The organism is Enterobacter sp. UPMP701 (genome assembly GCF_053709515.1).
The window spans coordinates 1-57,671 of the sequence record NZ_JBSKJN010000009.1; the positions used below are offsets into that span (position 1 = coordinate 1).

The 57,671-nt window shown below is 55.3% G+C and carries 49 protein-coding genes (1 of these 49 running past the window's edge); 18 read left to right on the forward strand and 31 right to left on the reverse strand.

Annotation, left to right across the window (positions count from 1 at the left end; genetic code table 11):
- Positions 1 to 61: 61 nt before the first annotated feature.
- Entirely contained in the window at positions 62 to 2,659 is a 2,598-nt protein-coding gene (gene acnB / locus ACWKXT_RS17505) for a bifunctional aconitate hydratase 2/2-methylisocitrate dehydratase (RefSeq protein WP_454533017.1), read from the reverse strand.
- Positions 2,660 to 3,058: 399 nt separating this feature from the next.
- On the opposite strand from acnB, the gene ACWKXT_RS17510 reads away from it, so the two are divergent.
- A complete protein-coding gene (locus ACWKXT_RS17510; RefSeq protein WP_454533018.1) occupies positions 3,059 to 4,555 on the forward strand; it encodes a DUF3300 domain-containing protein in 1,497 nt (498 codons plus the stop codon).
- 10 nt (positions 4,556 to 4,565) lie between these two features.
- Positions 4,566 to 5,357 (forward strand): DUF2950 family protein, encoded by a 792-nt coding sequence (locus ACWKXT_RS17515; protein WP_454533019.1) that lies wholly within the window; start codon positions 4,566 to 4,568, stop codon positions 5,355 to 5,357.
- A gap of 52 nt (positions 5,358 to 5,409) precedes the next feature.
- On the opposite strand, the gene lpdA is transcribed toward ACWKXT_RS17515, so the two are convergent.
- From lpdA to pdhR, 4 genes are all read right to left on the reverse strand, one after another.
- Positions 5,410 to 6,834, reverse strand: a complete 1,425-nt coding sequence (gene lpdA / locus ACWKXT_RS17520; protein WP_003856313.1) for a dihydrolipoyl dehydrogenase — start codon at positions 6,832 to 6,834, stop codon at positions 5,410 to 5,412.
- Between the two features lie 175 nt (positions 6,835 to 7,009).
- Entirely contained in the window at positions 7,010 to 8,902 is a 1,893-nt protein-coding gene (gene aceF, locus ACWKXT_RS17525) for a pyruvate dehydrogenase complex dihydrolipoyllysine-residue acetyltransferase (RefSeq protein ID WP_454528333.1), read from the reverse strand.
- 14 nt (positions 8,903 to 8,916) lie between these two features.
- The gene (gene aceE / locus ACWKXT_RS17530) at positions 8,917 to 11,580 is read right to left on the reverse strand and encodes a pyruvate dehydrogenase (acetyl-transferring), homodimeric type (protein ID WP_454528334.1); all 2,664 of its coding nucleotides are present in this window, start codon (positions 11,578 to 11,580) and stop codon (positions 8,917 to 8,919) included.
- A 123-nt stretch (positions 11,581 to 11,703) separates the two neighbouring features.
- On the reverse strand, positions 11,704 to 12,468 hold the full coding sequence (pdhR, locus tag ACWKXT_RS17535) for a pyruvate dehydrogenase complex transcriptional repressor PdhR (RefSeq protein ID WP_006173806.1): 765 nt from the start codon (positions 12,466 to 12,468) through the stop codon (positions 11,704 to 11,706).
- A 263-nt stretch (positions 12,469 to 12,731) separates the two neighbouring features.
- Here pdhR and ACWKXT_RS17540 point away from each other — a divergent pair, with 263 nt between their 5' ends.
- From ACWKXT_RS17540 to ACWKXT_RS17555, 4 genes are all read left to right on the forward strand, one after another.
- Positions 12,732 to 12,959, forward strand: coding sequence for a hypothetical protein (locus ACWKXT_RS17540; RefSeq protein WP_454528335.1), 228 nt, complete (start codon positions 12,732 to 12,734; stop codon positions 12,957 to 12,959).
- A 46-nt stretch (positions 12,960 to 13,005) separates the two neighbouring features.
- Entirely contained in the window at positions 13,006 to 14,376 is a 1,371-nt protein-coding gene (aroP, locus tag ACWKXT_RS17545) for an aromatic amino acid transporter AroP (protein WP_454528336.1), read from the forward strand.
- Positions 14,377 to 14,540: 164 nt separating this feature from the next.
- Entirely contained in the window at positions 14,541 to 15,938 is a 1,398-nt protein-coding gene (locus ACWKXT_RS17550; protein ID WP_454533020.1) for a glycoside-pentoside-hexuronide (GPH):cation symporter, read from the forward strand.
- Positions 15,939 to 15,948: 10 nt separating this feature from the next.
- The gene (locus ACWKXT_RS17555) at positions 15,949 to 16,899 is read left to right on the forward strand and encodes a glycoside hydrolase family 43 protein (protein ID WP_454533021.1); all 951 of its coding nucleotides are present in this window, start codon (positions 15,949 to 15,951) and stop codon (positions 16,897 to 16,899) included.
- 18 nt (positions 16,900 to 16,917) lie between these two features.
- On the opposite strand, the gene ampE is transcribed toward ACWKXT_RS17555, so the two are convergent.
- Positions 16,918 to 17,772 (reverse strand): beta-lactamase regulator AmpE, encoded by an 855-nt coding sequence (gene ampE, locus ACWKXT_RS17560; protein WP_454528338.1) that lies wholly within the window; start codon positions 17,770 to 17,772, stop codon positions 16,918 to 16,920.
- A 9-nt stretch (positions 17,773 to 17,781) separates the two neighbouring features.
- Entirely contained in the window at positions 17,782 to 18,333 is a 552-nt protein-coding gene (ampD, locus tag ACWKXT_RS17565; RefSeq protein ID WP_454533022.1) for a 1,6-anhydro-N-acetylmuramyl-L-alanine amidase AmpD, read from the reverse strand.
- Positions 18,334 to 18,420: 87 nt separating this feature from the next.
- Between ampD and nadC the strand changes: the two genes are divergently transcribed.
- From nadC to hofC, 4 genes are all read left to right on the forward strand, one after another.
- Positions 18,421 to 19,314 carry a carboxylating nicotinate-nucleotide diphosphorylase gene (gene nadC / locus ACWKXT_RS17570; RefSeq protein ID WP_454528340.1) on the forward strand — a complete coding sequence of 298 codons (894 nt, stop codon included), beginning with the start codon at positions 18,421 to 18,423 and terminating at the stop codon, positions 19,312 to 19,314.
- Between the two features lie 174 nt (positions 19,315 to 19,488).
- The gene (gene ppdD / locus ACWKXT_RS17575) at positions 19,489 to 19,926 is read left to right on the forward strand and encodes a prepilin peptidase-dependent pilin (RefSeq protein ID WP_454533023.1); all 438 of its coding nucleotides are present in this window, start codon (positions 19,489 to 19,491) and stop codon (positions 19,924 to 19,926) included.
- Between the two features lie 10 nt (positions 19,927 to 19,936).
- Complete coding sequence (gene gspE, locus ACWKXT_RS17580) at positions 19,937 to 21,319, forward strand: type II secretion system protein GspE (RefSeq protein WP_454533024.1); 1,383 nt, start codon at positions 19,937 to 19,939, stop codon at positions 21,317 to 21,319.
- Positions 21,309 to 22,493, forward strand: coding sequence for a protein transport protein HofC (gene hofC / locus ACWKXT_RS17585; protein ID WP_454533025.1), 1,185 nt, complete (start codon positions 21,309 to 21,311; stop codon positions 22,491 to 22,493). Before gspE ends, hofC begins: the two co-directional genes overlap by 11 nt.
- 41 nt (positions 22,494 to 22,534) lie before the next feature.
- Here hofC and ACWKXT_RS17590 read toward each other — a convergent pair whose 3' ends face one another.
- Positions 22,535 to 23,578 carry a GMP reductase gene (locus ACWKXT_RS17590; RefSeq protein ID WP_454528344.1) on the reverse strand — a complete coding sequence of 348 codons (1,044 nt, stop codon included), beginning with the start codon at positions 23,576 to 23,578 and terminating at the stop codon, positions 22,535 to 22,537.
- 225 nt (positions 23,579 to 23,803) lie between these two features.
- Here ACWKXT_RS17590 and coaE point away from each other — a divergent pair, with 225 nt between their 5' ends.
- The 3 genes from coaE to yacG are packed head-to-tail and all read left to right on the forward strand — an operon-like array spanning position 23,804 to position 25,371.
- The gene (gene coaE, locus ACWKXT_RS17595) at positions 23,804 to 24,424 is read left to right on the forward strand and encodes a dephospho-CoA kinase (RefSeq protein ID WP_454533026.1); all 621 of its coding nucleotides are present in this window, start codon (positions 23,804 to 23,806) and stop codon (positions 24,422 to 24,424) included.
- Positions 24,424 to 25,167: a cell division protein ZapD gene (gene zapD / locus ACWKXT_RS17600; RefSeq protein ID WP_454528346.1), complete on the forward strand. Its 744-nt coding sequence runs from the start codon at positions 24,424 to 24,426 to the stop codon at positions 25,165 to 25,167. Before coaE ends, zapD begins: the two co-directional genes overlap by 1 nt.
- Before the next feature lie 9 nt (positions 25,168 to 25,176).
- Positions 25,177 to 25,371, forward strand: coding sequence for a DNA gyrase inhibitor YacG (yacG, locus tag ACWKXT_RS17605; RefSeq protein ID WP_265195047.1), 195 nt, complete (start codon positions 25,177 to 25,179; stop codon positions 25,369 to 25,371).
- 37 nt (positions 25,372 to 25,408) lie between these two features.
- On the opposite strand, the gene mutT is transcribed toward yacG, so the two are convergent.
- The 23 genes from mutT to leuO form a co-directional block, all read right to left on the reverse strand.
- Positions 25,409 to 25,798 (reverse strand): 8-oxo-dGTP diphosphatase MutT, encoded by a 390-nt coding sequence (gene mutT / locus ACWKXT_RS17610; RefSeq protein WP_454528347.1) that lies wholly within the window; start codon positions 25,796 to 25,798, stop codon positions 25,409 to 25,411.
- A 56-nt stretch (positions 25,799 to 25,854) separates the two neighbouring features.
- Positions 25,855 to 28,560, reverse strand: a complete 2,706-nt coding sequence (gene secA, locus ACWKXT_RS17615; protein ID WP_454533027.1) for a preprotein translocase subunit SecA — start codon at positions 28,558 to 28,560, stop codon at positions 25,855 to 25,857.
- A gap of 59 nt (positions 28,561 to 28,619) precedes the next feature.
- Positions 28,620 to 29,123 (reverse strand): secA translation cis-regulator SecM, encoded by a 504-nt coding sequence (secM, locus tag ACWKXT_RS17620; protein ID WP_454533028.1) that lies wholly within the window; start codon positions 29,121 to 29,123, stop codon positions 28,620 to 28,622.
- Positions 29,124 to 29,401: 278 nt separating this feature from the next.
- Positions 29,402 to 30,319, reverse strand: coding sequence for a UDP-3-O-acyl-N-acetylglucosamine deacetylase (gene lpxC, locus ACWKXT_RS17625; protein WP_454528350.1), 918 nt, complete (start codon positions 30,317 to 30,319; stop codon positions 29,402 to 29,404).
- 101 nt (positions 30,320 to 30,420) lie between these two features.
- Positions 30,421 to 31,572 carry a cell division protein FtsZ gene (gene ftsZ, locus ACWKXT_RS17630; protein ID WP_008501978.1) on the reverse strand — a complete coding sequence of 384 codons (1,152 nt, stop codon included), beginning with the start codon at positions 31,570 to 31,572 and terminating at the stop codon, positions 30,421 to 30,423.
- A 63-nt stretch (positions 31,573 to 31,635) separates the two neighbouring features.
- Entirely contained in the window at positions 31,636 to 32,892 is a 1,257-nt protein-coding gene (ftsA, locus tag ACWKXT_RS17635) for a cell division protein FtsA (RefSeq protein ID WP_006173845.1), read from the reverse strand.
- Complete coding sequence (gene ftsQ, locus ACWKXT_RS17640; protein WP_116342512.1) at positions 32,889 to 33,731, reverse strand: cell division protein FtsQ; 843 nt, start codon at positions 33,729 to 33,731, stop codon at positions 32,889 to 32,891. Before ftsQ ends, ftsA begins: the two co-directional genes overlap by 4 nt.
- Before the next feature lies 1 nt (position 33,732).
- Positions 33,733 to 34,653 carry a D-alanine--D-alanine ligase gene (locus ACWKXT_RS17645; protein ID WP_454533029.1) on the reverse strand — a complete coding sequence of 307 codons (921 nt, stop codon included), beginning with the start codon at positions 34,651 to 34,653 and terminating at the stop codon, positions 33,733 to 33,735.
- Positions 34,646 to 36,121: a UDP-N-acetylmuramate--L-alanine ligase gene (gene murC, locus ACWKXT_RS17650; protein WP_119916037.1), complete on the reverse strand. Its 1,476-nt coding sequence runs from the start codon at positions 36,119 to 36,121 to the stop codon at positions 34,646 to 34,648. The genes ACWKXT_RS17645 and murC overlap by 8 nt, the downstream gene beginning before the upstream one ends.
- Before the next feature lie 56 nt (positions 36,122 to 36,177).
- A complete protein-coding gene (gene murG / locus ACWKXT_RS17655; protein ID WP_454533030.1) occupies positions 36,178 to 37,242 on the reverse strand; it encodes an undecaprenyldiphospho-muramoylpentapeptide beta-N-acetylglucosaminyltransferase in 1,065 nt (354 codons plus the stop codon).
- A complete protein-coding gene (gene ftsW, locus ACWKXT_RS17660) occupies positions 37,239 to 38,483 on the reverse strand; it encodes a cell division protein FtsW (protein ID WP_028015508.1) in 1,245 nt (414 codons plus the stop codon). The genes murG and ftsW overlap by 4 nt, the downstream gene beginning before the upstream one ends.
- Entirely contained in the window at positions 38,483 to 39,799 is a 1,317-nt protein-coding gene (gene murD / locus ACWKXT_RS17665; RefSeq protein ID WP_454533031.1) for a UDP-N-acetylmuramoyl-L-alanine--D-glutamate ligase, read from the reverse strand. Before murD ends, ftsW begins: the two co-directional genes overlap by 1 nt.
- Before the next feature lie 2 nt (positions 39,800 to 39,801).
- The gene (gene mraY / locus ACWKXT_RS17670) at positions 39,802 to 40,884 is read right to left on the reverse strand and encodes a phospho-N-acetylmuramoyl-pentapeptide-transferase (protein ID WP_008501985.1); all 1,083 of its coding nucleotides are present in this window, start codon (positions 40,882 to 40,884) and stop codon (positions 39,802 to 39,804) included.
- A complete protein-coding gene (gene murF / locus ACWKXT_RS17675; RefSeq protein WP_454533032.1) occupies positions 40,878 to 42,236 on the reverse strand; it encodes a UDP-N-acetylmuramoyl-tripeptide--D-alanyl-D-alanine ligase in 1,359 nt (452 codons plus the stop codon). The genes mraY and murF overlap by 7 nt, the downstream gene beginning before the upstream one ends.
- A complete protein-coding gene (gene murE, locus ACWKXT_RS17680; protein ID WP_454528355.1) occupies positions 42,233 to 43,720 on the reverse strand; it encodes a UDP-N-acetylmuramoyl-L-alanyl-D-glutamate--2,6-diaminopimelate ligase in 1,488 nt (495 codons plus the stop codon). The genes murF and murE overlap by 4 nt, the downstream gene beginning before the upstream one ends.
- Positions 43,707 to 45,473: a peptidoglycan glycosyltransferase FtsI gene (locus ACWKXT_RS17685; protein WP_080328694.1), complete on the reverse strand. Its 1,767-nt coding sequence runs from the start codon at positions 45,471 to 45,473 to the stop codon at positions 43,707 to 43,709. The genes murE and ACWKXT_RS17685 overlap by 14 nt, the downstream gene beginning before the upstream one ends.
- 15 nt (positions 45,474 to 45,488) lie before the next feature.
- On the reverse strand, positions 45,489 to 45,854 hold the full coding sequence (ftsL, locus tag ACWKXT_RS17690; RefSeq protein ID WP_006173860.1) for a cell division protein FtsL: 366 nt from the start codon (positions 45,852 to 45,854) through the stop codon (positions 45,489 to 45,491).
- Entirely contained in the window at positions 45,851 to 46,792 is a 942-nt protein-coding gene (rsmH, locus tag ACWKXT_RS17695; protein ID WP_028015503.1) for a 16S rRNA (cytosine(1402)-N(4))-methyltransferase RsmH, read from the reverse strand. Before rsmH ends, ftsL begins: the two co-directional genes overlap by 4 nt.
- A 2-nt stretch (positions 46,793 to 46,794) precedes the next feature.
- Entirely contained in the window at positions 46,795 to 47,253 is a 459-nt protein-coding gene (gene mraZ / locus ACWKXT_RS17700; RefSeq protein ID WP_014882537.1) for a division/cell wall cluster transcriptional repressor MraZ, read from the reverse strand.
- A gap of 598 nt (positions 47,254 to 47,851) precedes the next feature.
- Entirely contained in the window at positions 47,852 to 48,859 is a 1,008-nt protein-coding gene (gene cra, locus ACWKXT_RS17705) for a catabolite repressor/activator (RefSeq protein ID WP_014168621.1), read from the reverse strand.
- Between the two features lie 179 nt (positions 48,860 to 49,038).
- Entirely contained in the window at positions 49,039 to 49,530 is a 492-nt protein-coding gene (gene ilvN / locus ACWKXT_RS17710) for an acetolactate synthase small subunit (RefSeq protein ID WP_045259452.1), read from the reverse strand.
- 1 nt (position 49,531) lies between these two features.
- Complete coding sequence (ilvI, locus tag ACWKXT_RS17715; RefSeq protein WP_454528356.1) at positions 49,532 to 51,256, reverse strand: acetolactate synthase 3 large subunit; 1,725 nt, start codon at positions 51,254 to 51,256, stop codon at positions 49,532 to 49,534.
- 380 nt (positions 51,257 to 51,636) lie between these two features.
- On the reverse strand, positions 51,637 to 52,581 hold the full coding sequence (gene leuO, locus ACWKXT_RS17720; protein WP_454533089.1) for a transcriptional regulator LeuO: 945 nt from the start codon (positions 52,579 to 52,581) through the stop codon (positions 51,637 to 51,639).
- A gap of 610 nt (positions 52,582 to 53,191) precedes the next feature.
- Between leuO and leuL the strand changes: the two genes are divergently transcribed.
- From leuL to leuD, 5 genes are all read left to right on the forward strand, one after another.
- Positions 53,192 to 53,278, forward strand: coding sequence for a leu operon leader peptide (gene leuL / locus ACWKXT_RS17725; RefSeq protein ID WP_119916046.1), 87 nt, complete (start codon positions 53,192 to 53,194; stop codon positions 53,276 to 53,278).
- A gap of 91 nt (positions 53,279 to 53,369) precedes the next feature.
- On the forward strand, positions 53,370 to 54,941 hold the full coding sequence (gene leuA, locus ACWKXT_RS17730; protein ID WP_023334495.1) for a 2-isopropylmalate synthase: 1,572 nt from the start codon (positions 53,370 to 53,372) through the stop codon (positions 54,939 to 54,941).
- The gene (leuB, locus tag ACWKXT_RS17735) at positions 54,941 to 56,032 is read left to right on the forward strand and encodes a 3-isopropylmalate dehydrogenase (RefSeq protein WP_454533033.1); all 1,092 of its coding nucleotides are present in this window, start codon (positions 54,941 to 54,943) and stop codon (positions 56,030 to 56,032) included. The genes leuA and leuB overlap by 1 nt, the downstream gene beginning before the upstream one ends.
- A 2-nt stretch (positions 56,033 to 56,034) precedes the next feature.
- Entirely contained in the window at positions 56,035 to 57,435 is a 1,401-nt protein-coding gene (gene leuC / locus ACWKXT_RS17740) for a 3-isopropylmalate dehydratase large subunit (protein ID WP_454528358.1), read from the forward strand.
- Positions 57,436 to 57,445: 10 nt separating this feature from the next.
- On the forward strand, positions 57,446 to 57,671 hold the start of the coding sequence (leuD, locus tag ACWKXT_RS17745) for a 3-isopropylmalate dehydratase small subunit (RefSeq protein WP_003856384.1). The gene runs 380 nt beyond the window's last position; 226 of the gene's 606 nt are visible here — the first part of the coding sequence; its start codon is at positions 57,446 to 57,448; its stop codon lies off the right edge, out of view.

Below are 57,671 nucleotides of genomic sequence, written 5' to 3' on the forward strand. Positions count from 1 at the left end.
CCCTCTCCCACGGGAGAGGATGCAAACACTAAAAACCGTCTCGTAGAGACGGTTTTGCTGTTTATACCGCCGTCTGGAAGATAACCCCGTCAGCCTTCTCGGTGTACTGAGAAAGCTGGTCGAAGTTCAGATAGCGATAGGTATCCACCGCCGTCTTATCCACCTGAGCCACGAAGGTCTGGTACTCTTCCGGCGTTGGCAGTTTGCCGATCAGCGCCGCAACCGCCGCCAGCTCCGCAGAAGCCAGGTAAACGTTCGCACCCGTACCTAAACGGTTCGGGAAGTTACGGGTAGAGGTGGACACCACCGTCGCACCGTCAGCCACACGCGCCTGGTTGCCCATACACAGGGAACAGCCAGGGATTTCAATACGCGCACCGCTCTTACCAAACACGCTGTAGTAACCCTCTTCGGTCAGCTGTGCCGCGTCCATACGGGTTGGCGGTGCCACCCACAGACGGGTTGGCAGCTGGCCTTTGTGGGTATCCAGCAGCTTACCGGCAGCACGGAAGTGGCCGATGTTGGTCATGCAGGAGCCGATGAACACTTCGTCGATTTTTTCACCCTGCACGGCAGACAGCGGACGCGCATCGTCCGGATCGTTCGGCGCACACAGGATTGGCTCTTTGATATCCGCCAGATCGATGTCGATCACCGCCGCGTACTCTGCGTCTGCGTCAGCTTCCAGCAGTTGCGGATCCGCCAGCCATTTTTCCATGCCCTGAATACGACGCTCCAGAGTACGACGGTCGCCGTAGCCTTCTGCAATCATCCATTTCAGCAGCACGATGTTGGAGGTCAGGTACTCAATAATCGGCTCTTTGTTCAGCTTGATGGTACAGCCCGCAGCAGAACGCTCGGCAGAGGCATCGGTCAGCTCGAACGCCTGCTCAACTTTCAGATCCGGCAGACCTTCAATTTCCAGAATGCGGCCAGAGAAGATGTTTTTCTTCCCTTTCTTCTCAACGGTAAGCAGGCCCTGTTTAATCGCATACAGCGGGATCGCGTGCACCAGGTCGCGCAGGGTAATGCCCGGCTGCATTTTGCCTTTAAAGCGAACCAGTACCGATTCCGGCATGTCCAGCGGCATTACTCCGGTTGCTGCGGCAAACGCCACCAAGCCGGAGCCCGCCGGGAAGGAGATACCGATTGGGAAACGGGTATGGGAGTCACCGCCGGTCCCCACGGTATCGGGCAGCAGCATGCGGTTCAGCCAGGAGTGAATCACGCCGTCACCCGGACGGAGTGACACACCACCACGGTTCATGATGAAGTCTGGCAGCGTGTGGTGCGTGGTCACGTCAACCGGCTTCGGATACGCCGCCGTGTGACAGAAGGACTGCATCACCAGGTCAGACGAGAAGCCCAGGCACGCCAGGTCTTTCAGTTCGTCACGGGTCATTGGGCCCGTGGTGTCCTGAGAGCCCACGGAGGTCATCTTCGGCTCGCAGTACGCGCCAGGACGGATACCGGCGACGCCGCACGCGCGACCCACCATTTTCTGTGCCAGCGAGAAGCCGCGGTTGCTTTCTGCCACATCTTTCGCGTGACGGAAAACGTCGGAGTGCGGCAGCCCCAGCGCTTCACGCGCTTTGGTGGTCAGGCCACGGCCGATGATCAGCGGAATACGGCCACCGGCACGCACTTCGTCGATCAGCACGTCGGTTTTCAGCTCGAAGCTGGCCAGCAGTTCGTTGGTTTCGTGGTTGCGCACTTCGCCTTTGTACGGGTAAACGTCAATCACGTCGCCCATGTTCAGGTTGCTCACGTCCACTTCAATTGGCAGCGCGCCCGCATCTTCCATGGTGTTGAAGAAGATTGGCGCAATTTTGCCGCCGAGGCACAGGCCGCCGCCGCGCTTGTTCGGCACGTGCGGAATGTCGTCGCCCATGAACCACAGCACGGAGTTGGTGGCGGATTTACGGGAAGAACCGGTACCGACCACGTCACCGACATAAGCCAGCGGGAAGCCTTTCTTCTGAAGTGCTTCGATCTGTTTGATCGGGCCAACAACGCCCGGCTGATCCGGCTCAATGCCTTCACGGGCGTTTTTCAGCATCGCCAGGGCGTGCAGAGGGATATCCGGGCGAGACCATGCATCCGTTGCCGGAGAGAGGTCATCGGTGTTGGTTTCACCGGTCACCTTAAAGACGGTCACGGTGATTTTTTCAGCCAGAGCTGGACGGTTCAGGAACCATTCGGCATCAGCCCAGGACTGCATCACCTGCTTCGCATAGACGTTCCCCGCTTTGGCTTTTTCTTCTACATCGTAGAAGTTATCGAACATCAGCAGCGTGGAAGAGAGCGCTTTAGCGGCAATGGGTGCCAGCTTGTCGTTATCCAGCGCGTCAATCAGCGGATGAATGTTATAGCCGCCCTGCATGGTGCCGAGCAGTTCAATGGCTTTTTCAGGAGTAACCAGTGGGGAGGTGGCTTCGCCTTTAGCGATAGCAGCAAGGAATCCGGCTTTTACGTAGGCAGCTTCATCTACGCCAGGCGGTACACGGTTGATCAGCAGATCTAACAGGAATTCTTCTTCGCCCTCAGGCGGGTTCTTCAGCAGCTCGACGAGCGCGGCCATTTGGGTTGCATCTAAAGGTTTGGGTACAATTCCCTCGGCGGCACGTTCTGCTACGTGCTTACGGTATTCTTCTAGCACGACGGTTCTCCTCGCTCTCATTGTCATATGCGGCGGGCGTTCTCTTCACGCTCCTGTGAGACAGCAGTTTGTAGGGTAAATGCCCGATACCGCGTCGGGCAGCATAGCAGGATTTCTGCACAGTGTTAATCCGTTTACAAAAAAGCAACATTAAAAAATTTGCTGAATCGTTAAGCATGGTGTAGTGCCGATTTAGTGCTTCGTTTTACGGTGTCTTCTGCACCGTGACGCTTCATTTTTTTCTTCATCAGATATAATTGTGTAATAAATACTCACACTCTTTATCCGGACGCTCCGGTGGTTTCCCAAGAAAAGTCAAAACAGTAAAAGACGGGTGAATAATACTCGCGCCAACCGTAACGCCTCACGGCACAGCACTTGTCTCGTTGGAGTCATTATATGAAGTTGCCCTTTAAGCCACATCTGCTTGTCCTTCTGTGCAGTGCCGGGCTGTTTGCCGCTTCTGGCGTCATGTTCGTCAAAAGCCGCGCAACGGAACCCGCTCCCGCACCTGCGTCGGTAGCCCCGCAGCTCCCCGACCCGGCAGCACAGCCTGCCCCGGTGGCGACTCCGGCCTATACCGCCGCGCAGATCGATCAGTGGACCGCGCCTATTGCGCTCTACCCCGACGCGCTGCTGTCGCAAATTCTGATGGCCTCAACCTATCCGGCGAGCGTGATTCAGGCCGCCCAGTGGTCAAAGGACAACCCTAAAATGCAGGGCGATGCCGCCATTCAGGCGGTCAGCGGGCAGCCATGGGATGCCAGCGTAAAATCGCTGGTCGCCTTTCCGCAGTTAATGTCGCTGATGGGGGAAAACCCGTCGTGGGTACAGAGCCTCGGCGACGCCTTTCTGGCCCAGCCAAAGGATGTGATGGATTCCGTGCAGCGTCTGCGCCTGCTGGCGCAGCAGACAGGCACGTTGCAATCCACCCCGCAGCAGACCGTCACCACCGTGAAAAAATCTGCGCCAGCCTCCACCAGTACAGCCGCGACGTCAACGTCGGCTAGTCCGACGGTGATTAAAATTGAGCCAGCCGATCCACAGGTGGTTTATGTCCCTACCTACAACCCTTCCACCGTTTACGGTACGTGGCCAAACGCCAGCTATCCGCCGGTGTATCTGCCCCCGTCCCCCGGCCAGCAGTTTACCAATAGTTTTGTCAGAGGCTTTGGCTATAGCCTCGGCGTAGCCACTACCTATGCGCTGTTCAGTAATATCGACTGGGACGATGACGACGATCACCATCACGATCATGATGACGATCACCACGGCGGTTATTCGCATAACGGCGATAACATTAATATTAATGTTAATAACTTCAATAAGATCACCGGTGAGCACCTTACCGATAATCATCAGGTCTGGCAGCATAATCCGGCCTACCGCAACGGCGTGCCCTACGCCAATAGCCAGCTTGCCAGCCGCTATCATCAGACTTCAGTGCCGGGCGGGTTGAGCGCTACCCGGCAGCAGCCGGTCAACCGCGATAGCCAGCGGCAGGCTGCGATGGCGCAGGTACAGCAGTCGACGGGCAAAACCCTCACACAGCTACAGCATGGCGACGCGCATTTCCCGCAACATTCAGCGTCCGCGCAGCAGCTGAAACAGCTCTCTCAGCGCAGCAACTATCGCGGCTACGACAGCGCGCGGCCCCACGCACAACAGATGAATAATACTCTTGCGCAAACCAGACGCCCGACGCAGGTTCAGCATCAGCCGCTGCGGGCAAACGCCCTGAGCGGCAACGACAGCCGTTCGGCCAGCTGGCAGGCCCAGCACCAGCGCGGGCTGCAAAGCCGCCAGCACGTGTCGCTGAACAGTGAGCAGCGTGCCAGCTTCCACCAGCAGCTGTCCGAACACCATACCGAACACCGTGAATTCCACCGTCGTTAAGGGAGCCGCTATGAACATGAAACCGATCGGTGGAATGCTGTTGTTGATGGTATCCACCTTCGTCTGCGCCCAGCAATCCTTCTCCACGCCTGAGCAGGCGGCCAATGCCCTGACGAAGGCCATCAGCGAGCAGAATGAGCGCGCGATGGCCGACCTGCTGGGGGATAACTGGCGCGACTATCTGCCACCTGAAGGAGTTGATCCGGAGGCGGTGGCTCGATTCCTGCGTGACTGGAAGATATACCATCGTACCGAAATCAGCGGCGATATAGCCCATCTGTCAGTTGGCGATAACGGCTGGCAACTCCCCATACCGGTAGTGAAGAAAAAAGAGGGCTGGCAATTTGATATGCAGAAAGCGGCGGATGAGATCCTGACCCGCGAAATCGGCCGCAACGAACTCGCGGCTATCGAAGCGCTGCACGCCTACGTCGACGCACAGCAGAGCTACTACGCCATGAACCACCGCTATGCGCAGAAGATTGTCAGCACGCCAGGGCTAAAAGACGGCCTGTACTGGCCCGTTTCGCCGGGCGAAGCGCCAAGCCCGCTGGGTCCCGCCTTCAGCCCGCCGGAGCCAGGTATGGGCTATCACGGCTATCGCTTCCGTATCCTGCCGGATAATACCGGCTTTGCGATGGTGGCCTGGCCGGTCAGCTATGGTCAAACGGGCGTAATGAGCTTCGTGATAAACCAGGAAGATAAAGTGTATCAATCAGACCTTGGCAGCGATTCGGCGCAGAAAGCGCAGGCCCTCACCACATACCATCCGGATAAAACCTGGCAGCCTGTCACCCCCTGAACGCGGCGCATAAAAAAAGCGGCCTCAGGCCGCTTTTTTCATCTGAAGAAACTTATTTCTTCTTCGCTTTCGCGTTTGGCAGGTCGGTGATGCTACCTTCAAACACTTCTGCCGCCAGGCCAACTGACTCGTGCAGAGTCGGGTGAGCGTGGATGGTCAGCGCGATGTCTTCCGCGTCACAGCCCATTTCGATAGCCAGACCGATTTCACCCAGCAGCTCGCCGCCGTTGGTACCGACAATCGCACCACCGATCACGCGGTGAGTCTCTTTGTCGAAGATCAGTTTGGTCATACCGTCTGCGCAGTCGGAAGCGATAGCACGGCCAGAAGCAGCCCACGGGAAGGTGGCGGTTTCATAGCTGATGCCTTTCTCTTTCGCTTCTTTCTCAGTCAGACCGACCCATGCAACTTCTGGCTCGGTGTAGGCGATAGATGGGATCACTTTCGGATCGAAGTAGTGCTTCATGCCGGCGATAACTTCAGCGGCAACGTGACCTTCGTGAACACCTTTGTGCGCCAGCATTGGCTGACCGACGATATCGCCGATAGCAAAGATGTGCGGCACGTTAGTGCGCAGCTGTTTGTCAACGCGGATGAAGCCACGGTCGTCCACTTCCACGCCAGCTTTGCCCGCGTCGAGGTTTTTACCGTTCGGCACACGGCCGATAGCCACCAGCACGGCGTCGTAACGCTGTGGTTCAGATGGGGCTTTTTTGCCTTCCATGGAAACGTAAATACCGTCTTCTTTCGCTTCAACGGCAGTCACTTTGGTTTCCAGCATCAGGTTGAATTTCTTGCTGATGCGTTTGGTGAAGACTTTAACGATGTCTTTGTCTGCAGCCGGGATAACCTGGTCGAACATTTCAACCACGTCGATCTCTGAACCCAGCGCATGGTACACGGTACCCATTTCCAGACCGATGATACCGCCGCCCATAACCAGCAGGCGCTTAGGAACGGTTTTCAGCTCCAGCGCATCGGTGGAATCCCACACGCGTGGATCTTCATGCGGAATAAATGGCAGTTCGATTGGGCGAGAGCCTGCCGCGATGATCGCGTTGTCGAAGTTGATCACGGTTTTGCCGTTTTCGCCTTCCACTTCCAGGGTGTTCGCACCGGTGAATTTACCCAGACCGTTTACCACTTTCACTTTACGGCCTTTGGCCATACCCGCCAGACCGCCGGTCAGCTGAGTGATAACTTTCTCTTTCCAGGTACGAATTTTGTCGATGTCGGTTTTCGGCTCGCCGAAGACGATACCGTGTTCAGCCAGCGCTTTGGCTTCTTCGATAACTTTCGCTACGTGCAGCAGCGCTTTAGAAGGGATACAGCCGACGTTCAGACAAACACCGCCGAGGGTGCTGTAACGTTCTACGATGACGGTTTCCAGACCTAAATCCGCGGCGCGGAATGCTGCGGAGTAACCTGCCGGGCCTGCCCCAAGTACTACGACCTGAGTTTTGATTTCTGTGCTCATCATGACCTCTTAATGTATACCCGTCGTCCACCGGGTCGTTCTATCCGCCCGTATTTTACAAAATTGTTAACAATTTTGAAACAACAAACGGCTCACGAATTATCGCTTTCACCCATAACCTCATAAACCCCATGAGGTTATCAGAAAAAAGCCGGCCGAGCGGCCGGCTTATCGATTACATCACCAGGCGGCGAATGTCGCTCAGGGTGTTGTTGATGATGGTGATGAAACGCGCACCATCAGCACCGTCGATCACGCGGTGGTCGAAGGACAGAGAGATTGGCATCATCAGACGCGGCACGAACTCTTTGCCATTCCACACCGGCTCCATCGCGGACTTGGACACACCGAGGATAGCCACTTCCGGCGCGTTAACAATCGGCGCGAAGTGGGTGGTGCCCAGGCCGCCGATGCTGGAGATAGTGAAGCAGCCGCCCTGCATTTCACCGGCAGTCAGCTTACCATCACGCGCTTTCTTGGAGATGGTGGTCAGTTCACGGGACAGCTCGGTAATGCTCTTCTTGTTCACGTCTTTGAAGACCGGAACAACCAGACCATTTGGCGTATCAACCGCAACACCGATATTGATGTATTTCTTCAGCGTCAGCTTCTGGCCGTCTTCAGACAGGGAGCTGTTGAAGCGTGGCATCTGCTCAAGGGCAGCGGCAACGGCTTTCATGATGAAGACCACTGGGGTGAATTTCACGTCCAGCTTACGCTTCTCAGCTTCGGCGTTCTGCTGTTTACGGAACGCTTCCAGATCGGTGATATCGGTTTTGTCGAAGTGCGTAACGTGCGGGATCATCACCCAGTTACGGCTCAGGTTAGCACCAGAGATTTTCTGGATGCGGCCCAGTTCCACTTCTTCGATTTCACCAAACTTGCTGAAGTCCACTTTCGGCCATGGCAGCATGCCCGGGATACCGCCGCCAGCGGCTGCAGCTGGTGCAGCTTCGGCGCGTTTCACCGCGTCTTTAACGTAAGCCTGAACGTCTTCGCGCAGGATACGACCTTTACGGCCGGTGCCCTTCACTTTCGCCAGGTTCACACCGAATTCGCGCGCCAGGCGGCGAATCAGCGGGGTAGCGTGGACGTAAGCGTCGTTTTCAGCGAACTCAGATTTGCCTTCCGCTTTTGCAGCAGGTGCAGCGGCTGGTTTAGCAGCCTGAGCCGGTGCAGCAGCCGGTGCCGGAGCAGCCGCGGCAGCTGGAGCGGCGGCAGGCGCAGCGCCTTCCACTTCGAAGACCATGATCAGGGAGCCGGTAGACACTTTGTCGCCGGTGCTGATTTTGATCTCTTTAACGGTACCGGCGAACGGCGCAGGGACTTCCATAGAAGCTTTATCGCCTTCAACGGTGATCAGTGACTGTTCAGCGGCAACTTTGTCGCCCACTTTCACCATCACTTCGGTCACTTCAACTTCGTCACCGCCGATGTCCGGTACGTTAACGTCTTTCGCGCCGCCAGCCGCTGCTGGTGCAGCAGCCGGAGCCGGTGCAGCTTCCGATTTCGCTGGAGCCGCAGCGCCCGCCACTTCAAAGACCATGATCAGAGAACCGGTAGACACTTTGTCGCCGGTGTTGATTTTGATCTCTTTAACGGTACCCGCGAACGGCGCAGGGACTTCCATAGAGGCTTTGTCGCCTTCTACGGTGATCAGTGACTGCTCAGCCGCAACGGTGTCGCCCACTTTCACCAGGATTTCAGTGACTTCAACTTCGTCACCGCCGATGTCAGGCACGTTAACGTCTTTCGCTGCCGCGGCAGCAGGTGCTGCAGCCGGAGCGGCTTCTTTCTTCTCTTCTGCCTTAGCAGGTGCAGCATCAGCTGCACCGTCGGCGGAATCGAAAATCATGATCAGTTTGCCAGTCTCGGTTTTATCGCCAACAGAGACTTTGATCTCTTTAACGATGCCAGCCTGAGGAGACGGGACTTCCATAGAGGCTTTGTCGCCTTCTACGGTGATCAGCGACTGTTCAGCTTCAACTTTGTCGCCCACTTTGACCAGGATCTCGGTGATTTCAACTTCATCAGCCCCGATGTCCGGTACATTGATTTCGATAGCCATTATTCTTTTACCTCTTACGCCAGACGCGGGTTAACTTTTTCTGCATCGATGTTGAATTTGGTAATTGCGTCCGCAACCACTTTCTTATCGATTTCGCCACGTTTAGCCAGTTCGCCCAGTGCTGCTACAACCACGTAAGAAGCATCAACTTCGAAGTGGTGACGCAGGTTTTCGCGGCTGTCAGAACGACCGAAGCCGTCAGTACCCAGAACGCGATAATCATCCGCTGGAACGTAAGTACGAACCTGCTCAGCGAACAGTTTCATATAGTCAGTAGACGCCACCGCTGGCGCGTCGTTCATCACCTGAGCGATGTACGGAACGCGTGGGGTTTCCATTGGGTGCAGCATGTTCCAGCGCTCACAATCCTGGCCATCACGCGCCAGTTCAGTGAAGGAAGTTACAGAGTACACATCGGAACCCACACCGTAGTCTTTCGCCAGGATCTGAGCCGCTTCACGTACGTGACGCAGGATAGAACCGGAGCCCAGCAGCTGAACTTTACCTTTGCTACCTTCAATGGTTTCGAGTTTGTAGATACCTTTACGGATACCTTCCTCGGCACCTGCTGGCATCGCCGGCATGTGGTAGTTTTCGTTCAGGGTGGTGATGTAGTAGTAAATGTTCTCTTGCGCTTCACCGTACATGCGCTGCAGACCGTCATGCATGATGACTGCCACTTCGTACGCGTAAGCCGGATCGTAAGAGATACAGTTAGGGATAGTCAGAGACTGAATGTGGCTGTGGCCATCTTCGTGCTGCAGACCTTCACCGTTCAGAGTCGTACGACCAGAAGTACCACCGATCAGGAAGCCGCGAGCCTGCTGGTCGCCTGCCTGCCAGCACAGGTCACCGATACGCTGGAACCCGAACATGGAGTAGTAAATGTAGAACGGAATCATCGGCAGGTTGTTGGTGCTGTAAGAGGTCGCAGCAGCCAGCCAGGATGCGCCTGCGCCCAGCTCGTTGATACCTTCCTGCAGGATCTGACCTTTCTCGTCTTCTTTGTAATATGCAACCTGCTCACGGTCCTGCGGGGTGTACTGCTGGCCGTTCGGGCTGTAGATACCGATCTGACGGAACAGACCTTCCATACCGAAAGTACGCGCTTCGTCGGCAATGATTGGAACCAGACGATCTTTGATCGACTTGTTCTTCAGCATTACGTTCAGGGCACGAACGAAAGCGATAGTGGTAGAGATCTCTTTGTTCTGCTCTTCCAGCAGCTGAGAGAAGTCTTCCAGCGCAGGCAGTTCCAGCTTCTCGGTGAAGTTTGGCTGACGAGCTGGCAGGTAGCCTTTCAGCGCCTGACGACGTTCGTGCAGGTACTTGTGCTCTTCAGAGCCTTCCGGGAAGGTGATGTAAGACAGGTTTTCTACCTGCTCATCGGTCACTGGAACGTTGAAACGGTCGCGGATATAACGCACGCCGTCCATGTTCATTTTCTTAACCTGGTGAGCGATGTTTTTACCTTCTGCGGTATCACCCATGCCGTAACCTTTGATGGTGTGGGCCAGGATGACAGTCGCTTTACCTTTGGTTTCGCGCGCTTTTTTCAGTGCAGCGTAGACTTTCTTCGGATCGTGACCACCGCGGTTCAGAGCCCAGATCTGCTCATCAGTCCAGTCTGCAACCAGTGCTGCGGTTTCAGGATATTTGCCGAAGAAGTGCTCACGAACGTAGGCACCGTCTTTGGATTTGAAGGTCTGGTAGTCGCCGTCAACGGTTTCGTTCATCAGCTGGATCAGCTTACCGCTGGTGTCTTTACGCAGCAGCTCATCCCAACGACCGCCCCACATGACTTTGATCACGTTCCAGCCAGCACCCGCGAAGATGCCTTCCAGTTCGTTGATGATCTTGCCGTTACCGGTTACCGGACCATCCAGACGCTGCAGGTTACAGTTGATGATGAAGCACAGGTTGTCCAGCTTCTCACGGGTTGCGATGGTGATCGCACCTTTAGATTCTGGCTCATCCATTTCGCCGTCGCCCAGGAAGGCGTAAACGGTCTGCTCAGAGGTGTCTTTCAGACCACGGTGTTCCAGGTACTTCAGGAATTTAGCCTGGTAGATCGCGCCGATTGGGCCCAGACCCATAGATACGGTCGGGAACTGCCAGAATTCAGGCATCAGTTTAGGGTGCGGGTAAGAAGACAGACCTTTACCGTGAACTTCCTGACGGAAGTTGTTCATCTGCTCTTCAGTCAGACGACCTTCCAGGAATGCACGTGCATAGATGCCCGGAGAGATGTGGCCCTGGAAGTACACCAGATCGCCGCCGTCTTTCTCGTTCGCTGCACGGAAGAAGTGGTTGAAGCACACTTCGTAAACGGTTGCAGAAGACTGGAAGGACGCCATGTGGCCACCCAGTTCCAGGTCTTTCTTGGATGCGCGCAGAACGGTCATGATGGCGTTCCAGCGGATTGCAGAACGGATACGACGTTCCAGATCCAGATTGCCCGGGTATTCCGGTTCGTCTTCAACGGCAATCGTGTTTACGTAGTTGCTAGCCCCTGCACCTGAAGCAACCTTCACGCCGCCTTTGCGGGCTTCTGAAAGCAGCTGATCAATCAGATACTGAGCGCGCTCAACACCTTCTTCACGGATGACCGATTCGATCGCCTGTAGCCAGTCGCGAGTTTCGATCGGATCCACGTCATTTTGGAGACGTTCTGACATGGGGGTATTCCTTATCTATCTAATACGTTGATTTGTCTGGAACCTGTCCCATTGTGCTCTTGGGCAAGAACACAATAAGACAGGTTCTGCGTTTAGTTGCCGCGCTCTAAAAGTACCTGGCGCTTAATCCTTTCGTTGCTGTATGCGGCGTAATGAACGTTCGCGACGCGATTGTTCACGGCTGCGGTCCAGCAAGATTTCCTCAATGAAAGCCAGATGGCGGTGCGACGCTTCGCGCGCCTGCTCCGGTTCCCCGGCCATTATCGCCTCGAATACTCGGGTGCGATGGTTGCTTACCAGTGGGAGCATCTCCCGACGGGCATACAACAATTCAAAATTCTGACGAACGTTCTGGGCCAGCATCGGCTCCATGCAGCGTAGCAGATGGAGGAGCACCACGTTGTGTGCTGCTTCGGTGACGGCGATTTGATACTGGACAACGGCGCTGGACTCGGCGTCTAAATCGCCGGACTGCTGTGCCCGTTCAATGGCCTGATGCAGTTCGCGGATACGCACGCGATCTTCATCAGTGCTGCGAAGGGCGGCGTAATAGGCCGCAATGCCTTCCAGCGCGTGACGGGTCTCAAGCAGGTCAAACTGGGATTCTGGGTGGTCAGAGAGAAGTTCTACCAGCGGATCGCTGAAGCTCTGCCACAGGCTGTTTTGCACAAAGGTTCCGCCGCCCTGGCGACGAAGCAGCAAGCCCTTTGCTTCGAGACGTTGAATCGCCTCACGCAGAGAGGGACGTGAAACGTCGAACTGTTTTGCCAGCTCGCGTTCTGGCGGAAGTTTCTCACCCGGGCGCAGAGTCCCTTCGAGGATTAAAAACTCCAGCTGCTGCTCAATCACATCAGATAGTTTTGGTTGGCGAATTTTGCTGTAGGCCATATTCCCTGTCTTACGCCTTTTTGCCCGGAGTCAATTGGTCTTACCAATTTCTATTTCGTATCGCTAAAGTAACAAAGTATTCACCTTCTGTCCATATTGGTTTTGATTGAAATCAGTAAACCCTGCACATTTTAACAACCTTACAGAAATAACGTTTCAGAAATGTAACTTTGCACAAATGAGTTGATTACTCCCTAAGAGGGAGTTTTAACCATAATGAAACGAGGGTTTTTGCGATCTGAAGCGATTCAACAAGGCAAATAATGAAAATTCGCCCACTTACGGAGCATTTCTATTCTATAGGTTGGGTTAGGAAGAATAAGCGGGCCGATTTACAAATGCTTTCTTTTTATTCAAGTGGTCATCATCCCTTCATAAAGCAGGTGCATTCGCAGGCACTTACCACTATTCTGGCGCTTACGGAAGTCATCTCCGCTTTTTTCGGTCTCGTTTACCGTAAAGAAATAAATACAGAATATGGACTTTCATAATTACACACGCACAGCGTGAACATAACAACCACACACGAGGTTTCAAATGGAAGCTCAACAGCACGGCGATCAGCTAAAGCGCGGGCTTAAAAACCGCCATATACAGCTCATCGCACTGGGCGGTGCGATTGGTACCGGCCTGTTTCTGGGCAGCGCGTCCGTTATCCAGTCAGCCGGTCCTGGCATTATTTTGGGTTACGCGATTGCGGGTTTCATTGCTTTTCTGATCATGCGCCAGTTAGGTGAAATGGTTGTTGAAGAGCCGGTCGCAGGCTCCTTCAGCCACTTTGCCTATAAGTACTGGGGCAGCTTCGCGGGCTTCGCCTCGGGCTGGAACTACTGGGTGCTGTACGTTCTGGTTGCCATGGCTGAACTGACCGCCGTCGGGAAATACATTCAGTTCTGGTATCCCGAGATCCCAACGTGGGCTTCCGCTGCGGCATTCTTCGTCATTATCAACGCCATTAACCTGACCAACGTGAAAGTGTTCGGTGAGATGGAGTTCTGGTTTGCCATTATCAAAGTGATCGCCGTTGTGGCGATGATCATCTTCGGCGGCTGGCTGCTGTTCAGCGGCAACGGCGGCCCGCAGGCAACCGTGCGCAACCTCTGGGAACAGGGCGGCTTCCTGCCTCATGGCATGACCGGTCTGGTGATGATGATGGCGATCATTATGTTCTCCTTCGGCGGCCTGGAGCTGGTGGGCATCACCGCCGCGGAAGCCGATAACCCGGAGCAGAGCATTCCAAAAGCCACTAATCAGGTTATCTACCGCATTCTGATTTTCTACGTGGGCTCGCTGGCCGTGCTGCTCTCTCTGCTGCCGTGGACGCGTGTGACCGCCGACACCAGCCCGTTTGTGCTGATCTTCCACGAGCTGGGCGATACGTTTGTCGCTAACGCCCTGAACATCGTGGTGCTGACCGCCGCCCTTTCCGTTTATAACAGCTGTGTTTACTGTAACAGCCGCATGCTGTTCGGCCTGGCCCAGCAGGGTAACGCGCCTAAAGCGCTGCTCAACGTCGATAAACGTGGCGTGCCGGTAAACACGATTCTTGTATCTGCGATCGTGACCGCGCTGTGCGTGCTGATTAACTACATGGCACCGGAATCGGCGTTTGGCCTGCTGATGGCGCTGGTGGTCTCTGCCCTGGTCATCAACTGGGCGATGATCAGCCTGGCACACATGAAGTTCCGCCGCGCGAAACAGCAGCAGGGGGTCACCACGCGCTTCCCTGCCCTGCTCTATCCACTGGGTAACTGGATTTGCCTGCTGTTCATGGCGGCCGTGCTGGTGATCATGCTGATCACGCCGGGTATGGCGATTTCTGTCTACCTGATCCCGGTCTGGATTGCCGTGCTTGGCGTGGGCTATCTCTTCAGCCAGAAAAGCCGTAATGCGATGAAGGCGCACTAAACCTCTCTCAGCGGCGCCTGCTTTTGCGGGTGCCGCGCGTTGTTATCTCCCTCACACTTTCACGCCCACAGCGCATTTATCCATATCACCGCCCTGATACTGCAACGCATATATTCCTTTGCCAGCAAATAATTCTCTCCATACCGTAAACCGGAGAGCTGTCGATGGATAACAACAAACTGTCTGTAAAAGAAAAGATCGGCTATGGGATGGGCGACGCGGGATGCAACATTATCTTCGGCGCCATCATGTTGTTTGTTAACTATTTCTATACGGATATTTTTGGTCTGGCCCCTGCGCTGGTCGGCGTGCTGCTGCTGTCCGTCCGCGTGATTGATGCCGTAACGGACCCGATCATGGGCGCGATTGCCGACCGTACCCGCAGCAAATATGGCCGCTTTCGTCCATGGCTGCTGTGGATCGCGTTCCCCTACGCGCTGTTCAGCATCCTGATGTTTACCACGCCAGAGTGGAGCTATAACAGCAAAGTTATCTATGCTTTTGTCACCTATTTCCTGCTGTCGCTAACCTATACCGCCATCAACATTCCTTACTGCTCGTTGGGCGGAGTGATCACCAACGACCCGAAAGAGCGCGTCGCCTGCCAGTCGTATCGCTTCGTGCTGGTCGGTATCGCCACGCTGCTGCTCTCATTAACGCTGCTGCCGATGGCTGACTGGTTTGGCGGGGACAACAAAGCCAAAGGCTACCAGATGGCCATGACCGTCCTGGCGCTGATTGGCACCTGTATGTTCCTGTTCTGCTTCGCCACGGTGCGCGAGCGCGTGCGTCCGGCGGTACAGACCAACGACGAACTGAAAAACGATCTGAAAGACGTGTGGAAGAACGACCAGTGGGTACGCATTCTGCTGCTGACGCTGTGCAACGTCTGCCCGGGCTTTATCCGCATGGCGGCCACCATGTATTACGTCACCTGGGTGATGGGCCAGAGCACCCACTTCGCCACGCTGTTTATCAGCCTGGGCGTAGTCGGCATGATGCTCGGCAGCGTGCTGGCAAAAGTGCTGACCGACCGCTGGTGTAAGCTGAAGGTTTTCTTCTGGACCAACATCGTGCTGGCGGTATTCTCCTGCGCCTTCTATTTCTTCGATCCGAAAGCCATCGTCACCATCGTGGTGCTCTACTTCCTGCTGAACATCCTGCACCAGATCCCCTCCCCGCTGCACTGGTCGCTGATGGCCGACGTGGACGACTACGGCGAGTGGAAAACCGGGAAGCGCATCACGGGGATCAGCTTCTCCGGCAATATCTTCTTCCTGAAACTGGGTCTGGCGATTGCCGGGGCGATGGTTGGCTTCCTGCTCTCCTGGTACGGCTACGACGCGGGCGCAAAAGCGCAAAGCGCGGACGCTATCAACGGGATCGTGCTGCTCTTTACCGTCATTCCCGGCATTGGATACTTAATTACCGCGGGCGTAGTACGTCTGCTGAAAGTGGACCGGGAAACCATGAAGCAGATCCAGTCCGATCTGGAAAAGCGTCGCGCCAACTACCGCGAGCTGAACGATTATCAGGAACTCAAAGCCGCTGAGACTAAATAAGGAAAGCCGCATGCATAACTGGCCTAACCCGTTTATAGAACAACGCGCCGACCCGTACATTCTGCGTCATGAAGGGCAATATTTTTTTATCGCCTCCGTGCCGCAGTACGACAGGCTGGCGATCCGCCGCTCGGACTCACTGGAAGGGCTACGCGACGCTGAAGAGGTCGTTGTCTGGCGTAAGCCCGAGACCGGCCCGATGAGTCAGCTGATTTGGGCGCCGGAACTGCACCACATTGACGGCAAGTGGTACATCTATTTTGCCGCGACGCACACCCAGGCGCTCGACCAACTCGGGATGTTCCAGCACCGCATGTTTGCTATTGAGTGTGCCGACAGCGATCCGCTCACCGGCACGTGGGTAGAAAAAGGCCAGATAAAAACGCCGTTCGACACCTTTGCGCTGGACGCCACCACGTTCGTGCATCAGGGCAAACGCTGGTACCTGTGGGCGCAAAAAGCGCCGGACATCACCGGAAACTCCAACCTCTACCTGTGCGAAATGGAAAACCCGTGGACGCTGAAAGGCGAGCCTGTGATGCTCAGCAAGCCGGAGTATGACTGGGAGTGCCGTGGGTTCTGGGTCAACGAGGGTCCGGCGGTGTTGGTTCACGGCGATAAGCTGTTTATCAGCTATTCCGCCAGCGCGACCGACGAGAACTACTGCATGGGGCTACTGTGGATAGACCTGAATGCCAATCCGCAAAACCCGGCAAACTGGTACAAATCCCCTCGCCCGGTTTTCGTCACCAGCTACGAGAACCGCCAGTACGGGCCAGGCCACAACAGCTTTACGCAAACGCCGGAAGGGGAAGATGTGCTGGTGTATCACGCAAGAAATTACACCGAAATTGAGGGCGACCCGCTGTACGATCCGAACCGTCATACCCGCCTGAAGCTTGTCCGCTGGAATGAAAACGGGATGCCTGATTTCGGCATCCCGCCTGCTGATACGTTGTAACGGCTTCGGCGCGCTGGCTTACACCAGCGTGCCGTAAATCGTCAGCAGCGCCACAATCACCACCACCACAAACGAGGTTTTCTTCGCCATTGAGACGGCGGCTTTTGGCGTTTCGATCCTGTCGGTATGCGGCTCTCGCGCCAGCGAGAACTGCGCCAGGCGCGTCAACACCTGATACTGCGACGTATGGCGGTCCGCAAGAGAGGCGAACCATGCGGGCAGCGCTTTTTCACCGTGACCAATTAACGCATACACCACGCCCACCAGACGCACCGGGAGCCAGTCGAGCACGTGCAGGATGGCATCAATGCCCGAGAGCAGACGCTCATGCGGCGTCAGATAACGGGCAAGCCAGGTCTGCCAGGCGCGCAGGAACGCATACCCCATCAGCAGTACCGGCCCCCACGGGCCACCCACCACGAACCAGAACAGCGGTGCCAGGTAGTAGCGGAAGTTAATCCACAGCAGCGCATTTTGCAGCTCGCGCAGAAACTCACGTTCATCGCAGTCCGGCGGCACGCCGTGGATCATCGTCAGTTCGCTCGCCATGGCACCGCGCGCATGGGCATCGTCACGGGAGGCGGCTTTCAGGTAGGCGTGATAGTGTAAACGCACCTTACCCGCACCGATGCACAGCACGCCGAGCAGGATCCACACCACCAGCAGCGGCACGTTGAAAAACAGTCCGTACAGCGAGCGCAGCAGCAGGAAGGTAACAAGCATGACGCCCGCCATCATCAACAGCGTACGCAGCATGGAAAAGTGCTTAATCCGGCGGAATATCACCTCCAGCCGGTGATCCAGATGCCAGTGCTCGCCGAGCTTGAACAGGCGTTCAGCGATGATGACCAGCAGCATGGTAAACAACGTCATGGTATCTCCTTATTCTGACGACGCGGTAAGCATGGCGCGAAACCGTGCCCAGTCAAATGCCGGGCCGGGATCGGTTTTTCTCGCCGGAGCGATATCACTGTGTCCGGTAATATTGTCAGCAATTGCCGGATAGAGCCCGATGATCGTTCGGGTCACAGCTGCTAACTGTTGATACTGTGCATCCGTGTAAGGCGTGGTATCCGTGCCTTCCTGCTCGATTCCGATGGAAAAATCGTTGCACCGTTCGCGCCCGTGATACATCGATACCCCGGCATGCCAGGCGCGCTTATCAAAAGGAACATACTGAACCACCTCACCATCACGGCGAATCAGGCAATGAGCCGACACGCGCAAATGCGCAATCTCAGCGAAGAAAGGATGGGCATTGGGATCTATCGTTCCCGTGAATAACGCATCGATCCACGGGCCGCCAAACTCACCCGGCGGGAGGCTAATATTATGAACCACCAGCAGTGTGGGCTTTTCATCCTCCGGGCGGCAATCGTGGTGCGGCGAGGGCACATGCCGCGCATCCACCAGCCATCCGTTTTCTAACAACATGCTGGAACTCCTTCTGTATGGTGCAATGACTCGGTTCAGAGTAGCATGTTTCAATATTATGATTCGTTACCAATTTGGAGTTTTATCATGCCGCCTCGCCGCTATAACCCCGACCATCGACGTGAAGCGCTTCTGGAACGTATTAATATGGATATTCCGGCAAGCGTCGCCCATGCGTTGAAAGAAGACCTGGGGGGTGACGTTAATGCCGAAAAAGACATTACCGCACAATTGTTGCCAAAAGAGTCACGCGCGCACGCGGTCGTTATTACCCGTGAAGAGGGCGTTTTTTGCGGCAAGCGCTGGGTTGAAGAGGTCTTTACTCAGCTGGCGGGTGACGATGTACAGGTGACATGGCACGTTGATGATGGTGATGCGGTAACAGCCAATCAGCCGCTGTTCGAGCTGGACGGTCCTTCCCGCGTATTGCTGACCGGCGAACGTACCGCGCTCAATTTTGTCCAAACGCTTTCTGGCGTCGCCAGTGAAGTGCGCCGCTACGTTGACCTGCTGGCCGGCACCCGAACCCAGCTGCTGGATACCCGCAAAACGCTGCCGGGCCTGCGCACCGCGCTGAAATATGCAGTGCTCTGCGGCGGCGGCGCAAACCATCGTCTGGGCTTATCCGATGCCTTCCTGATTAAAGAGAACCACATTATTGCTTCTGGCTCAGTGCGTCAGGCGGTGGAGAAAGCCTTCTGGCTGCATCCGGATGTGCCGGTTGAGGTGGAGGTCGAAAGCCTGGAAGAGCTGGAGCAGGCGATCAAGGCCGGGGCCGATATCATCATGCTCGATAACTTCGAAACAGAGCAAATGCGTGAGGCGGTAAAACTGACCAACGGCCGGGCCCAGCTGGAAGTGTCCGGAAACGTCACCTTCGACACAATCCGTGAATTCGCCGAAACCGGCGTGGATTACATTTCCGTTGGCGCGCTGACCAAGCACGTTCGCGCCCTCGATCTCTCAATGCGCTTCAAATAATACTCGCTCCCCTCTCTGCGCCGAGAGGGGAATTTCAGCCTCGCTCGCAATTCCGTTGCCCTTTACTGCAACGCGGGATGAAATCTCTGAAGCTCCCTTCCCGTTCCCTTTTTTCCCTCTCGTTTCTGCCCTTTCCCGCTGACAAAGTAGCGCCACTTTGCATAAGGAGCAGATATGGACAGACAACAAGGGTTCACACTCATTGAGCTGATGGTGGTCATTGGCATTATTGCGATTCTGAGCGCCATCGGCGTTCCCGCCTATCAGAACTACCTGCGTAAAGCAGCTCTCACCGATATGCTGCAAACCTTCGTTCCCTATCGCACTGCCATTGAGTTGTGCGCGCTGGATCATGGTGGCGTAGAGAGTTGCGATGCGGGCAGTAACGGTATCCCTTCCCCCACCACGACGCGTTATGTCTCGGGGATGAGCGTGGCGAAAGGGGTCGTGAACCTGACAGGCCAGGAGAGTCTTAACGGGCTGACGGTAATCATGACGCCGCAGTGGAGCAACGGCAACGGCATGACGGGCTGGACGCGTGACTGCAATATCAGTGCTGACAGCGCGCTTAAGCAGGCCTGTGAAGACGTCTTCCGCTTCGACACTAACTGAGGAGCGGATAATGAATACCGATCAACTCGTGGCGCTTTGTCTTCGCCATCACGCTCTGCTGCTCACCAGCGACAGCGACATGATTAGCATCGCCGTCGTGGGAACCCCCGCGCCTGAACTGATGGAGGCCCTGCGATTCGCAACCCAGAAGCGGATTGATATCGAATGCTGGAGCGCTGAACGCATGGAAAAGCACCGACAGTTAACCGCGCAATCGCATCTGCCCGTCGTTTCGCAACCCTACTCCGCGGTGGATATCCTCAACCACACGCTGCAGCAGGCATTAAACCAGCGCGCGTCTGATATCCATATCGAACCGATGGAGCACGCGTGCCAGATCCGCTTACGTATCGACGGGGTACTTTGCCCACAGCTACCTCTTTCCGCTGCGCTGGCGACGATGCTCAGCGCCCGGTTAAAAGTGCTGGGTAATCTGGATATCGCTGAACGCCGCTTACCGCAGGATGGCCAGTTTACGGTCGAGCTAACAAACGAGCCGGTCTCGTTTCGTATCGCCACGCTTCCCTGCAGCGGTGGTGAGAAAATTGTGCTGCGGCTGCTGCATCAGGTTCAGCAGGCGCTTGAACCGAAAGCGCTTGGTATGAGCGCCCAACAGCTGGCCTGTTTTCATGAGATTCTCCACCAGCCTCAGGGGCTGATTCTGGTCACCGGCCCAACGGGCAGCGGCAAAACCGTAACGCTGTACAGTGCGCTGCAGGCGCGTAACACTCCTGACGTCAACATCTGCAGCGTAGAGGATCCCATTGAGATCCCGCTTGCAGGGCTTAATCAGACGCAGATTAACCCCCGCGCGGGCTTAACCTTCCAGAGCGTGCTGAGAGCACTGCTCCGTCAGGATCCAGACATCATTATGGTCGGTGAAATTCGTGATGGCGAAACGGCAGAAATCGCCATTAATGCCGCGCAGACCGGGCATCTGGTGTTGTCGACGCTGCACACCAACTCAACGACGGAAACCCTCATTCGCCTGGAGCAGATGGGCGTCGCGCGGTGGATGATCTCTTCCGCGCTCACGATGGTGATTGCCCAGCGACTGGTTCGGCGTCTGTGTCCACACTGCCGACAGAAAACCGGAGAACATTCAGACTTACCCCGCTCGGTTTGGCGGCAGCCGCTTCCACGCTGGCAACCCGCAGGCTGCGAGCGTTGCTATCACGGTTTTTATGGCCGCGTGGCTATTTTTGAAGTGCTGGCAATCGACACCCCCCTGCGGCAGGCGATTGCCAGCGGAGCAGGAATCGAGGTGATAGAAGCCAGTGCCCGGCAGGCGGGATTAGTCTCGCTGTTTGAACATGGCTGTATGGCCGTTGAACAAGGGATGACCACGCTGGAGGAGTTAGTGCGTGTTCTGGGTATGCCCGATGGCTGCTAATCAAATCTGGCGCTGGCGAGCGCTCACCAAAGAAGGGGAGCCCATAAGCGGGGTTCTCTGGGCCGAAGACCGCAACGCGGCCTTCACCAAGCTGATGCGTGACGATCTCCATCCTTTGACGTTAACCCGGAGCCCTCAGCGACACCGCTGGCGGCCACATCACTGCTACGAAATGTTTCGCCAGCTTGCAACGCTTCTGCAGGCTGGCCTGACGCTTGCGCATAGCCTGCAAATGCTGGCAGAACAGCATCCAGTAGAACCGTGGCGGGCGCTGCTGCAAAGCATTGCCGATGAGCTCAGCGAAGGGTGCCCTTTTTCTGAGGCGCTCAAGCGGTGGCCAGCGGTCTTTAGTCCATTGCATATCTCAATGGTGAAGACCGGGGAGCTAACGGGGAAGCTTGAAGCGTGCTGCCGTCAGCTTGCACAGCAGCAAAAAGCGCAGCAGCAGCTCAGTGCGAAAGTGAAAAAAGCGCTGCGCTACCCGGCGATCGTCCTGATGCTGGCCACGCTCGTCGTGCTGGCAATGGTCACCCTCGTATTGCCCGAGTTTGCCGCGATCTACAAAACGTTTAATACTCCGCTTCCGGCGCTGACGCGAATTGTGATGGGGATAACCGCTTTTATGCAGTCATATGCCCTCGCGGTGTTCGCGTTGCTACTGATTCCTGTCACCGCAGTCTGGGCTCTGCGACACCATCCTCGCTGGCAGCGTATTCTGTTGCATACGCCCGTAATGGGAACGCTGATAAAAGGGCAAAAACTGGGGCAGATTTTCACCGTGCTGTCGCTCACGCAGCAGGCGGGCATTGCTTTCCTGCAGGGGCTTGAGAGCGCAGAAGAGACCATTGAAAACCGATACTGGCAAGGGATCCTTCGCAGTGTGCGGGAGGACATTGAAAAAGGCCTACCCGTCTGGTCATCCTTTCAGAAGGCGGCATTGTTTACCCCGTTATGTATTCAGCTTTTGCGAACCGGCGAGATGTCAGGTTCGCTGGACGTGATGCTGGCAAATCTTGCCCGTCATCATACGGAGCAAACCTTTCAGTTAGCCGATAATCTGGCAGCGCTTCTGGAGCCACTGCTACTGGTTGTGACGGGGGTTATCATTGGCACGCTGGTGGTGGCAATGTATTTGCCAATCTTCCATCTGGGGGATGCGATGAGCGCGGGATAGTGCAACAGTGCTGGCGCACGGACATGCGCCAGCGAAAGCCATTACAGGCTATTAAATACGCGGTTTTCCTGCTCCTGAACGCGGATAAACGTTGTGCGTTTTGTCAGCTCTTTCAGGCGTGAGGCGCCAACGTAGGTGCAGGCGGAGCGCAGGCCGCCGAGGATATCGCGCGCGGTGTTTTCAACCGGACCGCGCAGTGGCAGCTTCACGGTTTTACCTTCTGCCGCACGGTATTTGGCCACACCACCGACGTGACGGGTCATCGCGGATTCAGAGCTCATACCGTAGAACAGCATGAATTTTTCGCCGTTCTCTTCCACCACGGTGCCGCCGCTCTCTTCGTGTCCTGCCAGCATACCGCCGAGCATCACGAAGTCCGCGCCGCCGCCAAAGGCTTTCGCCACATCACCTGGCATGGTGCAACCACCGTCGCTGATGATCTGGCCGCCCAGGCCGTGCGCCGCATCGGCACATTCAATCACCGCGGAGAGCTGCGGGTAACCGACGCCGGTCTTGACGCGCGTGGTGCATACGGAACCCGGACCAATGCCCACTTTCACGATATCAGCCCCGGACAGGATCAGCTCTTCACACATTTCCCCGGTCACCACGTTGCCCGCGATGATGGTTTTGGTCGGCCAGGCCTGGCGCGCCTTGCTGACGAACTGCACGAAGTGCTCGGAGTAACCGTTCGCCACATCAATACAAACGAAATTAAGCGCCGGGTTAGCATTCAGGATCTGTTTGGTTTTCTCGAAATCGGCATCGGAGGTACCGGTAGAAACCATTACGTGCTTCACCACGTCAGCAGACGCCGAGGCAACAAACGCATTCCACTCTTCAGGGGTGTAGTGTTTGTGAACCGCGGTAAGAATATCGAACTGAGCCAGCGCCGTTGCCATCTCAAAGGTACCAACCGTATCCATGTTGGCAGCAATGACAGGCACACCAGACCAGGTCTGACCGGAATGCTTAAAGGTGAATTGACGTTCGAGTTCAACGTCTGAGCGACTTTTCAGTGTAGAGCGTTTAGGGCGGATAAGAACGTCTTTGAAACCTAACTTCAGATCTTCTTCGATACGCATGTGCGGATTCCTGGGGTTAGAGGCAAATATGTTAAAAGCACAACTCCAGTGACGCTATCATACGCACTAATACCTGCTCCGCAAGACTGCGAAATTCTCTTTTTTTGCGCTACAATCCTATAAATTTACCTGGTAAAAAGCCGGTAAAGAGAGCCAAACATTTGCTGTCGCACGTTTTTTTAAGCATCTGATTTTAATAATGAATAATTCCCAGGATTTGATTTAATGGGGTATATCGTCGCATTAACCGGCGGCATCGGTAGTGGCAAAAGCACCGTTGCGGACGCGTTTTCTCGTCTCGGCATCGCGATTATTGATGCTGATATCATTGCCCGTCAGGTGGTAGAGCCCAATACACCCGCGCTAAAAGCCATCGCAGACCATTTCGGTCAGGCAATCATCAATGCCGATGGCACACTGAATCGCCGCCAGCTTCGCGAATGCATTTTTTCCGATTCTGCGGAAAAAGCCTGGCTTAATGCCCTGCTCCACCCCATTATCCACCAGGAAACTCAGCGTCAGATAGACGCAGCCCGCTCGCCTTATGTCTTGTGGGTGGTTCCGCTCCTGGTTGAAAATCAGCTGCATAAGAAAGCCGATCGGGTACTGGTGATTGATGTTGCACCCGAGACGCAAATCCAGCGAACCATGACGCGCGACCATGTCTCGCGTGAACATGCTGAACAAATTCTTGCCGCTCAGGCCACGCGCGCTCAGCGCCTTGCCGTTGCGGATGATGTCATTGATAATAACGGCGCACCAGATGCCATTGCATCGGATGTTGCCCGTCTGCACGCGCAGTATCTGTCGTTCGCCGCGCAGGCCGTTGCACAGGAAAAACCATAATGTCGACTCACATCCTTTTTGAGCATCCGCTTAATGAAAAAATGCGTACCTGGCTGCGCATAGAATTTCTCATCCAGCAGCTTTCACAACATCTGCCTGTTAACGATCATGCCACGGCGTTGCACTTCTTTCGCAACGTAGGCGATCTGCTGGATGTGATTGAGCGTGGCGATGTCCGCACTGAGCTGTTGAAAGAGCTGGAGCGCCAGCAGCGTAAATTGCAGGCCTGGGCCGAAGTGCCGGGCGTTGACCAAAGTCGAATTGACGCCCTACGTCATCAATTGAAAAACAGCAGCTCGACGCTGATGGCCGCACCGCGCGTCGGACAGTTTTTACGAGAGGATCGTTTAATTGCGCTGGTGCGCCAGCGTCTGAGCATACCGGGTGGATGTTGCAGCTTTGACCTGCCAACGCTGCATATGTGGCTGCACATGCCTCAGGAACAGCGCGATCGCCAGGTGAACAGCTGGCTGGGAAGCCTGGAGCCAATGCATCAGACGTTATCACTCATCCTCGATCTTGTGCGTAACTCAGCCCCGTTCCGCAAGCAAACCAGTCTCAACGGTTTCTATCAGGACAACGGCGACGACGCCGATCTGCTGCGCCTGAACCTGTCTCTCGACGAACAGCTTTACCCGCAAATTTCCGGGCATAAAAGCCGTTTTGCGATCCGCTTTATGCCGCTGGACAGTGAAAATGGCACCGTGCCGGAACGCCTCGATTTTGAACTGGCCTGTTGTTAAGGAGTGCCTATGTCAGACGTAACCACCGTAAGCTGCCCGACCTGTGGCAAAACCGTTGTCTGGGGCGAAGTGAGTCCATTTCGCCCATTCTGCTGCAAGCGCTGTCAGTTGATTGACCTGGGCGAATGGGCGGCGGAAGAGAAACGCATTCCGAGCGAAGGCGACCTCTCTGATAGCGATGACTGGAGCGAAAGCCAGCAGTAACGTTCAAAGCCTGCTGGCGCTTCGCTTAGCAGGCCTGTTATTGTGCAGCTAACCGCAGGATCACGGGCTCATTGGCAGGCGGGAATTTGTCGGCATCACTGGCCTGAAGCGCCACCCAGTTACCCGGCTGTCCTTCTTTTCCCCAGGGTTCACCTTCCCAGCTTTCTACCAGCCAGAACCACAGCGTGATGTGACGATCGGGAAACTGGTATTCGAGCTTGTCGAACAGCGTTGCACCAAGCGGGGTTATTCCCACCTCTTCCTGAAGTTCACGCACCAGCGCCTGTTCCGGCGTTTCTCCTGACTCGATTTTCCCGCCAGGAAACTCCCACTTGTTCGCCATATGAGCGTCGGCAGCGCGCTGGGTGATGAAGATTTCGTTTTGCGGGTTGCGAATAATCCCGACGGAAATTTGCAGTATTTTCATAGTGTCACTTCCATAAAAAAGGCGCAGATTTCTGCGCCTTTTCGTTTTTTATGAACTTAGCTCAGGCGGCCGTGGCACGCCTTGTATTTTTTACCGGAACCACACGGGCACGGATCGTTACGACCCACTTTACGATCGCCGGTCTGCGCGGCGATCGCGGCTGCGGCTTCGCTTTCGTCAGTCTGGTGGCTCAGCTGCTGCATCTGCGCCAGACGCTCAGCTTCTTCACGACGCTGCTGCTCCATCGCTTCTACTTCTTCCGGCATACGCACCTGAACTTTGCTCAGGGTGCTGATCACTTCGTACTTCAGTGACTCCAGCATTGCGGCAAACATGGAGAAGGATTCACGCTTGTACTCCTGCTTCGGATCTTTCTGCGCATAGCCACGCAGGTGGATACCCTGACGCAGGTAGTCCATTGCCGCCAGGTGCTCTTTCCACAGGGAGTCCAGGGTCTGCAACATTACGCCTTTTTCGAAGTGACGCATCATCTCAGCGCCAACCACTTCTTCCTTACGCTTGTAGACATCCAGCGCGGTTTCGTAGATACGCTCGCGCAGGGTCTCTTCATGCAGCTCAGGCTCTTTATCCAGCCACTCTTTGATTGGCAGATCGAGATCGAAGTCGTTTTTCAGGCGTTCCTGCAGGCCTTCAACATCCCACATCTCTTCCAGAGACTGCGGTGGAATATGCGCGTCGATGGTGGCTTTGAACACATCTTCGCGGATGCTGTTGATGGTTTCACTCACGTCGGACACGTCCAGCAGTTCGTTACGCTGGGTATAGATCGCACGACGCTGGTCGTTGGCAACGTCATCGTATTCCAGCAGCTGCTTACGAATATCGAAGTTGCGGCTTTCCACTTTACGCTGTGCGTTGGCAATCGCCTTAGTGACCCACGGGTGCTCAATGGCTTCACCTGGCTTCATGCCCAGCTTACGCATCATGCCGGACACACGGTCGGAGGCGAAAATACGCATTAGCGCATCTTCCATAGACAGATAGAAGCGGGAAGAACCGGCATCACCCTGACGACCCGCACGGCCGCGCAGCTGGTTATCGATACGACGGGATTCGTGACGCTCGGTACCAATGATGTGCAGACCACCGGATGCCAGAACGGCATCATGACGTACCTGCCAGTCGGCTTTGATCTGCGCGATCCGTTCTGGTGTTGGGTTTTCCAGCTCTGCCACTTCCGCCTGCCAGCTACCGCCGAGCATAATATCGGTACCACGACCCGCCATGTTGGTGGCGATGGTTACGGCTGCCGGATAACCCGCCTGCGCAACGATATCCGCTTCTTTGGCGTGGAACTTGGCGTTCAGAACGTTGTGCTTGATGCCCGCTTTGGTCAGCTCGTTGGACACCACTTCAGATTTCTCAATCGAGATGGTCCCCACCAGCACCGGCTGGCCTGCTGCGGTACGATCGCGAATGTCTTCGATGATCGCCTGAATTTTTTCCGCTTCGGTCATATAAACCAGGTCCGGCATATCCTTACGGATCATTGGACGGTTGGTTGGCACAACCACGGTATCCAGCTTGTAGATGGAGCTGAATTCAAACGCTTCGGTATCAGCAGTACCGGTCATCCCTGCCAGCTTCTCGTACAGACGGAAGTAGTTCTGGAAGGTGATAGACGCCAGCGTCTGGTTTTCGTTTTGAATATCCACGCCTTCTTTGGCTTCAACAGCCTGGTGCAGACCGTCAGACCAGCGACGGCCCTGCATGGTACGGCCAGTGTGCTCATCGACGATGATGACTTCACCGTCTTTCACGATGTAGTCGACGTCGCGGGTAAACAGCGCGTGGGCACGCAGCGCGGCGGTCACGTGGTGCATCAGCATGATGTTGCTCGGGGAGTACAGAGACTCGCCCTCTTCCATAATGCCTTCAGCCACCAGCAGCTCTTCAATTTTCACCAGGCCGCGTTCGGTCAGGTTCACCTGACGCGCTTTTTCATCAACGGAGAAGTGGCCTTCACCCTGGAAGGTATCGGAGTCTTCTTTCTCCTGACGCAGCAGGTGTGGAATGATTTTGTCGACTTTACGGTACATTTCGGAGCTGTCTTCGGCCGGGCCGGAGATGATCAGCGGGGTACGCGCTTCATCGATCAGAATGGAGTCAACCTCATCCACCAGCGCATAGTGCAGTTTACGCTGGACGCGCTCTTCCGGGCTGAACGCCATGTTGTCGCGCAGGTAGTCGAAGCCGTATTCGTTGTTGGTGCCGTAGGTGATGTCCGCGTTGTAGGCTTCGCGCTTGGCGGGGGCCGGCAGGCCGGACATGTTGATGCCGACGGTCATTCCCAGGAATTCGAACAGTGGGCGGTTGTTTTCGGCGTCACGCTGCGCCAGATAGTCGTTGACGGTAACGACGTGAACGCCTTTACCGGTCAGCGCATTCAGGTAAGCCGGCAGCGTTGCGGTCAGGGTTTTACCTTCACCGGTACGCATTTCCGCGATGCAGCGCTCGTTGAGCACCATACCACCCAGCAGCTGAACGTCGAAGTGGCGCATGCCGAACACACGCTTACTTGCTTCACGTACTACAGCGAAAGCTTCGGGGATCAGGCTTTCTAAGGTTTCGCCTTTTTCCAGACGCGCGCGGAATTCCGCCGTTTTCGCTTTCAGCTCGTCATCGGAGAGCTTCTCCATCGCCGGTTCCATACCGTTGATGACGTTTACAGCTTTGCGCATACGGCGCAGAGTACGATCGTTACGACTACCAAAAACTTTGGTTAATAATTTGATTAGCATAATAAATTCTCAAACGCCCCAGATGGGCAGATAAATTAAGGTATTGAAAAAGGATTAATTTAGCTGAGGCGTTGTGGCCCGGCACGGATGCCGTGAGCCTGGCTAATCCACGTTGAAATGGAGAATGATGCTGGGGGAACAAACCCGATTTGTGCCGTCTGGCTCACGGTTACAGGCGGCTGGTTGTCCTGCGTCAGAAGCGCATTAAGCGTATCGAGCAGGGCAAGATGCTGAGCCTGGACCGGCAGCGTTTCTTCCGCAGCAGGCATCGTCTGCGGCGCCATCGCGAACGAAAGATGACGGATAACCGTGCGGATGGCGTGTTGCTGCCAGTAATCAACGGAGAAATTTGGACGACGACTGGCTTCAAGCCATGCGAGGTTAGTAAAGTTAACCCGCGTCGAGAGATCGTGTTTGGTCGTCGTGGAACGTGCTGGCGTCGCCGCTTCCGCGCTGTTGCTGAGCGCAGGCAAGCCGAGACTCGCCGCGACCATCCCTAATAAGAGATGCGGCCAGAAGTAACGTCTGCCAAATTGTCGCCAGCGCGTCAGTATTCCGCTCACCTGCTCCACCACATAAGCCAGCCTGTTACAGGCTGAAGTCAGTTATTCTTTTTTAGCGCCCAGATATTACCACTAAAGCCAATACACAGCAGCAGGAATGACGTCCTGCCGCAGGGAAAAACGGTCAAGAATGCAGCTAACGCACAGATTTTCTGCGCAGGGTAATTAAGAAAAGAAGCTGGAGTCGTTAAAGAGGGATAAAAATAAAAACGACTGGTCTCCCTGGTCGGAGAGAGTACCAGGTTAACCAGTCGATTTTTTACGAACGGTATAGACCGTTACGCCAGAACCGTGTTTGGTGCTTTGAAGGCCAGCGGCAGTTCAGCTTCGTCTTCAAAGGTCACATATTCCCAGGCTTCCTGTTTTGCCAGGACAGCCTGCAACAGTTTGTTGTTCAGTGCATGACCGGATTTGAACGCGGTAAATGCACCAATGATGTTGTGACCACACATAAACAGGTCGCCGATCGCATCCAGCATTTTGTGACGGACGAATTCATCTTCAAAACGCAGGCCGTCTTCGTTCAGTACGCGATAATCGTCAACAACGATGGCACAATCGAAGCTGCCGCCCAGGCACAGGCCGCGGGACTGCAGATATTCGATATCACGCATGAAGCCAAACGTACGTGCGCGGCTGATCTGGCGCATAAACGCATCAGCAGAGAAGTTCATCGCATAGCGCTGGGTACTGGAGTCAATCGCCGGATGGTTAAAGTCGATGGTAAAGTCCAACGAGAAACCATTGTACGGTTTGAATTCAGCCCACTTGTCGCCATCTTCGACACGAACGGTCTCTTTGATGCGAACAAATTTCTTCGCGCAGTTCAGTTCTTCGATGCCGGCATCCAGCAACAGATAAACGAACGGAGCAGCACTGCCATCCATAATCGGGATTTCTGGCGCATCGACTTCAACAATAATGTTGTCGATACCCAGACCCGCCAGGGCGGCGTTCAGGTGCTCTACGGTAGAAATCCGCACGTCATGCTCGTTCACCAGACAAGTACAGAGCATAGTATCACGCACAGATTTGGCATCGGCCGGAAAATCTACCGGTGGATTCAAGTCGGTGCGACGATAGATGACCCCGGTATTGGCCGGCGCAGGGCGTAACGTCAGCGTGACTTTCTTGCCGGTATGTAAACCGACACCCGTCGCCTGAACGATACGTTTAAGTGTCCTTTGTTTGATCATCGTATAATCTCGCCAAATTAACTATCCAACCGAGAGTGTATATCACTAACGGTGGGCCAGTTTAGCACAAAGAGCGCAAATCCCCAAATTCCAGCCAATTCTTAGTCAGCTTGCTTACGCAGGAACGCCGGGATGTCCAGATAATCTGGCTCTTTCGCCGTTTGCGGCGTTGGGTCGTTCACTACTTTCGCGGCCGGTTTCTGCTCCTGAGTCAGAGGAGACATACCGTGCTGCTGGTAACGATCCATTACCGGTTGCTGAGTCTGCTTGTTGGTCACGAGGGTGATCTCAGGACGCTTGTCCATACCGATACCGGTCGCTACAACGGTAACACGCAGCTCGTCGTTCATTTCCGGGTCAAGGGAGGTACCGATTACCACGGTCGCATTGTCAGAGGCGAAAGCACGGATGGTGTTACCCACGGTTTCGAACTCGTCCAGACGCAGGTCAAAGCCAGCGGTAATGTTGACCAGCACGCCGCGCGCGCCAGACAGATCGATATCTTCCAGCAGCGGAGAAGAGATCGCCATTTCAGCCGCTTCTTCCGCACGGTCTTCACCGCTTGCCACGCCAGAGCCCATCATCGCGTAGCCCATTTCGGACATCACGGTGCGAACGTCTGCAAAGTCAACGTTCATCAGGCCAGGACGGGTAATCAGTTCAGCGATCCCCTGAACCGCGCCTTTCAGCACGTCGTTTGCTGCACCGAAAGCATCCAGCAGAGAGATACCGCGCCCCAGAACTTTCAGCAGTTTGTCGTTCGGGATGGTAATCAGCGAGTCCACATGCTTGGACAGCTCGGTGATACCCTGCTCCGCGAAGGCCATACGCTTCTTACCTTCGAAGTTGAAAGGCTTGGTCACGACAGCAACGGTCAGGATACCTAAATCTTTTGCCACTTCAGCCACAACAGGTGCTGCACCGGTACCGGTACCGCCGCCCATGCCAGCTGCGATGAAGACCATGTCCGCACCTTCCAGTGCAGCACGCAGGGCTTCACGATCTTCTTCAGCCGCGTTGCGACCGACTTCCGGGTTAGCCCCAGCGCCCAGCCCTTTGGTGATGCCACCGCCGATCTGGATAGTCTGGCCAACTGCCGTTTTACGCAGTGCCTGCGCATCGGTGTTAACTGCAAAGAATTCAACACCTTCAATGCGTTCACGCACCATATGCTCTACGGCGTTACCGCCGCCGCCACCGACGCCGATGACTTTAATCACCGCGTCGTTGGTCAGTTCCATAGGTTCAAACATAATTTCTCTCTCCGTTGTGCCTGTCGCCCGAGACCGCTAATTCTCTCCGGTCTCTTAAAAAAATTAAAACTCTTTTCGCAGCCAGTTGTTCAGTCGTTTGACCCACGACCCTACTGAAACGCGTTTTTCCACTTCTGCTTCACCACTGAGATGAGATTCCTTCCCGTAATGGAGCAGGCCCACTGCCGTTGAATAGTACGGCTCCTGAGCGTAATCCGTTAAACCGGTAATATTCAGCGGCGCACCAATACGCACCTGCGTATGGAACACGCGCTGAGCACAGGCCGCAAGACCTTCAATTTGCGCTGCACCGCCGGTTAATACAATCCCCGCCGCAAGATGATGCTTAACACCCTGCTGACGAAGCTGTTCCTGTAACTGTAAAATTTCTTCGTTGACCAGATTGAGCAGCTCGGTATAGCGCGGCTCAATCACCTCTGCCAACGTCTGGCGCTGCAGGCTGCGCGGCGGACGGCCGCCCACGCTCGGCACTTCAACGCTCTCATCTTTGCCAACAATGGAACCCAGCGCACAGCCGTGGCGCACTTTAATCGCTTCTGCATCGCTCGGTGGCGTACCAAAAGCGTAAGCAATATCGCTGGTCACAACGTTCCCTGCGTACGGGATCACTTTGGTGTGGCGCAGCGCACCGCCGGTATACACAGCCATGTCCATTGTACCACCACCAATATCGACCACACAGACACCCAGTTCACGTTCGTCTTCGGTCAGCACGGAATAACTTGCCGCCAGACCGGCGAAAATAAGTTGGTCAACTTTCAGGCCACAACGTTCAACGGCTTTTACAATGTTCTTCGCCATATCGTTGTGACATGTGATCAGGTGCACTTTTGCCTGCATACGCACGCCAGACAGACCAACCGGGTTCTTGATCCCTTCCTGGTAGTCGATCGCATATTCCTGCGGGATCACGTGCAGCACGCGATGCTCATCGCGCACGCGCACGGACTTCGCCGTATGCACAACATTCTCAACGTCTTCCTGCGTCACTTCTTCTTCGGAAATCGGCACCATACCGATTTCGTTCTGGCAGCTAATATGCTTGCCAGAAAGGGCCAGATAGACAGAAGAAATCTGGCAATCTGCCATTAATTCAGCCTGATCGATGGCGCGCTGTACGCATTTCACCACCGACTCAAGATCGTTTACCCCACCTTTATCCATACCACGGGACGGGCAACTGCCCACGCCAATGATATTGACCATACCGTCGGGCAGAACTTCCCCTACTAAAGCGGCAACCTTCGCGGTGCCAATCTCCAGTCCAACTACCAGTTTTCTGTCCGTCGCCTTGATCATTGTTGTTCTGCCTGTACCTGTGCCTGATTCTGTTGCTGATTAGGTTCCTCGACCGGAGCCGGCTCCCAACCGACTGCTGCGCCTGAGTCATAGCGCAAATCAACGTAGCTTATCCGTTTGCCGTCCGTCTGTGCCTGCTGCTGTAAAACCGGGTAAAGTTCTACAAAACGCGCCAGACGTTTCATTGTGTCGCCGCGTCCCAGGTTTAGCTTTATGCCGTTCGTCAACGTCAACTGCCAGGAGCGGCGCGCCGTCATCGCAGCATCTTTTAACGTAAACCTGTCCTTCGCCAGCACCTGCCCCATTTCACGAAAACCCTGCAATACTTCGTTTTCGCTACCTTCAGGGCCATACAACATCGGTAAATTTTGCTTGTTGACACGATCGCTCGGGACGCTGAAGGAATTTCCGTCTACGTCAACCATATGCTGATCATTCCAACGCGCAATGGGCACATATTCAACCAGATGAATCTTCAATTCATCAGGCCATTGCTTTCTGACACTCGCCTGTTTTATCCATGGCAGACGTTCAATCTGGCTCTGGATAATATTGACGTCCTGCGTCATAAAGGTGCCAGGCGATCCCAGCGCCAGAATAGACTGGCGAATATCATCGTTACGCGTGTAGTGACGCTCGCCGGTCACCACCAGCTTGGACAGCGGCAGGCGCTGCGCATCTTCCATCCAGCCCAGCACCATCCAGCCGCTGATAAACACGGTGCACAGCACCCCGAGCAGGAAAATTATCCCTGCAAGACGCGTTCCATTACTCCGGCGTGAAGAAGTGTATTCTTCTTCGTCATCGCGGTTGCGCGTGTTCAATGCAGCCTGAGACATATCAGCCCGCCTGGTCCAGAATACGTACGACTAACTGCGAGAAGCTCATTCCCGCCTGACGCGCGGCCATCGGCACAAGGCTGTGGCTGGTCATGCCTGGAGAGGTGTTTGCTTCCAGCAGATAAAATTGCCCTTCTTTATCCTGCATCACATCAATGCGTCCCCAGCCGCTGCAGCCCAGAACATTCCAGGCTTTAAGCACCAGAGACTGTAATTCGGCTTCACGCTCGTCTTCAAGACCAGATGGACAGAAATATTGCGTCTCGTCAGAGAGATACTTCGCCTCATAATCATAGAAGACGCCAGCAGGTTGGATGCGAATCGATGGTAAAATTTCTTCACCGAGCATCGCGACGGTAAATTCCGGGCCGCTGAGCCATTTTTCAATCAGAACTTCTTCATCATGTTGAAATGCCAACGCTAAAGCGGACGCTAAATCGACAGCTTTATCGACTTTGGACATCCCCACGCTCGACCCTTCACGGCTCGGCTTTACAATAACCGGTAAGCCCAGTGCCGCAATGCGTGCATTAACGCTGTCCGACAGGCCCAATTCAAATTCGCTGCGCGTCAGTGCCACCCACGGCGCAACGGGTAAACCCGCCCCCTGCCAGAGTAACTTACTGCGCAGTTTATCCATAGAGATAGCGGATGCCATCACGCCGCTGCCGGTGTAGGGCATGCCGATCAAATCCAGAAGTCCCTGCAGGGTTCCGTCTTCACCGCCACGACCATGTAACGCGATAAAGACTTTATCGAAGCCCATCGCCTTTAATTGCGTTACGTCGATCTCTTTTGGATCGACCGGATGCGCGTCTACGCCACCTTCACGCAGGCCCGCCAGTACGGCAGCGCCGGAATTCAGCGAAACCTCGCGCTCAGCGGAGGTGCCGCCAGACAGGACAGCAATCTTATCAGCCATGATGCTCATCCTCCTGGTTTTGCGGCTTCAGTTTGATTTCAGCTAAGGTACGGGCGATTTTGCCGATATTTCCCGCCCCCTGAATCAGAATGAGATCGTTGCCGGTCAGGACCGGTGCCAGAATTTCCGCCACCTGAGCCGGGTCAGAAACGAGAATTGGGTCCACTTTACCGCGCCCGCGGATGGTACGACACAGGGAACGGCTGTCCGCGCCCGGGATCGGCGTTTCGCCTGCGGCGTAAACGTCCAGCATCAGCAGGGTATCGACCTGCGACAGCACGCTGGCGAAATCGTCATACAGATCGCGGGTACGCGTGAAGCGGTGCGGCTGGAAGATCATCACCAGATTCTTCTCCGGCCAGCCCGCACGTGCCGCTTTAATCGTCGCATCCACCTCGGTTGGGTGGTGACCATAGTCGTCCACCAGCATGGCGGTGCCTGGCTTACCGTTCACCGCGTCCAGCGGGAACTCGCCGAGGAAATCGAAACGACGGCCCGTGCCCTGGAAGCTTTCCAGCGCGCGCAGGATCGCCTCATCATCAATGCCTTCTTCCGTCGCAACGGCCACTGCCGCTGCGGCATTGAGCGCGTTATGGCGTCCTGGCGCATTCAGCGTGACGTGCAGCAGCTCTTTGTCCTGACGCGCCAGAGTGAAATGCCCCTGCGCACCAATCTGTTTGTACTCTTCCACGCGGACGTCAGCATCGTCGCTAAAGCCGTAAGTGGTGATTTGACGCCCGACGCGCGGCAGCAGCTCGCGGATCACCGGGTCGTCCACGCACATCACCGCGCGTCCGTAGAACGGCAGGTTATGCAGGAAGTTGATAAAGGTCTGCTTTAAGTTCTCGAAGTCACCCTGGTAGGTATCCATATGGTCAGCTTCGATATTGGTGACAATCGCCACCATCGGCTGCAGGTGCAGGAACGACGCGTCGCTCTCATCCGCTTCCGCAATCAGATAACGGCTGTGGCCCAGACGCGCATGCACACCTGCGGCTTTTACCAGACCGCCGTTGACGAACGTCGGGTCGAGACCCGCTTCTGCATAAATACTGGAGACCATCGCCGTAGTCGTGGTTTTGCCATGCGTCCCGGCAATCGCGATGCCGTGGCGGAAACGCATCAGTTCCGCCAGCATTTCTGCGCGGCGGATCACCGGAATGCGCGCTTCATGCGCGGCAACGATTTCCGGGTTGTCAGAGGAGATGGCGCTGGAGACCACCACCACGCTCGCATCGCGCACGTTTTCCGGGCGATGGTTGAAATAGATAGTCGCCCCAAGCGACGCCAGCTGCTGCGTTACAGGGTTTGGCGCCAGGTCAGACCCGCTGATCTGATAGCCTTCGTTAGCTAACACTTCGGCAATACCGCCCATGCCAGCACCACCGATGCCAACAAAGTGAATGTGCCGGACGCGACGCATCTCGGGCACGATTGAACGCAGTTTTGCCAGTTGTTGTGTATTCATTCTCTAAACGCCATCGACTACTTAAAATTCGTGCCGCGCTTCACGCGCTGCGAGGGTTAAGCCTGGGCTACCAGGCTCACTTCTTTTGCCACCCGTTCCGTCGCATCCGGGATAGCGGCCGCGCGCGCGCGTTGCGCCATCTCCAGCAGTGCGTCTCTGTTCCAGCCCGCCAGGGTGGTGGCGACCGCATCGGCGGTAAATTGTGGCTGCTCAAAAATTTTCGCGGCACCGGCTTTCTCAAGCGGCAGCGCATTCCAGTACTGCTGTCGGTCTTTGTGCTGGAACGGCACAAACAGGGCCGGCAGACCGGCGGCGGCGATTTCGCTCACCGTCAGCGCGCCTGAACGACAGACCACGACATCGGCCCAGGCATACGCTGCCGCCATGTCGTCGATAAACTCTGTGACTTTATGCTGCGGCTGACCTTCGTCTGCATAAGCCTGCTCAACGGTCTGCTGAGCGCCTTTTCCGCTTTGGTGCCAAATCGTTACGTCATCGCCCAGCTTTGCGGCAACCTGCGGCATCGTCTGGTTTAAGATACGCGCGCCCTGGGAGCCACCGACGACCAGCACACGAACCGGCCCTTCACGGCCCGCCAGACGGGCATCCGGCAGCGGCAGCGCCAGCACGTCCACGCGCACCGGGTTACCCACCACGTCCGCTTTCGGAAACGCGCCGGGAAACGCCTGCATGACTTTGGTGGCGATTTTCGCCAGCCACTTGTTGGTCAGACCGGCGATACCGTTCTGCTCATGCAGCACAACGGGAATGCCTAACGACCACGCCGCCAGCCCGCCGGGACCAGAAACATAGCCGCCCATGCCCAGCACCACATCGGGCTTAAAGCGCTTCATGATGGTGCGGGCCTGACGCCAGGCGTTAAAAATACGCACCGGCGCCAGCAGCATGGCCTTGAGGCCTTTGCCTCGCAGGCCGGAAATACGAATAAAGTCGATCTCAATACCGTGCTTCGGTACCAGGTCGGCTTCCATGCGGTCTGCGGTTCCCAGCCAGCGTACCTGCCAGCCCTGCTCCATTAAATGGTGCGCAACCGCCAGCCCCGGGAACACATGTCCGCCGGTACCGCCTGCCATCACCATTAACCGCTTCGGTTGATTCATCGTGAACCTCGTGTAAACGCCTGGGCTTTCTCCAGACGCGTCTCATAATCTATGCGTAACAAAAACATAATGGCCGTCGACATGATCAACAGGCTCGAACCACCATAGCTGATCAGCGGCAACGTCAGACCTTTGGTCGGCAGCATACCCGCTGCGGCCCCGACGTTTACCAGCGCCTGGAAGCTAAACCAGATACCAATTGAGCAGGCTAAGAAGCCTGAAAAGCGGTGATCGATCTCCAGCGCTTTTCGGCCAATCGACATGGCGCGGAAAGCGACGAAGAATACCATTAAAAGCGCTAATACCACACCGATATAACCCAGTTCTTCCCCAATAATGGAGAAGATGAAGTCGGTATGCGCCTCCGGTAAATACTCCAGTTTCTGTACCGAGTTGCCCAGACCTTGTCCCCAGACTTCACCGCGACCAAAGGCCATCAGCGACTGCGTCAGCTGATAGCCGCTACCGAACGGATCTTCCCACGGGTTCCAGAACGAGGTCACGCGGCGGATACGGTAAGGTTCGGCAAGGATCAGCAGCACCACCGCTGAAATCCCCATCCCGATAATGGCGATGAACTGCCACAGCTTGGCCCCTGCCAGGAACAGCATCGCCAGCGTGGTGACAAACAGTACGACAACGGTACCGAGGTCAGGCTGCGCCAGCAGCAGGATCGCGAGCACCAGAATCACGCCCATCGGCTTTAAGAAGCCGCGAAGGTTGTTACGCACTTCATCAACCTTACGGACCAGGTAGTTCGCCAGATAGCAGAACAACGAAAGCTTGGTAAATTCCGCTGGCTGAATTCGCAGCGGGCCAAAGGCGATCCAGCGCGATGCTCCGTTAACGGAGCTCCCGACAACCAGCACGATCAGCAGCATGATAATGGAGGCGATCAACATCGCGGTGCTGTGCCGCTGCCAGAACGCCATCGGCAGACGAAGCGTCACCAGCGCCAGACAAAACGCCAGAATGATGTACAGCCCGTCACGCTTGGCGAACAGGAAGGGATCGTTAGCCAGACGCTGTCCAACAGGCATGGAGGCCGAGGTCACCATGATAAAGCCGATCGCCGCCAGCCCCAGCGTCAGCCAGAACAGGGTGCGGTCGTACATAATCAGGCTATCGGAATCTTTATCCCGTGAAGCCATCACCCAGCCTTTCAGCGCCGCAAACAGCCACACCAGGATCCCAAATCCTGGCAGGCGCGGCATTTTCAGGCGAGGGAGAGATAAACGCATCAGCCTAACTCCTTCGCAAGGCGGGTAAAGACATCGCCACGCTGTTCAAAATTCTTAAACTGATCGAGGCTGGCGCAGGCCGGAGAGAGCAGCACCATATCGCCTGGCTTCACGCGAGGAGCAATCAGCCGCATCGCCTGTTCCATGGTTTCGGTTTGCTCAGCAACGTCAGGGCGAAGTTCAGCCAGCTCGCTGCCGTCACGGCCGAAGCAGTACAGACGGACGTTATCTCCTGAGAGATACGGCTTCAGGGAGGAGAAATCAGCGGATTTACCGTCGCCGCCCAACAGCAGATGCAGGGTACCGTCAACGTGCAAACCGTTAAGCGCGGCCTCCGTGCTGCCCACGTTGGTGGCTTTGGAGTCGTTGATCCAGCGAACGCCGTTGTGCTCCAGCGCCAGCTGAAAACGGTGCGCCAGGCCGGAAAATGTGGTTAACGCTTTCAGGCTGGAGGAGCGCGGCAGCCCCACTGCATCGGCCAGCGCCAGCGCCGCCAGGGCATTGGTGTAGTTGTGCTGACCAGTGAGCTTCATCTCTTTCACGTTCAGCACTTTCTCACCCTTCACGCGCAGCCAGGTTTCGCCCAGCTGGCGGTTCAGGTGGTAATCCCCCATCGTGATACCGAAGCTGATGCAGCGATCGTCCGCGCCGCGCACCGGCATGGTCAGCGCATCGTCGGCGTTAACCACGCAGACTTTAGCATTTTCATAAACGCGCAGCTTGGCGGCGCGATACTGCTGCAGACCAAATGGATACCGGTCCATATGATCTTCCGTCACGTTCAGGATCGTTGCAGCGGCGGCATGCAGGCTGGAGGTGGTTTCAAGCTGGAAGCTGGAGAGTTCCAGCACGTACAGCTCGCAGCCTTTGTCCAGCAGCATCAGCGCCGGCAGACCAATGTTGCCGCCCACGCCGACATTTTTGCCCGCTGCTTTCGCCATTTCACCCACCAGGGTGGTGACGGTGCTTTTACCGTTTGAACCGGTAATGGCGACGATTGGGGCCTGCGCCTCCCGGCAGAACAGTTCGATATCGCCGACAATCTCAACGCCCGCATCCGCAGCAGCGCTCAGCGAAGGATGCGCCAGCGCCATACCCGGGCTGGCAACAATCAGATCGGCTGCCAGCAGCCAGTCATCATTCAGACCACCAAGGTGGCGTTCAACCTGTTCCGGCAGCTTGTCCAGACCCGGCGGAGAGACACGCGTATCCATCACGCGCGGCGTCACGCCACGCGCAAGGAAAAAGTCCACGCAGGACAGGCCAGTGAGGCCTAACCCGATGATAACGACTTTTTTGCCCTGGTAATCTGCCATGATTAACGTACCTTCAGCGTTGCCAGGCCAATCAGCACCAGCATCAGCGAAATAATCCAGAAGCGCACAATCACGCGCGGCTCCGGCCAGCCTTTCAGTTCATAGTGGTGGTGAATCGGCGCCATACGAAAGATGCGCTGACCGCGCAGCTTGAAGGAGCCAACCTGCAAAATCACCGACAGGGTTTCAACCACAAACACGCCGCCCATGATCACCAGCAGGAACTCCTGACGCAGCAGTACGGCGATAATGCCGAGCGCGCCACCCAGCGCCAGGGAACCGACGTCACCCATAAAGACCTGCGCCGGATAGGTGTTGAACCAGAGGAAGCCCAGCCCCGCGCCGACAATCGCCGTACAGACGATAACCAACTCACCCGCATGACGCAGATAAGGAATGTGCAGGTAGTTCGCAAAGTTCATGTTACCGGTCGCCCACGCCACCAGCGCAAAGCCGGCCGCCACGAAGACGGTAGGCATAATCGCCAGACCATCCAGACCATCGGTCAGGTTAACGGCGTTACCGGTGCCGACAATTACAAAGTAGGCCAGCAGGATGTAGAACAGCCCCAGCTGAGGCATCACGTCTTTAAAGAACGGCACCACCAGTTCGGTGGCGGGCGTGTCTTTTCCTGCCAGATACAGCGCGAAGGCCACGCCCAGCGCGATCACTGACATCCAGAAATACTTCCAGCGGGCAATCAGGCCTTTGGTATCTTTGCGAACGACTTTGCGATAATCATCCACAAACCCAATGATGCCGTAGCCCACCAGTACGGTCAGCACGCACCAGACGTACGGGTTAGACGGATAGGCCCACAGCAGGACGGAAACGACGATCGCGGTCAGGATCATAATCCCGCCCATGGTCGGCGTACCACGCTTGCTGAAGTGCGACTCCGGACCGTCGTTACGCACAACCTGACCAAAAGAGAGTTTTTGCAGACGGGCAATCATGCGCGGGCCCATCCACAATGAGATGAACAGTGCAGTCAGCAGGCTGACGATGGCGCGAAACGTCAGATAGGAAAAGACGTTAAAGCCTGAATAATATTTGACCAAATGTTCGGCCAGCCAAACTAACATGTCCCGTTCTCCTGTAATGCGTGCACAACCTCTTCCATGGCGGCACTACGTGAACCTTTCACTAACACTGTCACAATTTGTTTTTCTGTAATTAATGCCTTAAGGCGCTCAATCAACGCGGCTTTATCGGCAAAATGTTCGCCAACGCCGCTGGCCTGGCTAATCGCCTGGCTCAGTTTTCCTGCGCTCAGCACGCAGTCCAGCCCCGCCGTTTTCGCCGCTTCTCCCACCTGGGTATGACAGGCTTCGCTTTCATCGCCCAGCTCGGCCATATCGCCAACCACCATGATGCGGTAGCCCGGCATTTCAGATAACACCTGCACCGCTGCCGTCATTGAGCCGACGTTCGCGTTGTAGGAGTCATCCAGCAGCAGTTTGTTCTCTGAAAGCTGAATCGGGAACAGACGCCCCGGCACGGCTTTCAGGTTCGCCAGACCTGCTTTGATCGCATCATGCGATGCGCCCACCGCCATGGACAACGCCGCAGCCGCAAGCGCATTGGCGATGTTATGGCGACCCGGCAGCGGCAGCAGCACCTCTACGCCACCCGTTGGGGTCGTCAGCGTGAATTCCGTACCATGGGACGTCACATGGATATTGGTCGCGGTAAAATCACTGTTGGCCGCATTCGGCGAAAAACGCCAGGTTTTACGCGAACCAATGATGCTCTGCCAGTTCAGCCAGTCGTTGTTGTCGGCGTTCAGGATGGCGATACCGTTATCCGGCAGACCGGTATAAATCTCACCTTTGGCTTTCGCCACGCCTTCCAGCGAGCCAAAGCCTTCAAGATGCGCCGCCGCCAGGTTATTCACCAGCGCCACTTCCGGCCGAGTCAGGCTCACTGTCCAGGCGATTTCGCCCTGGTGGTTTGCCCCTAACTCGATCACCGCATAGTCATGCTCTTTGGTCAGGCGAAGTAATGTCATCGGCACGCCGATGTCATTATTGAGGTTGCCCGCGGTATAAAGCGTATTACCGCACTGGCTGAGAATGGCAGCCGTCATCTCTTTTACTGACGTTTTGCCTGATGACCCGGTCAGCGCGACGACGCGAGCAGGTACCTGTTGACGCACCCAGGCGGCCAGTTCACCGAACGCGAGACGCGTATCTTTCACCACAATCTGCGGCAGATCGATGTCGAGCTTTCGGCTGACCAGCAGTGCACCAGCGCCGTTCTCTTTGGCCTGTTCAGCGAAATCATGCGCGTCAAAACGCTCGCCTTTCAGCGCCACAAACAGACAGCCTGCCGTTATTTTGCGGGTGTCCGTCGTTACGGCATCAATCGTCAGGTCTTGCCCGTGCAGGTCGCCCTGCAGGATGGCAGCGGCCTGGCTTAACGTGATGCTTATCATGCGATGACTCCCAGCAGACGTGCTGCCGTTACGCGATCCGAGTAATCCAGACGACGATTGCCAACAATTTGATAATCTTCATGGCCTTTACCGGCCAGCAGAACAACGTCGTTTTCTTTAGCCTGCATGATGGTGTTCGTTACGGCTTCCGCGCGGCCTTCCACCACGCGAGCGCGGCCCGCGTCCAGCATGCCCGCCAGGATGTCGTTGATGATGGCGCGCGGCTCTTCGGTGCGCGGGTTGTCATCGGTCACAACCGGAATGTCCGCGAACTGTTCCGCAATGGCCCCCATCAGGGGACGTTTGCCCTTATCACGATCGCCGCCGCAGCCAAAGACGCACCAGAGCTTACCGGTGCAGTGCAGGCGCGCCGCTTCCAGCGCTTTTTCCAGCGCATCCGGCGTGTGGGCATAATCAACCACAACGGTCGGTTTGCCCGGCGCGCTGAACACTTCCATACGGCCGCAAACCGGCTGCAGACGCGCTGAGGTTTTCAGCAGTTCAGCCATCGGATAACCCAGCGCCAGCAGCGTCGCCAGCGCCAGCAGCAGGTTGCTGACGTTAAAAGCGCCCATCAGGCGGCTTTCAATTTCACCTTCTCCCCAGGAAGAGGCAAAGCGGATCGTCGCCCCGCTGTCGTGATAATTCACCTCAACCGCCTTCAGCCAGCGGCCGTGGCAGTTCGGATTGATATGGTCTTCCATCGACACAGCTACCGCATCCGGAAGCTTCGCCAGCCAGCGGCGACCCACGTCGTCGTCGGCGTTGATGATGGCTTGTCCGTAATGGTGAGTAGAGAACAGCAGCCATTTCGCGGCTTCGTACTGTTCCATATCACCATGATAATCAAGATGATCGCGGCTCAGGTTGGTGAACACTGAAGCCGCAAATTTCAGTGCCGCGACACGGTGCTGTACCAGACCGTGCGAAGAAACTTCCATCGCGGCAAAGGTTGCCCCCTGCCCTGCCAGACCGGCAAGCACGTGCTGTACGTCAACCGCGGAGCCTGTGGTGTTTTCCGTCGGGCTCACTTTGCCCAGCAGGCCGTTACCCACGGTGCCCATCACCGCACCGGTTTCTCCCAACAGCTGCGCCCACTGCGCCATCAGTTGGGTAGTGGTCGTTTTTCCGTTTGTACCCGTCACGCCAACCAGACGCAGCTGGTCAGAAGGTTCATGATAAAAACGTCCTGCCAGTGCAGAGAGACGCTCATTCAACTGGCTGAGATAGATAACCGGTACACCGTGCATTTCACGGATCTCACCGTCGGTTGCCTCGTCTTTGGCCTCAGCAATAATGGCAGCAACACCTTGCGCAATCGCCTGCGGGATATAACGACGCCCGTCCGCCTGATGACCGACCACCGCCACAAAAAGATCGCCAGAAGCAGCCACGCGGCTGTCCAGTACCATCTCTCGTAGTGCTCGCGCAGGTAGCATAGGCACCCACGGAGCGAGTAGGTCGCGCAAATTACGATCTGCCACCTGTACCCTCGCCTTGATTAATTACAAATTCACTTTTTTCGCCTGTCGCCAGCGCATCTGGTTCGATGTTCATGGTGCGCAGTACGCCGCCCATGATGGCCCCGAACACAGGCGCGGAGACGGCGCCGCCGTAGTATTTACCCGCCTGTGGATCGTTAATCACGACCACCAGCGCAAATCGCGGATTGCTTGCAGGCGCAACGCCTGCGGTATAGGCAATGTATTTGTTGATGTAGCGGCCGTCTGGCCCCACTTTTTTCGCTGTACCGGTTTTAATGGCGATGCGGTAGCCCTTGATGGCCGCCTTCACGCCGCCGCCGCCCGGCAGCGCCACGCTTTCCATCATGTGCACAACGGTACGAACGATAGATTCCGGGAAGATACGCTCGCCCGGAACTGGTGGATCAACTTTGGTAATCGACAGCGGGCGATAAACGCCATAGCTGCCAATCGTTGCGTAGACTCGCGCTAACTGTAACGGGGTTACCATTAGCCCGTAGCCGAAAGAGAAGGTGGCCCTCTCTATGTCAGACCACCGTTGTTTTTGAGGATATAAGCCACTGCGTTCTCCGACCAACCCCAAATTGGTCGCCTTTCCTAGCCCAAAACGTGAGTAAGTCTCTACTAACGCTGAGGACGGCATCGCTAACGCCAGCTTTGAAACACCGACGTTACTCGACTTCTGTAACACCCCGGTCAGGGTCAATTCGCTGTAGCGCGCCACGTCTTTAATTTCGTGGCCGTTGATACGGTAAGGGATGGTATTAAGAACCGTGTTTTCATTGACGATACCGCGCTGAAGCGCTGTCATCACCACCATCGGTTTCACCGTGGAGCCGGGTTCAAACACGTCGGTGATCGCCCGGTTACGCATCGCATCTTTTGCAGTGCCGGTAAAATTATTCGGGTTGTAGGACGGGCTGTTGGCCATCGCCAGCACTTCGCCGGTGCTGACGTCTACCAGTACGGCGCTGCCTGACTCGGCCTTGTTGAAGGCCACGGCGTTGTTCAGCTCGCGGTAGACGAGCGCCTGCAGGCGCTCGTCGATACTCAGCGCCAGGTTGTGCGCTGCCTGGCTGTCAGTGGAAGAAATATCTTCAATGACGCGTCCGTAGCGGTCTTTACGTACGATACGCTCGCCAGGCTGGCCGGTGAGCCACTTATCGAAGCTTTTTTCAACGCCTTCAATCCCCTGGCTGTCGACGTTGGTAAAGCCGATGAGGTGAGCGGTTACTTCGCCGGACGGATAGTAACGACGGGATTCTTCACGCAGATGAATGCCCGGAAGCTTCAGTTTACGGATGTAGTCCGCCATGTCAGGGTTAACCTGACGCGCCAGATAGATAAAACGCCCTTTCGGGTTCGCGTTGACGCGGGAGGCAAGCTGATCGAGCGGCATTTTCAGCGCATCAGACAGCGCTTTCCAGCGGTTATCAAGCGTAATGCCACCGGCGTCGTGAAGCTCTTTTGGGTCCGCCCAGATCGCTTTTACCGGCACGCTCACCGCCAGCGGGCGGCCGGAACGGTCAGTGATCATTCCGCGAGAAGTCGACACTTCCTGAACGCGAAGGGAGCGCATATCCCCCTGGCGTACCAGCATGTCAGGGGCGATGATTTGCAACCACGCCACGCGTCCCAGCAGGAAACCCAGCGCCAGTAAAATGCAGCCGCAAAGCAACGCAAAACGCCAACTGATAAAGTTGGCCTGTTCTTCCTGACGTTTTGGTTTGAGCGTTTTTGCCGCTGCTTTCATGCGTCGCGTGTTCCCTTATTTTTGTACTACGATATTTTCCTGGGAAGGATCAACATGCTGCAGTTGCAGCTTTTCCGTTGCGATCCGTTCAACCCGGCTGTGATCGCCGAGCGCGTTTTCTTCAAGGATCAGATTTCGCCATTCAATATCCAGCGCATCGCGTTCCAGCACCAGCTGCTCGCGTTGCGCAGTCAATAAACGAGTATGGTGGGCAGTCGTTACCACCGTGACTGCCGTAACAATGATGCAAATGAACAAGCAGAGTGGCAGTTTCCCGAACCGCAAAAGATCGTCGCCGATCACGCCAGGCAAGGCATGGCGCTCGTTGCTTCCTAACGATCCCTTAACTTTGCTTAGGGTTTCTGTCACTCTGCCGATCATGCGTTCGTCCTCTCTGCAACTCGCAGCACTGAACTACGGGCGCGTGGATTCTCTGCCACCTCTTCTTCGCCCGGCATCAACTTGCCTAATGCTCGCAACTGACGGCCACCCAGTTTCCTGAGTTGTTCTTCCGTCATCGGCAGCCCCGCAGGAACCTGAGGACCGCGGCTCTGTTCACGCATAAAGCGTTTCACAATGCGGTCTTCCAGCGAATGGAAGCTGATGATGGATAACCGCCCACCCGGGGCCAGCACGTCGAGCGAGCTTTTTAGCGCCAGCTCTATTTCCTCCAGTTCACTGTTTACCCAGATGCGAACCGCCTGGAAGGTACGGGTCGCGGGATGTTTGTGCTTATCCTTCACCGGCGTTGCCGCCGCAATCACTTCGGCCAGCTCTTTGGTGCGGGTCATTGGCTCAACGCGGTTGCGCTCAACGATGGCGCGCGCAATGCGCTTGCCGAAACGTTCTTCACCGAAGGTTTTGATCACCCAGGCAATATCCGCTTCGTCAGCGGTCTGCAGCCATTCGGCGGCAGACTGGCCGCGCGTCGGGTCCATACGCATGTCCAGCGGACCGTCGCGCATAAAGGAGAAGCCGCGTTCTGCATCATCAAGCTGGGGTGAAGAGACGCCAAGATCGAGAAGAATCCCGTCGATCTTGCCCGTCAGATCGCGCTCGGCTACGTAATCCGCGAGCGCAGAGAAAGGTCCATGCACGATGGAAAAGCGTGGGTCATTGATGGTCTGTGCAACAGCAATCGCCTGCGGATCGCGATCGATTGCCAGCAGACGTCCTTCCTCTCCAAGCTGGGAGAGGATCAAACGCGAGTGACCACCGCGACCAAAGGTGCCATCAATGTAGATGCCATCCGGACGAATATTCAGGCCGTTGACGGCCTCGTCCAGTAACACCGTTTTATGTTTATAATTTTCCATCATATTTATAGAGACAAGTCCTGCAGCCGTTCCGATAATGTCGCGGAATCGGACTGCTCAGCGTCGATATCTTCCTTGACCTGTTGATACCAGGTCGTTTCATCCCACAGTTCAAACTTGTTGAACTGCCCGACCAGCATCACTTCTTTGGTCAGACCGGCATGTTGCCGCAGCACAGGCGCAATCAGTAATCGCCCGGCGCTATCCATCTGACATTCACTGGCATGTCCCAATAAAAGCCGCTGCACGCGGCGTTCCTGCGGGTTCATGCTCGACAGTCGCGACAGCTTTTGCTCAATAATTTCCCATTCGGGTAAGGGGTAAAGCAGCAGGCAGGGGGAGTTGATGTCAATGGTGCAAACCATTTGACCCGAAGCGTTCTCAATCAGCTGGTCGCGGTATCGGGTTGGTACCGATAAACGCCCTTTGCTGTCGAGATTGACTAACGTAGCTCCACGGAACATGCCAGCCTCACCCCTCCTCACCACTTTAACCCACAAATTCCCACCTAAAGGAGTTTACGGAGCGAGGGAAAAGCTTGTCAAGCCAGGACTCTCCCTATAAGGACCCGAAAGCCCTCTATTTACAGAGATAAACAGTCCTGGTTAATAACTGCACAACTGGCGAGGCAAAATTAACGTTATGAATATTTGTAAGAAAAAAACCGAATATGCACACTAGCGTTAAGGCTCACTCAATATCATCGCAGATAAATATAAAGTGTCAGTTTGCGACGCGGGCAGCATTTTATGACAGATTCTCTGGGGATAACAGCGCCAGATTCACTCAGACACTCAGCGAACGCGGCGGTGAGCATGCTGGCTGGCGAAGGTGAAGGAAAAACGTCTGAATATTCATCGACCGGAGAGGGTTTGTAACAAAATAATACAAAGAGAGGCTTTTAAAATCGCTTCGTGGCTCTTAAAAGAACATTTAAAACGGCAAAATGAATTAAGAAAAATAGGTGATTACGATCCCTAAGGAATTATCCTAATTTCTCTGCGGGAATTAACGCCGTGAATTATTTCAGCAAAAGGGGGCAGTTTTCACCGCCCCGTCATTTCATTTATGGCGGCTCAAAATTCCGCGATGATAGAGATTACGTTTGATACGCGTCAGACCCGGCTTCGGTTTTCGCGGTTCGTCCAGGCTCGCCAGAACGATCTCGAGCACGCGTTCAGCCACATCGCGGTGACGCTGCGCTACGGCCAGCACCGGACATTGAAGGAAGTCGAGCAGCTCGTTGTCCCCGAACGTGGCAATAGCCAGGTCGGAGGGAAGCTTACCTTCACGACGTAACGTCACATCCATTACACCCTGCAAGAGCGCAAACGAGGTGGTGAACAGCGCCTGAGGCATCGGGTGCGTCTCCAGCCATTTCTCGAACAACTGCGCAGCGGCTTCGCGTTCATAGCTGTTGGCATAGAGATAGTGGACTTCACGCGGATCGTCTTTCCAGGCGGTTCTGAAACCTTGCTCACGCAGGAAGCTCACGGAAAGCTCGGGCAACGCGCCAAGATACAGCACCGTTTCAGCGGGGAAGGTTCTCAGCTCTGCGGCCAACATTTCCGCGTCATCCTGATCCGCACCCACGACGCTGGTGAAATGCTCACGATCGAGCGCACGATCCAGCGCAACAATAGGGAAAGGATCGTTCGCCCAGCGCTGGTAGAACGGATGCTCTGGCGGTAAGGAAGTCGACACAATAATGGCATCAACCTGGCGCTGAAGCAGATGTTCAATGCAACGCATCTCGTTATCAGGCTGGTCTTCCGAGCAGGCAATCAGCAATTGATAGCCGCGCTGGCGCGCCTGACGTTCAAGATAGTTGGCGATACGGGTATAGCTGGTGTTTTCCAGATCCGGGATCACCAGACCAATAGAGCGGGTGCGCCCGGCACGCAGGCCGGCAGCGACTGCATTCGGATGGTAGTTATGCTCACGAACCACCGCCATCACTTTTTCAACGGTCTTATCACTGACACGGTACTGCTTTGCTTTACCGTTAATCACATAGCTGGCCGTTGTTCGTGACACGCCGGCTAGCCGGGCGATTTCATCCAGTTTCACAATTGCCCCTTAAAAAAAGAAAAGAGTCCATGGCCTTGTCAAGGTTATGGTTAAATCTTTTAACATCTAAACGCAGAAAAGCCTTCGCGGCAACCGCTTTTATCTGCGTTGTCGGCTGATTACACAAAAAAAAGCCCGGCTTTGGTGACCGGGCTGAAAGAGGCGAACCTTTTTGACAACTAACGCATGATTTTCTCGCCGCGTGACAGACCGACAATACCCGATCTCGCCACCTCAACAATTTTTGCTACATCCCGCACGGACGCCAGAAAAGCATCCAGCTTGTCACTGGTGCCGACCAGCTGAACCGTATAGAGAGAAGGCGTGACGTCGATGATCTGACCGCGGAAAATGTCCGCATTGCGTTTGACCTCTTCACGCCCGTAGCCGCTGGCCTGAATTTTGACCAGCATGACTTCACGCTCAACGTAAGCTCCCTGCCCCAGCTCGCTCACGCGCAGCACATCGACCAGCTTATGCAGCTGTTTCTCGATCTGCTCAATCACTTTGGCATCGCCGACGGTCTGAATGGTCATCCGCGACAGCGTCGGATCGTCCGTTGGCGCAACGGTCAGGCTTTCGATGTTATAGCCGCGCTGCGCAAAAAGCCCAATGACGCGCGACAGTGCGCCAGACTCGTTTTCCAGTAATACCGATAATATCCGACGCATATCAGGTTCTCTCCGTTTTGCTTAACCACATTTCATCCATACCACCACCGCGGATATGCATCGGATAAACGTGCTCGGTGCCATCAACAATGACATCCATAAAGACGAGGCGGTTGTTTTTGACGTGCTCAAGCGCTTCTGCGAGCTTCGTTTCCAGCTCAGCCGGATCGGTCACCCGCATGCCTACATGACCGTAAGCTTCAGCAAGACGGACAAAATCAGGCAGAGAGTTCATGTATGACTGCGAATGGCGGCCCGAGTAGATCATATCCTGCCACTGCTTCACCATACCGAGATAGCCGTTATTGAGGTTCAGCACCAGTACCGGAAGCTCATACTGCAGCGCGGTGGAGAGTTCCTGAATGTTCATCTGGATACTGCCGTCGCCAGTCACGCAGACAACGGTTTCATTCGGCAGCGCCAGCTTTACCCCCAGCGCGGCAGGCAGGCCAAATCCCATCGTGCCTAAACCACCCGAGTTGATCCAGCGACGCGGTTTATCAAACGGATAATAGAGGGCGGCAAACATTTGATGCTGACCGACGTCAGAGGCCACATACGCTTCACCTTTCGTCAGTCGCCAGACAGCTTCGATAACCGCCTGCGGCTTAATGTGCTCGCTTTGCGTGTCATATTTCAGACACTGGCGCGCGCGCCACCGTTCGATCATCTGCCACCAGTCGCGGATCTCATCCAGCGGTTGAGCCGTGCTTTCCTGAGCCAGCAGTTCCAGCATTTGTTCAAGAACCTGTCTGGCATCACCGACGATCGGCACATCAGCCGACACCGTTTTTGAAATTGACGTAGGATCGATATCAATGTGCAGCACAGTGGCGTTGGGGCAATACTTCGCCAGGTTGTTGGTGGTGCGATCGTCAAAGCGCACGCCGACGGCAAAGATGACGTCGGAGTGATGCATCGTCATGTTGGCTTCATAGGTACCGTGCATACCCAGCATACCCAGCGCCTGACGATGAGTAGCGGGAAATGCCCCCAGCCCCATCAGCGACGAGGCAACAGGAAGATTGAGCTTTTCAACCAGTTCACGGAGCTGTGGCTCGCACGCTGAGTTGATTGCACCGCCACCAACGTAGACCACCGGTTTTTTAGCGGCCAGAAGCGTCTGCAGCGCGCGCTTGATCTGACCTTTGTGGCCCTGCGTTGTTGGGTTGTAAGAGCGCATGCTGACCGATTCCGGCCAGACATACGGCAGCTTGTTGGCCGGGTTCAGAATATCTTTCGGCAGATCGACCACCACTGGTCCCGGACGCCCGCTTGCAGCCAGCCAGAACGCTTTTTTCAGCACCCCAGGAATATCTTCGGTTTGCTTGACCAGGAAGCTGTGCTTCACAACGGGACGCGAAATCCCGACCATGTCGCATTCCTGAAACGCATCGTAGCCAATCAGCGATGTCGCCACCTGCCCGGAGAGGATCACCAGCGGGATAGAGTCCATATAGGCCGTCGCGATGCCGGTAATGGCGTTTGTTGCCCCCGGTCCGGACGTGACTAAAACCACGCCCACTTCCCCCGTCGCACGGGCCAGGCCGTCAGCCATGTGTACCGCCGCCTGCTCGTGACGAACCAGAACATGGTCAATGCCGCCTACCGTATGCAGCGCATCATAAATATCGAGAACCGCACCGCCAGGGTAGCCGAACACTTGCTTTACGCCCTGATCGATCAGCGATCGGACGACCATTTCCGCGCCAGACAACATCTCCATGCTTTGCCTCCAGGCATTTTGTTATAGACGGACCGCCGAATTCATTTCCGCACCGTCTTGCGATCGGGATAAACCCGTCTTCTATTTTGCAGAGTGATACTTACCTTAACCGCTCGTTATAAGGCAGGCAATTAGCAAACCTGGAGAGCGAAGAGGCACTCAAAGCAGAAAAATCATACATTGGGAGAGGATATGGTTAATTCATCTGAAATTAGAGGATGAGATGATAAATCATCGCTGAAAAGCGCGGCGATACAGGAAATCATCTATTTTTACAGGCCTGGCAGCCGTCAGATAAAAACAACAACAGAACAAAATAGCAATAAACAAAACAAAACCAGGATAAATCACATGCGCAGATGCAATTTATCCTGACACGATTAACGACGGCAGATGCTAATAAGCAACTCTTCCATCCATTGATGACCTTTATCGCGTCCCGCGGCTTCATGCCAGGAGAGATAGCAAGTACGGCTATTTAGCTTGAGCGGCAGGGGCAGAATTTGCAGATTTAACGAATCTGAGAACTCTTCCGCCAGCCAGCGCGGCGCAATCGCAACCAGATGCGTCTGGGAGACAACGTTTAATACGCTGACCATGGCCATCCCTTGATACGCCACGCTCGCCTGTTTATCCGCAGTGTCGTACCACGGAAGGCTAAAGGAAGCATATCTGTCGAGCGCAACAACGGCATGTTGTTCGCTATATACATCACTTTCACGTAGCGGAGAATTCAGTCGCGGATGTTTTTTACTGGCAACCAGCACCATTTCATCTTTAAACAGCGGCACGCAGGAAAATTCAGGGCGGCGGAACTCTTCATATCCCAGGACGAATTCGGTTTCCTGGTAACGTAACTGGTGTTCAGTGTTTTGATTTAAGGATGATTTAAAGACCAGGTTAATATTAGGCGCAATCTCTTCAACTTTATTATAGATAATTGATGTCAGATAATTATCTAATGGGCTGCAGACGCAGAGATGGAATACGCGCTCACTGCTTAAGGGTTCAAAGCCCGAGCCCGGCAGTTCATTTTGTACCAACTGCAGCGCCTGGCGGATGGAGCCAAAAAGCTGGAAAGCCCGCGCTGTAGGCTGGATCCCTCTGCCATAACGAACGAATAATTCGTCGTTGAACATTACTTTAAGCCTGGCAACCGCGTTGCTTACCGCAGGTTGCGACATGCCCAACGTTTGTGCTGCGCGGGTGATATTTTGCTCCTGCATGACAGCATCAAACACCGTCAGTAGATTAAGATCCACCGTGCGCAACTGTGGTTTAATTCCATCAGTAACTTGCGGTTGTTTAATATTATTTTCTGGCACTTCTGACTCCACTGTCACGCTACGCTCCCTTCGCCAACGTACTGTAATAATTTCTAAAAATATGATTTACCATGCTAATACGACCAGCGAAAGAGAATTGTTTAAAAATCGGAATATATAAAGATGATGCAATCATGCTAAAATAGAAAATCGGTTCTAAAGATATGTTTAACTTTAGAGTTGAAATGAAACCATAAACCCAATCAATATACAATTAGCATTCGGTTAATGATGACTTAAGTATTATTAAACTGTTATACCTTTCGCGATCTATTAAGTTAATATTCTGTTATTATCATTCTGTTCGCGAACAGACGAAGAACATTCATAAAACTGATAACTAAATGATATCAAAAAAGTTTAAGCACAAGACGTCAAAGGCCTGATAGGCGACTAAAAAACACCCGTTATATTTATTCTTTTATGCAACTATTTTTTAAGTCCAAAATTAGACAATTCGTTAAGTCTGAAAAGTAAAATCCAGCACAATAAGCTAAAGAACATAGCCTCGCTTTTCGGCCTGCCGACACCGTTTTTATCAGCAGGGGTTGACATGAACTGCCGTATCCAGTACCACTAAAAGCATATTGAATTTAACGGAGCACGATTCATGACACGCACCACTCGTTTCACCGGTCTACTACTACTAAACGCATCCACTGTGCGCGGTAGACTGGCGGGCGAAATTCAGCGTTGAATCGTCACCAGTAAGACTAAAAACCCGCGCCACTGCGCGGGTTTTTTTATGCTCGTAGCAAGGCGCCCTAAGACTGACAAGGACCTAACCCATGAGCCAGCAAGTCATTATTTTCGATACTACTTTACGTGACGGTGAACAGGCATTACAGGCAAGCCTGAGTGTAAAAGAGAAACTGCAGATTGCGCTGGCTCTCGAACGTATGGGCGTCGACGTGATGGAGGTCGGTTTCCCGGTCTCTTCTCCGGGTGATTTCGAATCCGTCCAGACTATCGCTCGCACTATTAAAAACAGCCGCGTATGTGCCCTGGCACGCTGCGTAGAGAAAGACATCGACGTTGCCGCCGAGTCATTGAAAGTCGCCGAAGCGTTCCGTATTCACACCTTTATTGCGACGTCGCCTATGCATATCGCAACCAAATTGCGCAGCACGCTGGATGAGGTCATTGAACGCGCGGTCTACATGGTAAAGCGCGCACGCAACTACACCGATGACGTTGAATTCTCCTGTGAAGATGCGGGCCGTACGCCAATCGAAGACCTGGCGCGTGTCGTCGAAGCCGCCATTAACGCGGGTGCCAAAACCATCAACATCCCGGACACCGTCGGCTACACCATGCCGTTTGAGTTCTCTAACATCATTACCGGCCTGTATGACCGCGTACCGAATATTGATAAAGCCATTATCTCCGTCCACACCCACGATGATTTGGGTCTGGCCGTCGGCAACGCCATCGCCGCGGTGCACGCTGGCGCACGTCAGGTAGAAGGCGCGATGAACGGCATCGGCGAACGCGCGGGCAACTGTTCGCTGGAAGAAGTGATCATGGCGATCAAGGTGCGTAAAGACATTATGGACGTGCACACCCGCATCAATCACAACGAAATCTGGCGCACCAGCCAGACCGTCAGCCAGATTTGCAACATGCCGATTCCGGCCAACAAGGCGATTGTCGGCACTGGCGCCTTCGCCCACTCCTCCGGTATTCACCAGGACGGCGTGCTGAAGAACCGTGAAAACTACGAAATCATGACCCCGGAATCCATCGGCCTGAACCAGGTGCAGTTGAACCTGACCTCCCGTTCCGGCCGTGCGGCCGTGAAACACCGTATGGAAGAGATGGGTTACAAGGACAGCGATTACAACATGGATCAGCTGTATGACGCGTTCCTGAAGCTGGCCGACAAGAAAGGCCAGGTATTCGATTACGACCTGGAAGCGCTGGCCTTCATTAACAAGCAGCAGGAAGAGCCAGAGCACTTCCGTCTGGATTACTTCAACGTGCAGTCCGGCTCCAGCGACATCGCCACCGCTTCGGTCAAACTGGCCTGCGGTGATGAAATTAAAGCGGAAGCGGCAAACGGTAACGGCCCCGTTGATGCGATTTACCAGGCAATTAACCGCGTCACAGAATATGACGTTGAGCTGGTGAAGTATGACCTGACGGCGAAAGGGCATGGTAAAGACGCGCTGGGTCAGGTGGATATCGTGGTCAATTACAACGGCCGCCGCTTCCACGGCGTGGGCCTGGCGACCGATATCGTTGAATCCTCCGCGAAGGCGATGGTGCATGTGCTGAACAACATCTGGCGCGCCGCCGAAGTCGAAAAAGAGTTGCAACGCAAAGCTCAGAATAAAGAGAACAACAAGGAAACCGTGTAATGTCGAAGAATTACCATATTGCTGTGTTACCGGGCGACGGTATTGGTCCGGAAGTAATGGCACAGGCGCTGAAAGTACTGGAAGCCGTTCGCGCGCGTTTTGCGATGAAAATTACCACCAGCCACTACGACGTGGGCGGTGTTGCGATTGATAACCACCGTACGCCACTGCCGAAAGCGACTGTGGAAGGCTGCGAAAATGCCGATGCCGTGCTGTTTGGTTCCGTCGGTGGCCCGAAATGGGAACACCTGCCGCCTGCAGAGCAGCCAGAGCGCGGCGCACTGCTGCCGCTGCGTAAACACTTTAAGCTGTTCAGCAACCTGCGTCCGGCGAAGCTGTATCAGGGTCTGGAAGAGTTCTGCCCGCTGCGCGCGGATATCGCCGCCAACGGTTTCGACATTCTCTGCGTGCGTGAGCTGACCGGTGGGATCTACTTCGGTCAGCCAAAGGGCCGCGAAGGCAGCGGCCAGCATGAAAAAGCGTTTGATACCGAGGTCTATCACCGTTTCGAAATTGAACGTATCGCCCATATCGCCTTTGAATCAGCGCGCAAGCGCCGCCGTAAAGTGACCTCCATCGATAAGGCGAACGTCCTCCAGTCGTCTATTTTGTGGCGCGAAATCGTCAATGAAATCGCTAAGCAGTACCCGGACGTTGAGCTGTCGCACATGTACATCGACAACGCGACGATGCAGTTGATTAAAGATCCGTCCCAGTTTGACGTGCTGCTGTGCTCCAACCTGTTCGGCGACATTCTTTCTGATGAGTGCGCGATGATCACCGGCTCCATGGGGATGCTGCCATCCGCAAGCCTCAACGAAGAAGGCTTTGGTCTGTATGAGCCTGCGGGCGGCTCGGCGCCGGATATTGCAGGCAAGAACATCGCCAACCCGATTGCGCAGATCCTCTCCCTGGCCCTGCTGCTGCGCTACAGCCTGGATGCAGGCGACGCAGCAACCGCAATTGAAAACGCCATTAACCGGGCGTTAGAAGAAGGCATCCGTACCGGCGATTTAGCACGCGGCACGGCGGCAGTCAGTACCGATGAAATGGGCGACATTATTGCCCGCTATGTCGCTGAAGGGGTGTAATCATGGCTAAGACGTTATATGAAAAGTTGTTTGATGCGCACGTTGTTTACGAGGCACCAAACGAAACCCCGCTGCTGTACATTGACCGCCACCTGGTGCACGAAGTGACCTCTCCTCAGGCGTTTGACGGCCTGCGTGCGCACAAGCGCCCGGTGCGTCAGCCTGGGAAAACCTTTGCGACGATGGATCACAACGTCTCCACCCAGACCAAAGACATCAATGCGTCCGGTGAAATGGCCCGTATCCAGATGCAGGAGCTGATTAAGAACTGCAACGAATTTGGCGTTGAGCTGTACGATCTGAACCATCCGTATCAGGGCATCGTCCACGTGATGGGGCCTGAACAGGGTATTACCCTGCCGGGCATGACCATCGTCTGCGGTGACTCCCATACCGCGACCCACGGCGCGTTTGGCGCACTGGCGTTCGGGATTGGCACTTCCGAGGTGGAACATGTGCTGGCCACGCAGACCCTGAAGCAGGGCCGCGCCAAGACCATGAAAATTGAAGTGAAGGGTAAAGCCGCGCCGGGCATTACCGCGAAGGACATCGTGCTGGCGATCATCGGTAAAACCGGCAGCGCAGGCGGTACCGGTCACGTGGTGGAATTCTGCGGCGAAGCCATTCAGGCACTGAGCATGGAAGGTCGTATGACCCTGTGCAACATGGCCATTGAGATGGGCGCAAAAGCCGGTCTGGTTGCACCAGACGACATCACCTTCAACTATGTGAAGGGGCGTTTGCACGCGCCGAAAGGCCAGGATTTTGACGACGCGGTCGCGTACTGGAAAACTTTGAAAACTGACGATGGTGCCACCTTTGATACCGTTGTCACGCTGCAGGCGGAAGAGATTGCGCCGCAAGTCACCTGGGGCACCAATCCAGGTCAGGTGATTTCCGTCAACGACAGCATCCCCGATCCGGCATCCTTCGCCGATCCGGTCGAGCGCGCCAGCGCGGAAAAAGCGCTGGCTTATATGGGGCTGAAGCCAGGCGTGCCGTTGACGGATGTCGCCATTGATAAAGTCTTTATCGGCTCCTGCACCAACTCGCGTATCGAAGATTTACGCGCGGCGGCAGAAATTGCCAAAGGCCGCAAAGTGGCGCCAGGCGTACAGGCGCTGGTAGTTCCGGGCTCCGGTCCGGTAAAAGCCCAGGCGGAAGCGGAAGGTCTGGATAAGATCTTTATTGAAGCAGGCTTCGAGTGGCGCCTGCCTGGTTGCTCTATGTGTCTGGCGATGAACAACGACCGCCTGAATCCGGGCGAACGCTGCGCCTCCACCAGCAACCGTAACTTTGAAGGCCGCCAGGGCCGCGGCGGACGTACCCATCTGGTCAGCCCGGCAATGGCCGCCGCTGCGGCAGTCACCGGCCATTTCGCCGATATTCGCAGCCTGAAATAAGGAGACAATCATGGCAGAGAAATTTACCCAACATACGGGCCGGGTTGTCCCACTGGACGCCGCTAACGTCGATACCGATGCGATCATCCCCAAGCAGTTCTTGCAGAAGGTAACCCGTACCGGTTTTGGTGCACACCTGTTCAACGACTGGCGATTCCTGGACGACAAAGGCGAAGTGCCGAACCCGGAATTCGTCCTGAACTTCCCGGAATACAAAGGGGCATCCATTCTGCTGG

Coding starts and splice junctions, on each gene's coding strand:
- ACWKXT_RS17510 (WP_454533018.1), top strand. CDS start 3,059: ATGAAGTTGCCCTTTAAGCCACATCTGCTTGTCCTTCTGTGCAGTGCC.
- ACWKXT_RS17515 (WP_454533019.1), top strand. CDS start 4,566: ATGAACATGAAACCGATCGGTGGAATGCTGTTGTTGATGGTATCCACC.
- lpdA (WP_003856313.1), bottom strand. CDS start 6,834: ATGAGCACAGAAATCAAAACTCAGGTCGTAGTACTTGGGGCAGGCCCG.
- aceF (WP_454528333.1), bottom strand. CDS start 8,902: ATGGCTATCGAAATCAATGTACCGGACATCGGGGCTGATGAAGTTGAA.
- aceE (WP_454528334.1), bottom strand. CDS start 11,580: ATGTCAGAACGTCTCCAAAATGACGTGGATCCGATCGAAACTCGCGAC.
- pdhR (WP_006173806.1), bottom strand. CDS start 12,468: ATGGCCTACAGCAAAATTCGCCAACCAAAACTATCTGATGTGATTGAG.
- ACWKXT_RS17540 (WP_454528335.1), top strand. CDS start 12,732: ATGAAAATTCGCCCACTTACGGAGCATTTCTATTCTATAGGTTGGGTT.
- aroP (WP_454528336.1), top strand. CDS start 13,006: ATGGAAGCTCAACAGCACGGCGATCAGCTAAAGCGCGGGCTTAAAAAC.
- ACWKXT_RS17550 (WP_454533020.1), top strand. CDS start 14,541: ATGGATAACAACAAACTGTCTGTAAAAGAAAAGATCGGCTATGGGATG.
- ACWKXT_RS17555 (WP_454533021.1), top strand. CDS start 15,949: ATGCATAACTGGCCTAACCCGTTTATAGAACAACGCGCCGACCCGTAC.
- ampE (WP_454528338.1), bottom strand. CDS start 17,772: ATGACGTTGTTTACCATGCTGCTGGTCATCATCGCTGAACGCCTGTTC.
- ampD (WP_454533022.1), bottom strand. CDS start 18,333: ATGTTGTTAGAAAACGGATGGCTGGTGGATGCGCGGCATGTGCCCTCG.
- nadC (WP_454528340.1), top strand. CDS start 18,421: ATGCCGCCTCGCCGCTATAACCCCGACCATCGACGTGAAGCGCTTCTG.
- ppdD (WP_454533023.1), top strand. CDS start 19,489: ATGGACAGACAACAAGGGTTCACACTCATTGAGCTGATGGTGGTCATT.
- gspE (WP_454533024.1), top strand. CDS start 19,937: ATGAATACCGATCAACTCGTGGCGCTTTGTCTTCGCCATCACGCTCTG.
- hofC (WP_454533025.1), top strand. CDS start 21,309: ATGGCTGCTAATCAAATCTGGCGCTGGCGAGCGCTCACCAAAGAAGGG.
- ACWKXT_RS17590 (WP_454528344.1), bottom strand. CDS start 23,578: ATGCGTATCGAAGAAGATCTGAAGTTAGGTTTCAAAGACGTTCTTATC.
- coaE (WP_454533026.1), top strand. CDS start 23,804: ATGGGGTATATCGTCGCATTAACCGGCGGCATCGGTAGTGGCAAAAGC.
- zapD (WP_454528346.1), top strand. CDS start 24,424: ATGTCGACTCACATCCTTTTTGAGCATCCGCTTAATGAAAAAATGCGT.
- yacG (WP_265195047.1), top strand. CDS start 25,177: ATGTCAGACGTAACCACCGTAAGCTGCCCGACCTGTGGCAAAACCGTT.
- mutT (WP_454528347.1), bottom strand. CDS start 25,798: ATGAAAATACTGCAAATTTCCGTCGGGATTATTCGCAACCCGCAAAAC.
- secA (WP_454533027.1), bottom strand. CDS start 28,560: ATGCTAATCAAATTATTAACCAAAGTTTTTGGTAGTCGTAACGATCGT.
- lpxC (WP_454528350.1), bottom strand. CDS start 30,319: ATGATCAAACAAAGGACACTTAAACGTATCGTTCAGGCGACGGGTGTC.
- ftsZ (WP_008501978.1), bottom strand. CDS start 31,572: ATGTTTGAACCTATGGAACTGACCAACGACGCGGTGATTAAAGTCATC.
- ftsA (WP_006173845.1), bottom strand. CDS start 32,892: ATGATCAAGGCGACGGACAGAAAACTGGTAGTTGGACTGGAGATTGGC.
- ftsQ (WP_116342512.1), bottom strand. CDS start 33,731: ATGTCTCAGGCTGCATTGAACACGCGCAACCGCGATGACGAAGAAGAA.
- ACWKXT_RS17645 (WP_454533029.1), bottom strand. CDS start 34,653: ATGGCTGATAAGATTGCTGTCCTGTCTGGCGGCACCTCCGCTGAGCGC.
- murC (WP_119916037.1), bottom strand. CDS start 36,121: ATGAATACACAACAACTGGCAAAACTGCGTTCAATCGTGCCCGAGATG.
- murG (WP_454533030.1), bottom strand. CDS start 37,242: ATGAATCAACCGAAGCGGTTAATGGTGATGGCAGGCGGTACCGGCGGA.
- ftsW (WP_028015508.1), bottom strand. CDS start 38,483: ATGCGTTTATCTCTCCCTCGCCTGAAAATGCCGCGCCTGCCAGGATTT.
- murD (WP_454533031.1), bottom strand. CDS start 39,799: ATGGCAGATTACCAGGGCAAAAAAGTCGTTATCATCGGGTTAGGCCTC.
- mraY (WP_008501985.1), bottom strand. CDS start 40,884: ATGTTAGTTTGGCTGGCCGAACATTTGGTCAAATATTATTCAGGCTTT.
- murF (WP_454533032.1), bottom strand. CDS start 42,236: ATGATAAGCATCACGTTAAGCCAGGCCGCTGCCATCCTGCAGGGCGAC.
- ACWKXT_RS17685 (WP_080328694.1), bottom strand. CDS start 45,473: ATGAAAGCAGCGGCAAAAACGCTCAAACCAAAACGTCAGGAAGAACAG.
- ftsL (WP_006173860.1), bottom strand. CDS start 45,854: ATGATCGGCAGAGTGACAGAAACCCTAAGCAAAGTTAAGGGATCGTTA.
- rsmH (WP_028015503.1), bottom strand. CDS start 46,792: ATGATGGAAAATTATAAACATAAAACGGTGTTACTGGACGAGGCCGTC.
- mraZ (WP_014882537.1), bottom strand. CDS start 47,253: ATGTTCCGTGGAGCTACGTTAGTCAATCTCGACAGCAAAGGGCGTTTA.
- ilvN (WP_045259452.1), bottom strand. CDS start 49,530: ATGCGTCGGATATTATCGGTATTACTGGAAAACGAGTCTGGCGCACTG.
- ilvI (WP_454528356.1), bottom strand. CDS start 51,256: ATGGAGATGTTGTCTGGCGCGGAAATGGTCGTCCGATCGCTGATCGAT.
- leuL (WP_119916046.1), top strand. CDS start 53,192: ATGACACGCACCACTCGTTTCACCGGTCTACTACTACTAAACGCATCC.
- leuA (WP_023334495.1), top strand. CDS start 53,370: ATGAGCCAGCAAGTCATTATTTTCGATACTACTTTACGTGACGGTGAA.
- leuB (WP_454533033.1), top strand. CDS start 54,941: ATGTCGAAGAATTACCATATTGCTGTGTTACCGGGCGACGGTATTGGT.
- leuC (WP_454528358.1), top strand. CDS start 56,035: ATGGCTAAGACGTTATATGAAAAGTTGTTTGATGCGCACGTTGTTTAC.